The organism is Ferranicluibacter rubi, from assembly GCF_011603255.1.
Classification (GTDB): domain Bacteria; phylum Pseudomonadota; class Alphaproteobacteria; order Rhizobiales; family Rhizobiaceae; genus Ferranicluibacter; species Ferranicluibacter rubi.
The window spans coordinates 1-57,671 of the sequence record NZ_JAANCM010000013.1 but is presented as its reverse complement, the minus strand read 5'-3'; the positions used below and the strand labels follow the sequence as shown (position 1 = coordinate 57,671).

The 57,671-nt window shown below is 64.1% G+C and carries 50 protein-coding genes, 1 pseudogene and 1 riboswitch (1 of these 52 running past the window's edge); of the genes and pseudogenes, 25 read left to right on the top strand and 26 right to left on the bottom strand.

Annotated elements, in window-relative coordinates; translation table 11 throughout:
- The 8 genes from G8E10_RS21140 to G8E10_RS21105 all read left to right on the top strand — a co-directional run.
- Positions 1-1,679: the 3' portion of an ABC transporter substrate-binding protein gene (locus tag G8E10_RS21140; protein ID WP_167130578.1), read on the top strand. The gene continues 244 nt to the left of window position 1, outside the view; the window shows 1,679 of its 1,923 coding nt (coding positions 245-1,923); the start codon falls outside the window, past its left edge; its stop codon occupies positions 1,677-1,679.
- Positions 1,680-1,682: 3 nt separating this feature from the next.
- Positions 1,683-2,681, top strand: coding sequence for an ABC transporter permease (locus G8E10_RS21135; RefSeq protein WP_110728502.1), 999 nt, complete (start codon positions 1,683-1,685; stop codon positions 2,679-2,681).
- Between the two features lie 44 nt (positions 2,682-2,725).
- The gene (locus tag G8E10_RS21130) at positions 2,726-3,889 is read left to right on the top strand and encodes an ABC transporter permease (RefSeq protein WP_281517729.1); all 1,164 of its coding nucleotides are present in this window, start codon (positions 2,726-2,728) and stop codon (positions 3,887-3,889) included.
- A 45-nt stretch (positions 3,890-3,934) separates the two neighbouring features.
- Positions 3,935-5,143: a glycosyltransferase family protein gene (locus tag G8E10_RS21125; protein ID WP_110801830.1), complete on the top strand. Its 1,209-nt coding sequence runs from the start codon at positions 3,935-3,937 to the stop codon at positions 5,141-5,143.
- 6 nt (positions 5,144-5,149) lie between these two features.
- A complete protein-coding gene (locus G8E10_RS21120) occupies positions 5,150-6,394 on the top strand; it encodes a glycosyltransferase family 4 protein (RefSeq protein WP_167130576.1) in 1,245 nt (414 codons plus the stop codon).
- A complete protein-coding gene (locus G8E10_RS21115; protein ID WP_167130575.1) occupies positions 6,391-7,545 on the top strand; it encodes a glycosyltransferase family protein in 1,155 nt (384 codons plus the stop codon). The genes G8E10_RS21120 and G8E10_RS21115 overlap by 4 nt, the downstream gene beginning before the upstream one ends.
- A 148-nt stretch (positions 7,546-7,693) precedes the next feature.
- On the top strand, positions 7,694-10,477 hold the full coding sequence (locus G8E10_RS21110; protein WP_167130574.1) for an ABC transporter transmembrane domain-containing protein: 2,784 nt from the start codon (positions 7,694-7,696) through the stop codon (positions 10,475-10,477).
- A 109-nt stretch (positions 10,478-10,586) separates the two neighbouring features.
- On the top strand, positions 10,587-11,048 hold the full coding sequence (locus G8E10_RS21105; RefSeq protein WP_092935006.1) for a cyclic nucleotide-binding domain-containing protein: 462 nt from the start codon (positions 10,587-10,589) through the stop codon (positions 11,046-11,048).
- Positions 11,049-11,071: 23 nt separating this feature from the next.
- Here the strand turns inward: G8E10_RS21105 and G8E10_RS21100 are convergent, their stop codons facing one another.
- Positions 11,072-12,802 carry a metallophosphoesterase family protein gene (locus G8E10_RS21100; protein ID WP_167130573.1) on the bottom strand — a complete coding sequence of 577 codons (1,731 nt, stop codon included), beginning with the start codon at positions 12,800-12,802 and terminating at the stop codon, positions 11,072-11,074.
- Positions 12,803-13,028: 226 nt separating this feature from the next.
- Between G8E10_RS21100 and G8E10_RS21095 the strand changes: the two genes are divergently transcribed.
- Positions 13,029-13,859, top strand: a complete 831-nt coding sequence (locus tag G8E10_RS21095) for an MBL fold metallo-hydrolase (protein ID WP_167130572.1) — start codon at positions 13,029-13,031, stop codon at positions 13,857-13,859.
- 66 nt (positions 13,860-13,925) lie between these two features.
- On the opposite strand, the gene G8E10_RS21090 is transcribed toward G8E10_RS21095, so the two are convergent.
- Complete coding sequence (locus tag G8E10_RS21090) at positions 13,926-15,125, bottom strand: GGDEF domain-containing protein (protein ID WP_281517727.1); 1,200 nt, start codon at positions 15,123-15,125, stop codon at positions 13,926-13,928.
- A 125-nt stretch (positions 15,126-15,250) separates the two neighbouring features.
- On the opposite strand from G8E10_RS21090, the gene G8E10_RS21085 reads away from it, so the two are divergent.
- Positions 15,251-16,024 (top strand): OmpW/AlkL family protein, encoded by a 774-nt coding sequence (locus G8E10_RS21085; RefSeq protein ID WP_167130570.1) that lies wholly within the window; start codon positions 15,251-15,253, stop codon positions 16,022-16,024.
- On the opposite strand, the gene G8E10_RS21080 is transcribed toward G8E10_RS21085, so the two are convergent.
- Positions 16,012-16,764 carry a polysaccharide deacetylase family protein gene (locus G8E10_RS21080; RefSeq protein ID WP_167130569.1) on the bottom strand — a complete coding sequence of 251 codons (753 nt, stop codon included), beginning with the start codon at positions 16,762-16,764 and terminating at the stop codon, positions 16,012-16,014. The genes G8E10_RS21085 and G8E10_RS21080 overlap by 13 nt on opposite strands.
- Entirely contained in the window at positions 16,761-17,861 is a 1,101-nt protein-coding gene (locus G8E10_RS21075; RefSeq protein ID WP_167130568.1) for a glycosyltransferase family 4 protein, read from the bottom strand. The genes G8E10_RS21080 and G8E10_RS21075 overlap by 4 nt, the downstream gene beginning before the upstream one ends.
- A 205-nt stretch (positions 17,862-18,066) precedes the next feature.
- On the opposite strand from G8E10_RS21075, the gene G8E10_RS21070 reads away from it, so the two are divergent.
- A complete protein-coding gene (locus tag G8E10_RS21070) occupies positions 18,067-19,362 on the top strand; it encodes a PQQ-dependent sugar dehydrogenase (RefSeq protein ID WP_167130567.1) in 1,296 nt (431 codons plus the stop codon).
- A gap of 110 nt (positions 19,363-19,472) precedes the next feature.
- Positions 19,473-20,264, top strand: a complete 792-nt coding sequence (gene ku / locus G8E10_RS21065; protein WP_167130566.1) for a non-homologous end joining protein Ku — start codon at positions 19,473-19,475, stop codon at positions 20,262-20,264.
- A gap of 24 nt (positions 20,265-20,288) precedes the next feature.
- On the opposite strand, the gene ligD is transcribed toward ku (G8E10_RS21065), so the two are convergent.
- A complete protein-coding gene (gene ligD, locus G8E10_RS21060; protein ID WP_167130565.1) occupies positions 20,289-22,832 on the bottom strand; it encodes a DNA ligase D in 2,544 nt (847 codons plus the stop codon).
- 2 nt (positions 22,833-22,834) lie between these two features.
- Entirely contained in the window at positions 22,835-23,674 is an 840-nt protein-coding gene (gene ku, locus G8E10_RS21055; RefSeq protein WP_167130564.1) for a non-homologous end joining protein Ku, read from the bottom strand.
- A 160-nt stretch (positions 23,675-23,834) separates the two neighbouring features.
- On the opposite strand from ku (G8E10_RS21055), the gene G8E10_RS21050 reads away from it, so the two are divergent.
- The 6 genes from G8E10_RS21050 (at position 23,835) to G8E10_RS21025 (ending at position 29,991) form a co-directional block, all read left to right on the top strand.
- Positions 23,835-24,329, top strand: a complete 495-nt coding sequence (locus tag G8E10_RS21050) for a (2Fe-2S)-binding protein (RefSeq protein WP_281517719.1) — start codon at positions 23,835-23,837, stop codon at positions 24,327-24,329.
- A complete protein-coding gene (locus tag G8E10_RS21045; protein ID WP_167130562.1) occupies positions 24,326-25,342 on the top strand; it encodes an FAD binding domain-containing protein in 1,017 nt (338 codons plus the stop codon). The genes G8E10_RS21050 and G8E10_RS21045 overlap by 4 nt, the downstream gene beginning before the upstream one ends.
- A 9-nt stretch (positions 25,343-25,351) precedes the next feature.
- Positions 25,352-27,607 (top strand): xanthine dehydrogenase family protein molybdopterin-binding subunit, encoded by a 2,256-nt coding sequence (locus tag G8E10_RS21040; protein ID WP_167130561.1) that lies wholly within the window; start codon positions 25,352-25,354, stop codon positions 27,605-27,607.
- Positions 27,604-28,713: a catalase family protein gene (locus G8E10_RS21035; RefSeq protein WP_167130560.1), complete on the top strand. Its 1,110-nt coding sequence runs from the start codon at positions 27,604-27,606 to the stop codon at positions 28,711-28,713. Before G8E10_RS21040 ends, G8E10_RS21035 begins: the two co-directional genes overlap by 4 nt.
- A gap of 73 nt (positions 28,714-28,786) precedes the next feature.
- Entirely contained in the window at positions 28,787-29,548 is a 762-nt protein-coding gene (gene budC, locus G8E10_RS21030; RefSeq protein WP_281517718.1) for a meso-2,3-butanediol dehydrogenase, read from the top strand.
- Complete coding sequence (locus G8E10_RS21025; protein ID WP_167130558.1) at positions 29,545-29,991, top strand: PPC domain-containing DNA-binding protein; 447 nt, start codon at positions 29,545-29,547, stop codon at positions 29,989-29,991. Before budC ends, G8E10_RS21025 begins: the two co-directional genes overlap by 4 nt.
- A 69-nt stretch (positions 29,992-30,060) precedes the next feature.
- Here G8E10_RS21025 and G8E10_RS21020 read toward each other — a convergent pair whose 3' ends face one another.
- Positions 30,061-32,346: an FdhF/YdeP family oxidoreductase gene (locus tag G8E10_RS21020; protein ID WP_281517717.1), complete on the bottom strand. Its 2,286-nt coding sequence runs from the start codon at positions 32,344-32,346 to the stop codon at positions 30,061-30,063.
- Between the two features lie 241 nt (positions 32,347-32,587).
- Here G8E10_RS21020 and G8E10_RS21015 point away from each other — a divergent pair, with 241 nt between their 5' ends.
- Complete coding sequence (locus G8E10_RS21015) at positions 32,588-32,779, top strand: hypothetical protein (protein WP_110728526.1); 192 nt, start codon at positions 32,588-32,590, stop codon at positions 32,777-32,779.
- Positions 32,780-32,819: 40 nt separating this feature from the next.
- Positions 32,820-33,053 (top strand): hypothetical protein, encoded by a 234-nt coding sequence (locus G8E10_RS21010; protein WP_167130540.1) that lies wholly within the window; start codon positions 32,820-32,822, stop codon positions 33,051-33,053.
- Positions 33,054-33,115: 62 nt separating this feature from the next.
- On the opposite strand, the gene yjfF is transcribed toward G8E10_RS21010, so the two are convergent.
- The 8 genes from yjfF to tal form a co-directional block, all read right to left on the bottom strand.
- Positions 33,116-34,084: a galactofuranose ABC transporter, permease protein YjfF gene (gene yjfF / locus G8E10_RS21005; protein WP_110733686.1), complete on the bottom strand. Its 969-nt coding sequence runs from the start codon at positions 34,082-34,084 to the stop codon at positions 33,116-33,118.
- Complete coding sequence (locus tag G8E10_RS21000; protein ID WP_167130557.1) at positions 34,081-35,103, bottom strand: ABC transporter permease; 1,023 nt, start codon at positions 35,101-35,103, stop codon at positions 34,081-34,083. Before G8E10_RS21000 ends, yjfF begins: the two co-directional genes overlap by 4 nt.
- Positions 35,103-36,653, bottom strand: coding sequence for a galactofuranose ABC transporter, ATP-binding protein YtfR (gene ytfR, locus G8E10_RS20995; RefSeq protein ID WP_167130556.1), 1,551 nt, complete (start codon positions 36,651-36,653; stop codon positions 35,103-35,105). Before ytfR ends, G8E10_RS21000 begins: the two co-directional genes overlap by 1 nt.
- Positions 36,654-36,918: 265 nt before the next feature.
- A complete protein-coding gene (ytfQ, locus tag G8E10_RS20990; RefSeq protein ID WP_092935044.1) occupies positions 36,919-37,881 on the bottom strand; it encodes a galactofuranose ABC transporter, galactofuranose-binding protein YtfQ in 963 nt (320 codons plus the stop codon).
- Positions 37,882-38,074: 193 nt separating this feature from the next.
- Positions 38,075-38,788, bottom strand: coding sequence for an L-ribulose-5-phosphate 4-epimerase AraD (gene araD / locus G8E10_RS20985; RefSeq protein WP_207901520.1), 714 nt, complete (start codon positions 38,786-38,788; stop codon positions 38,075-38,077).
- Positions 38,789-38,795: 7 nt separating this feature from the next.
- Positions 38,796-40,304, bottom strand: a complete 1,509-nt coding sequence (gene araA / locus G8E10_RS20980; RefSeq protein ID WP_167130555.1) for an L-arabinose isomerase — start codon at positions 40,302-40,304, stop codon at positions 38,796-38,798.
- 51 nt (positions 40,305-40,355) lie between these two features.
- On the bottom strand, positions 40,356-42,017 hold the full coding sequence (locus G8E10_RS20975) for a ribulokinase (RefSeq protein WP_167130554.1): 1,662 nt from the start codon (positions 42,015-42,017) through the stop codon (positions 40,356-40,358).
- 415 nt (positions 42,018-42,432) lie between these two features.
- On the bottom strand, positions 42,433-43,389 hold the full coding sequence (gene tal, locus G8E10_RS20970) for a transaldolase (protein WP_167130553.1): 957 nt from the start codon (positions 43,387-43,389) through the stop codon (positions 42,433-42,435).
- 293 nt (positions 43,390-43,682) lie between these two features.
- Here tal and G8E10_RS20965 point away from each other — a divergent pair, with 293 nt between their 5' ends.
- From G8E10_RS20965 to G8E10_RS20950, 4 genes are all read left to right on the top strand, one after another.
- Positions 43,683-44,651, top strand: coding sequence for a sugar-binding transcriptional regulator (locus tag G8E10_RS20965; protein ID WP_167130552.1), 969 nt, complete (start codon positions 43,683-43,685; stop codon positions 44,649-44,651).
- Between the two features lie 80 nt (positions 44,652-44,731).
- Complete coding sequence (locus tag G8E10_RS20960) at positions 44,732-45,211, top strand: pyridoxamine 5'-phosphate oxidase family protein (protein WP_167130551.1); 480 nt, start codon at positions 44,732-44,734, stop codon at positions 45,209-45,211.
- Between the two features lie 164 nt (positions 45,212-45,375).
- On the top strand, positions 45,376-46,086 hold the full coding sequence (locus tag G8E10_RS20955; RefSeq protein WP_167130550.1) for a GntR family transcriptional regulator: 711 nt from the start codon (positions 45,376-45,378) through the stop codon (positions 46,084-46,086).
- A gap of 54 nt (positions 46,087-46,140) precedes the next feature.
- Positions 46,141-47,289 carry a M24 family metallopeptidase gene (locus tag G8E10_RS20950; RefSeq protein WP_281517716.1) on the top strand — a complete coding sequence of 383 codons (1,149 nt, stop codon included), beginning with the start codon at positions 46,141-46,143 and terminating at the stop codon, positions 47,287-47,289.
- Positions 47,290-47,332: 43 nt separating this feature from the next.
- Here the strand turns inward: G8E10_RS20950 and G8E10_RS20945 are convergent, their stop codons facing one another.
- From G8E10_RS20945 to G8E10_RS20905, 9 genes are all read right to left on the bottom strand, one after another.
- Positions 47,333-48,322 carry a TRAP transporter substrate-binding protein gene (locus tag G8E10_RS20945; RefSeq protein WP_167130549.1) on the bottom strand — a complete coding sequence of 330 codons (990 nt, stop codon included), beginning with the start codon at positions 48,320-48,322 and terminating at the stop codon, positions 47,333-47,335.
- A 14-nt stretch (positions 48,323-48,336) separates the two neighbouring features.
- Positions 48,337-50,160, bottom strand: coding sequence for a TRAP transporter large permease subunit (locus G8E10_RS20940; protein WP_343289844.1), 1,824 nt, complete (start codon positions 50,158-50,160; stop codon positions 48,337-48,339).
- A 23-nt stretch (positions 50,161-50,183) separates the two neighbouring features.
- Positions 50,184-50,984, bottom strand: coding sequence for a bifunctional hydroxymethylpyrimidine kinase/phosphomethylpyrimidine kinase (thiD, locus tag G8E10_RS20935; RefSeq protein WP_167130548.1), 801 nt, complete (start codon positions 50,982-50,984; stop codon positions 50,184-50,186).
- Entirely contained in the window at positions 50,981-51,655 is a 675-nt protein-coding gene (thiE, locus tag G8E10_RS20930) for a thiamine phosphate synthase (RefSeq protein ID WP_167130547.1), read from the bottom strand. The genes thiD and thiE overlap by 4 nt, the downstream gene beginning before the upstream one ends.
- The gene (locus G8E10_RS20925) at positions 51,633-52,376 is read right to left on the bottom strand and encodes a hydroxyethylthiazole kinase (RefSeq protein ID WP_167130546.1); all 744 of its coding nucleotides are present in this window, start codon (positions 52,374-52,376) and stop codon (positions 51,633-51,635) included. The genes thiE and G8E10_RS20925 overlap by 23 nt, the downstream gene beginning before the upstream one ends.
- The gene (locus tag G8E10_RS20920) at positions 52,373-53,317 is read right to left on the bottom strand and encodes an ABC transporter substrate-binding protein (protein ID WP_167130545.1); all 945 of its coding nucleotides are present in this window, start codon (positions 53,315-53,317) and stop codon (positions 52,373-52,375) included. The genes G8E10_RS20925 and G8E10_RS20920 overlap by 4 nt, the downstream gene beginning before the upstream one ends.
- Positions 53,314-54,111: an ABC transporter permease subunit gene (locus tag G8E10_RS20915; protein WP_167130635.1), complete on the bottom strand. Its 798-nt coding sequence runs from the start codon at positions 54,109-54,111 to the stop codon at positions 53,314-53,316. The genes G8E10_RS20920 and G8E10_RS20915 overlap by 4 nt, the downstream gene beginning before the upstream one ends.
- A 115-nt stretch (positions 54,112-54,226) precedes the next feature.
- Positions 54,227-54,330, bottom strand: a riboswitch (TPP riboswitch).
- 165 nt (positions 54,331-54,495) lie between these two features.
- On the bottom strand, positions 54,496-54,777 hold the full coding sequence (locus G8E10_RS20910) for an addiction module antidote protein (protein ID WP_167130544.1): 282 nt from the start codon (positions 54,775-54,777) through the stop codon (positions 54,496-54,498).
- Positions 54,778-54,779: 2 nt separating this feature from the next.
- Complete coding sequence (locus G8E10_RS20905) at positions 54,780-55,070, bottom strand: type II toxin-antitoxin system RelE/ParE family toxin (protein ID WP_167130543.1); 291 nt, start codon at positions 55,068-55,070, stop codon at positions 54,780-54,782.
- Positions 55,071-55,271: 201 nt separating this feature from the next.
- Between G8E10_RS20905 and G8E10_RS20900 the strand changes: the two genes are divergently transcribed.
- Entirely contained in the window at positions 55,272-56,078 is an 807-nt protein-coding gene (locus G8E10_RS20900) for an inositol monophosphatase family protein (protein WP_167130542.1), read from the top strand.
- A 6-nt stretch (positions 56,079-56,084) separates the two neighbouring features.
- On the opposite strand, the gene G8E10_RS20895 is transcribed toward G8E10_RS20900, so the two are convergent.
- Positions 56,085-57,473, bottom strand: a complete 1,389-nt coding sequence (locus G8E10_RS20895) for an amidase (protein ID WP_167130541.1) — start codon at positions 57,471-57,473, stop codon at positions 56,085-56,087.
- Between the two features lie 10 nt (positions 57,474-57,483).
- Positions 57,484-57,671, bottom strand: a pseudogene (locus G8E10_RS20890) (hypothetical protein); the annotation flags it as partial.

The window sequence follows — 57,671 nt, the reverse complement described above, 5'->3', positions numbered from 1 at the left end:
AAAAGGACATCCGCGCGATGTTCATCAACGGCTATGCCCGCTTGGTCGGCTACGACGAGAAGCTGAGTTTCCAGCCGGATATTCTGGAGGCCTGCGAGGTCGAGGGCGAGAAGGTCTTCACCTTCCGCATTCGCGAAGGCCATCGCTGGTCGGACGGAAGCCCGCTCACGTCGGAAGACTTCCGGTATACCTGGGAAGACGTGGTCCTGAACGAGGACCTGCGCAAGGGCGGCGTGCAGCAGGAGCTTCTGGCGGACGGCAAGCCGCCGCGTTTCGAGGTTCTCGACGCGCGCACCGTGCGCTACAGCTGGGATGCGCCCAACCCCGATTTCCTGCCGAACCTGGCGGCGGCACTGCCGCTGATCCTGCTGTTGCCCGCCGCCTACATGAAGCAGTTCCACAAGACTTACCAGACCGAGGAACAGCTCAAGACATTCATGAAGAAGTACCGGGTCAAGAAGTGGGTGGACCTGCACATCAAGATGTCGCGCCAGAACCGGCCCGACAATCCTGACCTGCCGACGCTCGACCCGTGGCAGAACACGACGGCCTCGCCCGCCGAACAGTTCATCTTCGACCGGAACCCCTTCTTCCACCGCGTCGACGAAAACGGGATGCAGCTTCCCTATATCGACCGCGTCGTCCTCAACGTCTCCACACCCGGCATCATCGCCGCAAAGACCGGTGGCGGCGAAGCAGACCTGCAGGCGCAGAACATCGACTTTACCGACTATGCCTTCATCAAGGATTCCGAAAAGCGGTATCCGGTGAAGGTGAAGCTGTGGAAGCGCACGCAAGGATCGCGCGTCGCGCTGCTGCCGAACCTCAATTACGGCGACCCTGTCTGGCAGGGCCTCCTGCGCGACGTCCGCGTCCGCCGCGCTCTTTCGCTCGCCATCGACCGGCGCGAGATCAACATGGTTGCCTTCTACGGCCTCGGCAAGGAAAGCGCCGATACCGTGCTGCCGGAGAGCCCACTCTACAAGCCGGAATATGCCGCCGCCTGGTCGCAGCATGACACCGAGCAGGCCAACCGCCTGCTGGACGAGGCAGGCCTGACCGGCCGCAACGAGGACGGCATGCGCCTTCTGCCGGATGGCCGTCTCGCGCAGATCGTGGTGGAAACCGCCGGCGAGAGCACGCTGGAAACCGACGTTCTCGAACTCGTGACCGATCACTGGGCGAAGATCGGCATTCCGCTCTTCATCAAGACCTCCCAGCGCGAAGTCTTCCGAAACCGCACCATGGGCGGCGAAATCATGATGTCCATGTGGCTCGGACTCCCCAACGGCGTGCCCACGGCCGACATGAGCCCGAGCCCGCTGGCCCCGAGCACCGACGACCAGCTGCAATGGCCGGTCTGGGGCATGCATTACCTGTCGCTCGGCCAGTTCGGTCACGCGCCGGAACTCCCCGAGGCCCAGAAGCTGGTGGACCTGCTGAAGGAATGGCGCCGCACGGCTGACAATGCGGGCCGCACGCGGATCTGGCACGAGATGCTGTCGATCTATACAGATCAGGTCTATTCCATCGGCATGGTCAACGCCACGCTCCAGCCGATCCTTCATACGTCGCGCATGCAGAACGTTCCGGAACACGGCCTCTACGGCTTCGATCCGACCTGCTTCTTCGGGGTCTACATGCCGGATACGTTCTGGCTCGGCGACAAGGTGAGCTGATCGATGCTGCGATACATTCTCTGGCGCGTCAGTGCCATGATCCCGACGCTCGTCATTATCTCGGCCCTCGTCTTCACCATCATCGAACTTCCTCCGGGTGATTATTTCGAGAGCTACATCTCGGAAATGCGCGCCCAGGGCGAAGGCGTCGATATGGCGGAGATCGAGGCGTTGCGGGCCGAATACGGCTTCGACCGTCCGCCGATCATGCGCTACTTCCACTGGGTCGCCGGCATGTTGCAGGGCGATTTCGGCTACTCGTTCGAATACCAGCTGCCAGTTTCCGACGTCGTCGGTGACAGGCTCTGGCTGACGGTCCTCGTCTCCTTCGTGACCATCATCTTCACCTGGCTCATCGCCTTCCCGATCGGCATCTACTCGGCCACCCACCAGTACAGCTGGGGCGATTACGGCCTGACCTTCCTCGGCCTGCTTGGCCTTGCCATTCCCAATTTCATGTTCGCGCTGATCCTGATGTATTTCGCCAACATGTGGTTCGGCACGTCCATCGGGCACCTCATGGACCAGAAATATCTGTCGCAGCCCATGAGCTGGGACAAGTTCCTGTCGATCCTCGAGCATCTCTGGATCCCCGTCATCATCATCGGCACCGCGGGCACGGCCGGCATGATCCGTCGCCTGCGCGCCAACCTTCTGGATGAACTACAGAAGCAATATGTGGTGACGGCGAAGGCGAAGGGTCTTCATCCCTTCCGGGCACTGGTGAAGTACCCACTCCGCATGGCCCTCAACTTCTTCATCGCCGACATCGGCTCGATCCTGCCGGCGATCATCTCCGGTGCCGAAATCACGGCCATCGTGCTGTCGCTGGAAACCACCGGGCCGATGCTCATCAAGGCGCTGCAGAGCCAGGACATGTATCTCGCCGGGTCCTTCCTGATGTTCCTTGCCTTCCTCACCGTCATCGGCGTGCTGGTCTCCGACATCGCGCTGGCGCTGCTCGATCCGCGCATCCGGCTCCAGGGGGGCAGCACGAAGTGACCGCAACGCATCCGCCGTCCACGACGTCCCCCACACCCGCCTGCCTGCCCGCACCCGGCCAGCCCCTGACGCACTTCGTTTCCGCAGCCCCCTTCGATCCGATGGCCGTGGAAACGATGAGCGAGGAGCAGAAACACGTCTATGAGGCGTCCCAGCTTCGATTGATGTGGTGGAAGTTCAAACGGCACCGGGTTGCCGTCCTCTCGCTGGTCTTCCTCGTTCTGCTCTATGCGATGGTCACGGTCGTCGAGTTCCTGGCGCCCTACAACCTGCATACCCGCAACGTCGATTTCATCCACGCGCCGCCGCAGCAGGTGCACCTGTTCGATGACGGCCAGTTCGTCGGCCCGTTCGTTTATGGCCGCACGATGAACCTCGACATGGACACGCTGCGCCGCGTCTATACGGAAGATCCCGAGCGAATCGAAAAGCTGCGCTTCTTCTGCAGCGGCGACGCCTATCATTTCTGGGGCCTCGTTCCCGCCTCGCTCCATCTCGTGTGTCCCGCACAGGGCGGGCAGTTCTTCATGCTCGGCAGCGATCGGCTCGGTCGCGACGTGCTGTCGCGCATTCTTTACGGCGCCCGCATCTCGCTCACCATCGGCCTGCTCGGCGTGACGATGAGCTTCATTCTCGGCATCGTCATCGGCGGCCTTGCCGGCTACAAGGGCGGCGTCTTCGACCTCATCGTCCAGCGCGTCATCGAGGTACTGCAGTCGATCCCGAGCATTCCGCTGTGGATGGCGCTTGCGGCCATCATGCCGGTGACGTGGAGCCCCCTCGTCATCTATCTCGGCATCACCGCCATTCTCGGCCTTCTCGACTGGACCGGCCTTGCCCGCGCGGTGCGCTCCAAGCTGCTGGCCTTGCGCGAGGAGGACTACGTGCTTGCGGCACAGCTGATGGGGGCAAAGACCAGCCGCATCATCGGCCGTCACCTCGTGCCCGGCTTCATGTCGCATCTGATCGCCAGCGCGACAATGTCGATCCCGGCAATGATTCTCGGCGAAACCGCCTTGAGTTTCCTCGGCCTCGGCCTCCGTCCTCCGATTACCAGCTGGGGCATTCTCCTGACGGAAGCGCGCAGCGTCAGTACCATCGCTTTTTATCCATGGTTGCTCTACCCAACCATCCCGGTCATTCTCGTCATCCTGGCCTTTAACTTTCTGGGCGATGGACTTAGAGATGCGGCTGATCCGTACAAGTGAGTTTTCCATGGTGATGAAGCCTGCCCTGTACGTGGAGCCGTGCCGATGACGCGTCGCATCGAGAATGCCCGCATCCTCATGTACAGCCACGATACGTTCGGTCTCGGCCACCTGCGACGGTGCCGGGCGATCGCGCATGCGCTCGTCGAGGACTATCGCGGCCTGCAGGTCCTGATCATCTCCGGCGCGACCATCGCCGGTGCCTATGACTACCGGGCCCGCGTCGATTTCGTGAAGATTCCGAGCGTCATCAAGCTGCGCAACGGCGAATACACCTCGATGGATCGGCATATCGATCTGAACGAGACGCTGAAGATGCGCCGGTCGATCATCCGGCACACGGCGGAGACCTTCAAGCCCGACATCTTCATCGTCGACAAGGAGCCGATGGGGCTTCGCGGCGAGGTCGAGGACACGCTGTCCTACCTCAAGCATCAGGGCACGACGCTGGTGCTCGGCCTGCGCGAGGTCATGGACGCGCCGCACCTGCTCGACGCCGAGTGGAAGCGCAACGACGTGATGCGCAAGATCGGCCAGTTCTACGATACGGTCTGGGTCTACGGCCCGCCTGATTTCTACGATCCGCTGGTCGGCCTCGACGTACCGCCGCAGGTCCGCGCCCGCATGGATTTCGTCGGTTTCCTCCAGCGCAGCGTCTCGCTCGACGTCAGCTCGGAGCACAAGCCGAAGGGCGACTATATCCTCATCACCACCGGCGGCGGCGGCGATGGCTCCGACCTCATCCACGACGTGGTGGACGCCTACCGCGCCGACCCGACATTGACGCACCCCTCCTTCGTCGTGCTCGGCCCCTACATGCCGGCAAAGCAGCGCCACAAGCTGCTGTCGAAATGCGCGCTGACCCCGCACCTGACGGTGATCGAGTTCGACAACCGTATGGAAGAGCTGATCGCCAATGCCAGCGGCGTCGTCGCCATGGGCGGCTACAACACCTATTGCGAAATCCTCTCCTTCGACAAACCGGCCCTGATCGTGCCGCGCGTCGTCCCGCGCGAGGAGCAACTGATCCGTGCCCGCCGCGCCAGCGAACTCGGGCTCGTCGATATGCTGCTGCCGCAGGAGGCTGCGGACCCCAAGCGGCTGGCTGCCGCGCTTCATGCCCTGCCGCACCGCGCGCCGCCCTCCCACCATGCCAGCAACATGCATCTCGACGGCCTGAGTAATATTTCCCGGATCGTCGGCAACATGCTAGACGGGCGCGAACGCGACCATTTGAGCGTCGTCAAGGCCTGAACCGTCATGCAAAGCCGCAAGATCGTCGTCATCCTGAAGGGTTATCCGCGCCTGTCGGAAACCTTCATCGCCCAGGAACTGCTGGGTCTGGAGCAATCGGGGCTGGAGCTGTCGCTGATTTCGATGCGCCACCCGACCGACAAGAAGCGCCATCCCGTTCACGACGAGATCCGCGCGCCGGTTCTCTACCTCCCCGAATATCTGCATCACGAGCCGCTGCGCGTGCTGCGGGGCCTGTGGGCGGCGGTCCGGCGTCCCGGTTTCCGCAAGGCCCTCTCCGCCTTCCGCCGCGACCTGGCGCGCGATGTCTCGCGCAACCGGGTCCGCCGCTTCGGCCAGGCCGCCGTCCTTGCCGCGGAATGGCCGGAGGGTGGAGACTGGCTGCACGCCCACTTCATCCACACGCCCGCATCCGTCGCCGCCTATACCAGCCTTCTGACCGGCATCCCGTGGACATGCTCGGCCCATGCCAAGGACATCTGGACCTCGCCCGACTGGGAGCTGGCCGACAAGCTCGCCACCAACCGCTGGACCGTGACCTGCACCGAAACCGGCTTCCACCACCTGCGCACGCTGGCCGCCGACAAGACGACCGTGCATCTGAGCTATCACGGCCTCGATCTGGCCCGCTTCGCACCCTTCACACAAGAGCGCCGCCCGCGCGACGGCAGCGATCCCGCCGACCCCGTCGTCATTCTCAGCGTCGGCCGCGCCGTGGAGAAGAAGGGTTACGACCTGCTCCTCAAGGCCTTAGCAAGCCTGCCTGCCGATCTCGCCTGGCGCTTCGTTCATATCGGCGGCGGCACGCTCGCCAAATCCCTGAAGGGCATGGCGACCGACCTCGGCATCGCCGACCGCATCGACTGGCTGGGTGCCATGGCACAGGAAGACGTTCTGGCGCGCTATCGGGCCTCCGACATCTTCGCACTTGCCTGCCGCATCGGCGCGGATGGCGACCGCGACGGCCTGCCGAACGTGATCGTCGAGGCCTCCAGCCAGCGCCTCGTCTGCCTCTCCACCACGATCTCCGGCGTACCGGAGCTTCTGTCCGACGGGGAAAACGGCCTGCTGGTGCCGCCCGAGGACCCCGAAGCCATCGCGAACGCCCTGGAGCGCGCCATCCGCGATCCCGATCTCCGCAAGCAGCTGGGCGACGCCGCCGAACGGCGCGTCCGCAAGAATTTCGACTACCACACCAGCATCACCCAACTTCGCAATCTCTTTGAAACCGAATGGCGGACAGCCGAATGACCGATCCGGACACGAAACGCGTTCTCTTCTACGTCCAGCACCTGCTCGGCATCGGCCACCTGACCCGCGCGAGCCGCATTGCCAACGCGCTGGCCGTGCGCGGCTTCGACGTGACGGTCGTCACCGGTGGCAAGCCCGTGTCCGGCTTCCCCGGCCCGACCGTCCGCCACATCGCGCTGCCGCCCGTCGTCTCCAGCGACGAGGGCTTTTCCGCCCTGCAGGACATGGACGGCAATCCGGTCGATGACGCCTTCCGCGACATGCGTCGCGACCGGCTGCTCGCCATCCTCCACGAGATCAAGCCGCATGCCATCCTCACCGAGGCCTTCCCGTTCGGCCGGCGTCAGATGCGCTTCGAGCTTCTACCCTTCCTCGACGCCGCCCGCGCCATGCCCGAGCCGCCGAAAATCTTCGCTTCCGTGCGCGATATCCTGCAAAAGCGCCCGAAGCCGGAGCGCGACCGCGAGACGGTGGACTATATCGAGCGCTACTTCGACCGCATCCTCATCCACGGCGACCCGACCTTCGCTCGGCTGGAGGAGACCTTTCCCCATGCCGACGAGATCGCCGACAAGGTGGTCTATACCGGCCTCGTCGCCCCGCCGCAGCCCGACGCCCCGGCAGACCGTTTCGAGGTGATCGTCTCGGCCGGCGGCGGCGCTGTGGGCCGGCACGTGCTGCACGCGGTCGTGGGCGCGACGGCCATCCTCTGGCCGGAAAAGCCCTGGGCGCTGATAACAGGCCCCAACCTCGCGCAGGCCGACCACGATGCGATCGCCGCCGGCGTCGTCGGCAATGTCGAAGTCTTCCGCTTTCGCCCAGACTTCGCGAGCCTCCTTTCGGGCGCGACCCTCTCGGTGTCGCAGGCCGGCTACAACACGGTCTGCGATATTCTGCGGGCGCGCTGCCGAGCGATCGTCGTGCCGTTCACGACAGGTGGCGAAACCGAGCAGGCGGCCCGTGCCGAACGCCTGGAGCGCCTTGGCCTCGTGACAGTGCTCAGCGATTCCGACATTTCGGCCGAGCGGGTCGCCGCGGCCATCCGCTCCGGTCTCGATGCCCCGGCCTTCCAGCAAGGCGATCTCTCGATCGACCTTGAGGGCGCCGACAGGACGGCCGATATCCTGCGCGAGATGCTGTCGGACGCGTGACGGCGAAATCGCCGTTCGCACGCTTCAGGACGATGCGTTTGCGGGTGGTTTTCCTGCCATCACTGCTATAGATTCCACCGTAACGGAGGAGACAGACGAGCACCTGGTCCGCCGCGTCGTCTCCGCTTCGTCTCGATGGCAGCCCTTCATGGATATCCGCCTTACCCGTTACATCTGGACTCACACGCGCAAGCAGCAAATGTGGATCCTTATGATCGTCGCCATCTCGATGATCCCCTACTTCCTATCGTTCGACCTGCCCAAGCAGATCGTCAACGGGCCCATACAGGGCAAAGGTTTCGAGCAGCCGGGCGCGACCGAACGGTTCTTCGACATTTCCTTCTCCCTGCCCTGGATCGGCAACGTCACACTGTTCAACGGCATCGACCTGACGCGCATGGAAACGCTCTATGCACTGAGCGTCATCTTTCTCCTCCTCGTCATCATCAACGGCCTCTTCAAGCTCTACATCAACACCTACAAGGGCCGGCTCGGCGAGCGCCTGCTGCGCCGCATCCGCTTCGAACTCATCGATCGCATCCTCCGATTCCCGCCGACCCAGTTCAAGCGCATGAAGGGGGCGGAAGTCTCCTCGATGGTGAAGGACGAGGTCGAACCGCTCGGCGGCTTCACGGGCGACGCCTTCGTCTCGCCGGCTCTGCTCGGCGGACAGGCCCTGACGGCGCTTGCCTTTATCTTCATGCAGAACATGTGGCTCGGCTTCATCGCCGCCTTCATGGTCGGCATCCAGGCGACCATCATCCCGCGCATGCGCCGCCGCCTGCTGGTGCTCGGCCGCGAGCGCCAGATCACCGCGCGCGAGCTTGCCGGCCGCGTCAGCGAGATCGTTGACGGTATCAGCACCATCCACGCCTACGACACCTCGAACTACGAGCGCGCCGACGTGGCCGCGCGGCTGGGGCGGATCTACAAGATCCGCTACGATCTCTACCAGTGGAAGTTCATGGTGAAGTTCATCAACAACTTCCTCGCGCAGCTGACGCCCTTCCTGTTCTACTGCATCGGCGGTTATCTTGCCCTGCGCGGACAGCTCGACATCGGCCAGCTCGTGGCCGTCATCAGCGCCTACAAGGATCTGCCAGGGCCCCTGAAAGAGCTGATCGACTGGGACCAGCTGCGTCAGGACGTGCAGGTGAAATATGTCCAGGTGGTCGAACAGTTCACGGTCGAGCCGCTGATCGATCCGAAGATCCAGGCCATTTCCACGGGTGCCGTCGCCGTTGGCGCCGTGGCCGCCGGTGCGGGCCTTGCCGGTGCTGCGGCAGGCGGCAGCGATGGCGGAAACGATGCGTCTGGCGCCCTTGCGGCCTCCGGCCTCACCCTTGCCGATGACAGCGGCGCCCGCCTGCTGGAGCATGTCTCGGTCGAGATCAAACCCGGAGAGAAGGTGGCCATCATCGGCGGTGCCGCGAGCGGTGGCGACGTGCTGGCCGAGGCCTTCGGCCGCCTGATCTGGCCGGAGGGCGGCAAGGTGACGCTTGGCGGCGAAGACCTGCTGCACATGCCGGAATCCGTCGTCGGTCGGGCCATCACCTATGCATCGTCCGATACCTACTTCTTCTACGGTTCGCTGCGCGACAACCTGCTCTACGGCCTGAAGCACGCGCCGCTGGCGGCCGCCACCTACGAGGGCAGCCTTGCCGCCCATCGCAAATGGGAAGTGACGGAAGCCAAGCTCGCCGGAAATCCCGACTATGACGTCAATGGCGACTGGATCGACTACACTGCCGCCGGCGCGACGCAGGCCGAGGATCTCTTCCCCTCGATCCTCGCCGTGCTCGACACGGTGCAGCTATCGAAGGACATTCTCGACCTTGCGCTGCGCACCAATATCGACCCGGCGGACCGGCCCGAATTTGCGGCCAGCATCGTGGACATGCGCCAGGCGTTGCGCGAGGAGCTGGAAGAAGCCGGACTCAACGGGCTGATCGCCTATTTCGAACCCGGCGAATACAATATGGAAGCCACCGTCGGCGAGAACCTGCTGTTCGGCACGGCGACCGCCCCGAGCGTGGCCGGCCGCGCCATCGCCAAGAACCCCTATTTCCGAAAGGTCGTCTCGGAAACCGGCATCGACCGCGTGCTCTTCGACATGGGCTACCAGATCGCCGAGAACGCGGTGGAACTCTTCGCCGACCTGCCGCCGGACCACCCCTTCTTCCAGCAGCTGACCTTCATGACGGCCGACGACATCCCGGCCTACCAGTTGCTGCTTCAGAAATATGCCGGCAAGGGGCTGGAGACCGCGACGGAGGACGATCGCTACCAGATCATCCGCCTGAGCTTCAACTATGTCGAGCCCCGCCACCGCTTCGGTCTCTTGACCGAGGAACTCATGGCGCAAATCGTCGAGGTCCGCCGTCAGTTCCACGAGAACATGCCGGAAGATCTGACCCACGACATCGAGCGCTACGATCCGGAAAAATACCTCGCCTCCGCGAGCCTTATGGACAACGTGCTCTTCGGCCGTATCAGCCATAAGCACACCGACGGCTCCAAGCGCATCCGCGCCATCGTGTCGTCGCTGCTGAATTCGCAGGGCCTGATCGAGCAGGTGCTGGATATCGGTCTCGACTTCAATCTCGGCGCCGGCGGCAAGCGCCTGACGGCTGTCCAGCGCCAGAAACTGAACCTCGCCCGCGCGATTATTCGCCGCTCGGACTACTATGTCTTCAACCGCCCGCTCCCGAGCCTCGATCACCGCTTGCAGGACGAGGTCGTCCGTGACGTGATGAAGCTGCTCACACGCAACGGCGCCAATCCGGCGGTTATCTGGGTGCTGTCGAACAACGGACTGACGAAATTGTTCGAGCGTGTGCTGGTGTTTGATCGCGGCGCGCTCGTGGAGGATGACACGCACGCCAATCTGGTAAACAATGACGGTGTCTTTAAACAGTTGGTAACCGCGTGATAAGCGCGGGAACCGGAAGACTGGCAGGCACGAAAAGACTGGCAGACACCGATGCGTCGCCCGGAAGGACACGGGCGGGCAGCGCCGAACATGGGGAGTTTACAAGCTGATGTTGCTGAAGGACGAAGTGCAAATGCTGCGGCGGGTGCCGCTCTTTTCCGGTGTGGAAGCCGGCAAGCTGAAGCTGCTGGCCTTCACCTCCGACCGCGTAAGCTACGGCATCGGCGAAACGCTCTTCCACCAGGGCGATGCCGGCGATGCGGCCTATGTCGTGCTGGACGGCAAGGCAGAGATTTTGGTCGAATCCTCGACCGGCCCGATCCGCGTGGCCGAAGTCGAGCGCAATTCGATCGTCGGTGAGATCGCCATCCTCTGCGACGTCTCGCGAACGGCAACCGTGAAGACGACGACGGCAGTCGAGGCCCTGCGCATCCGCAAGGACCACTTCATCAAGCTCCTCACGGACTTTCCCGAAATCACCATCGAGATCATGCGCGTGCTGGCCGACCGCCTGAGCCACACGACGAGCGAGCTGACGGAAGCCCGCAGCCGCGTGCGCGAACTCGAATAGCTTCGATAGCAGCGGAATAGAGCTCAGCGCGCCGTGATATCGCCGGTGCGCAGGTCGATCCGGAAATCCTTCGAGGGCAACCCACTGCGGTAGGCCTCGAAGAGCGACAGCATCGCCGCAATCCCGCTTTGCGCCGAGCCATCAGGCCAAGCCTGCGCCTGATAAAGCGCCGAGAGCTTGTCGTAGAACCGCAGCCGCGGCCGTGAGACCGAAGCCAGCCCGAAATCGCTTGCCATCCGCAGGCGATACCAGTCGCCAAGGAACGCGATGGCCGACAGTGCCTCCGGACTGCCCTCCTCCGAAGCGTTCGCCTGACCACGCGCGACCGGAAGCATGGCAGCGACATCCTCCATCGGAACCGCGGGCCGCATTGCCAGCTGAGCGAGATCGCCAAGCGTGGCAGCCCGTAGCAACGCGCCGAGCGCTGCCGGCCATTCCCGCTTCAGGTGCCGCCGCCAGGCGAGATGACCTATATGGGCCGAGAGGAAGTCGCCATAGCGGGTCGCCTCGGCCATTCCCCCGGTCTTCACGCCGGTGCGCCGCACTTCGGCGGCATAGAGCGCTCCGATCGCCCCATCCATCGACATATCTCCGAGCGACACCGTCTCGATCTCGGCCGTGCCCTCACGCAGCGTCAGGATCTTGTAAGCCGGGGGAAAGCCGACGAGCGAGGGGACGGCGACGTTCACGAAGAACCCGTCCTCGCGCCGCATCTGCGCCGTGTCGTTGACGTGAAGATGTCCGCTGAAATGGAGGGGTATCCCTGCCGCGATGAACGCCTCTCCGACCGCGCCGCCGGGAATACGGCCCGATGTTGCCGTGGGCCCGAGCAGCGCGATCTCCGCCGCCCGGGTTCCATCCAGCGGATCGAGCGCGGGATAATGGGAAAAGGCAACGAGACGCTTGCCGAGACGCGCGGCCCGCGCACCGACATCGGTCATCCAGTCGATGACATGACGCTTGTACACCATCATCGCATTCCAGCCGGCAGAGGTGCTGTCGACCCAGTCGTCCGATCCATCGATCGGCACGAACACATTCGCGTCGATCATCAGCAGCCACAGCCCCTCGACCGGCTCCACCAGATAGGAGGCCTCCATCAGCGACCGTCGCGTCGCTCCGCTCGATGAGATTGCGGTGAACATCCGCTTTTCGTTATCGCCCTGGAGACCGAAAGGCGTCTCCCAGTGAAGATAGGATGGCTGCGGGAAATAGCCGTGCTCCCCGAACGGCATCAGCCCGTCGGGATAGCCGGGGCAGAACATCCCGGGCGACACCGTCACCGCGAGATCGCGCGGGATCCCCGGCGGCAGGGTGGCGCCCGAAGTGTTCACCGGATGGCTCGTCACCACCGCACTCGATCCGTCCGCTTCCAAAAACCGCTTGGTGCGATGCCGGCCGGCATCGGCGAAGATATCGTGGTTTCCGGGCAAGGCGAAGAACGCCATGCCGTGCCGCGCATTATAGTCCTTGAGGATCACGGCAACCGCCGCCGTGGTCGCAACCTGCCCGTCATCGGTATAATCGCCCAGCAGGACAACATGCCGGATGCCGCGCGACGCGACATCGTCGAGCGCCGTGCGGAAAGCCTGCAGGCTCTCGTTGAACACCCGTGTGGACCGTGCGGCCTCCGCCAGCGGCCGAACGGACAGACCGCCCGTATGGGCCGCACCGGGAAAACCGAAGTCGGTAGCGGGATCGTGAACATGAGCGTCGGCGATCACGGCGATCGGCGGAAATTCCTTGAAAGACATGACGAAGGCAACGGTTTCGAAAGCGGGATCGGATAGCGTTTCCCTGTCTCTGACACGAGAAGCGAGAAAAAGCGAATGCCCGTCTCGCTTCATGTGGACAGTTTGGATAACATGTCAAAAATACGGCCGGACACAGAAGCCGGCGGGGTCGATCCTGACCCACGCAACAGCAGAGGGACAGTGTTGGCAAGCCACCGAAAGGGGCGGGTCGAAACTGAAGCAAAGTGTGAACGACAATCTGTTTCGCGTACGTTTCTGGGGCGTTCGGGGAAGCCTGCCGGTGGCGGGGGCCGAGTTCCAGCGCTATGGCGGCCGGACCGTGTGCATCGAGATGCAATGCGGTAGCGAACGCCTGATCTTCGATGCAGGCTCGGGCCTGATGCCGGCCGGCGTCGCGCTCAAGGCCGAAGGTGTGTCCGCGTTCAACCTGTTCTTCACGCACTGTCATTACGACCACATCATCGGCCTGCCGTTCTTCCCGCCGCTCTATGACCATTCCGCCGACGTGACGCTCTGGTCGGGGCATCTCGCCGGGCGCATGTCGACGCGCCAGATGATCGGCGAATTCATGCGGCCGCCCTGGTTTCCGGTCGAGCCCGATATCTGCCGCGCGGCGCTGGACGCGCGCGATTTCCGCTCGGGCGATCTGCTCACCCCCGTCCGCGGCGTCGAGATCCGCACCGGCAGCCTCAACCATCCCGGCGGTGCCGTCGGCTACCGCGTCGAATGGGGCGGACGCGCCTGCGCGCTCATCACCGATACGGAACATCACCCCGGAACGCTCGACCCCGCCGTGCTCGAACTGATCGAAGGCTGCGACCTCTTCATCTACGACGCCATGTATGACGACGCCGAGATGGAACGGCATGTCGGCTACGGCCACTCCTCCTGGGAACAGGGCATCCGTCTTGCGAAAGCTGCCGGCGCCAAACGCGTCGCCTTCATGCATCACGCCCCGTTCCGCACCGACGACGCGCTCGATGCCGTGGAGAAACAGGCAAAGATCCTCTTCCCCGGCGCCTTTTCTGCGTTCGACGGGCAGGTCGTCGATCTCTGATCGACCCGACACAGCGAGACCGTCGATCTCTGATCGACCGGGCAAGGCCAGAGCGTCGATCTCTGATCAGCCAGCAGCTTCTGCCACAAGATCCTGCATCGCGGTGCTGACGCAAACCCGGTTGCGCCCGGTGCGCTTGGCCTTGTAGAGCGCGGCGTCGGCGATGTGGATCGCCTGTTCCAGCAGCGGCTCCTCACCCCCGAAGGGCGCGACGCCGATGCTGGTGGTCACCGTGACCTTCGTGCCGTCGACGTCGAACGGCCGTTCCTCGATCGTCCGGCAGAGCAGCTCGGCAAGATGCGTGGCATCCTCCAGCGACGCACCGTGAAGGACGGCGACGAACTCCTCGCCACCCCAGCGGGCAAGCACATCCTGCTGGCGCTTGACGACGACGGGCAGTCGCTCGGCAAACTGTTGCAGCACGCGATCGCCATAGGCATGGCCGTAACGGTCGTTGATCGATTTGAAGTGGTCGATATCCGCGATCAGCACCGCCATCGGCCGCTGCAGCCGCTGCCCGACGCCGATAATCGCCAGCGCGCGCTCCTGCAGCCCACGGCGATTGGCAAGGCCTGTCAGCGGGTCCGTGGTCGCGGCGATCTGCATCTGGCGCTGCGCCTCCTCGAGCGTCATGGCCACCAGCCCCACATAGATGAGGACGCTGACGGTCTGGTCGATGAACACGGAGAGGTAGATGTTGCGACTGCTTGGGCCGAGGCCTTCATAACCGAAGAGATGGCCGACGATCAGCGAGAGGATCGTTCCCACGAGAGCAACGGCATAGAAGGCGAGCGACGAGCTGATCAGGATCTGGGATGGCAGGCGCTTCTGCCGGCGCCCCTTGAGGAAGCTCGAGGATGCGGTGATGAGGATGTAGACGAGCGTGCTCATGGTCAACGCCAGCACGTAACTTGGGGAAAGGCCGATGCTCGCGGCCGTCCAGTAGGTCAGCCCCGGCGCGATCCACGTCGCGACGAACTTGACGCGATCGAGCGGCAAGTCGAAGAACGACTTCGCCCCCGCCTCCACCGACACGATGCTCAGACCGACGACGAAGTAGACCAGAGCGCCTTTTTCCGCGCTGAAGTTCGGATAGCCGGCGTCCTGGTAGGTCAGCCAGATGCCAAGCGCGGAACAGAGGATGCTCAGCGTCCAGAACCGGTAAGCGTTCGTCGCACCCGGGCGAAAACTGTAGAGCAGGAAGACGAGAAGAAACCCCGCACGTGCCGTTACGCTCGAGACGAGCAGCGTCTGCACGTCTACCATAAACACCCCTTCATTTCCGGGAAAAGCCCCCAGAATCCTTCCGTCAAAACACGCGCTATCATGTATGATCGATAGAGCTTAAATAGAATAATAGATATTAGATCAATGCGTGATTTGGAACTGCAATGACGACGATGGGCAGGCTCTACGAACAGGACAACCGAGTTCTTTCACCACCATCGGGAGACGACAGACAGGTAGCATTCCACACCATCCACTTCGGGATCATTCTGTCTGGAATCATCGGCTTTCTGGCTCCGGGACAATCTGCGTCGGCTCAGGATGCCGCACTCGACACAGCCGGAAACCATGAGACGAGCGCCGCTCCCATATCCGGTCTCGGTGCCGGCGATCTTTTGATACGGGCCCGTATCTCCGGCGTGTTGCCCTACGATCTGCACTCGCGCATCGACCTGATCGGCGGCACGATCGAGGTTCCGCGCCTGGTGCTGCCGGATCTGGATGTCAGCTATTTCCTCACCGACCACATCGCCATCACGGGCCAGGCCGGCGCGCTGAAGACGCGGTTCAAGATCCGCGACAGCCTCTATGGCGATATCGACGTCGGCTCCATCTGGGCGCTGCCGCTGGCGCTATCGGCGGATTATCACCTGCTGCCGGACGCCCGCATCAACCCCTATATCGGTCTCGGCGCGGTTGCGACGTGGTACAAGGGCGCAAAGCCTGCGAGCCCCCTTGTCAAGGACTTCAGCGTGGAACGCCAGATCTCGCCGATGATCCGCGCCGGCATGGATGTGCAGATAACCGAGACATGGCTTGCCAACACCGAAATGCGGCTGGTCCTGCCACCCACGCAGGTCCTGACCAATTCCGGCGTCACGGCGCGCACGGACGTGAAAAGCCTCTCGCTCGGTTTCGGCGTCAGCTACCGTTTCTGATCGACAGCCATCTCTTCGACAAGCTCGGCAAGCCCCACCCAGCGGCAGGCAGGATGCGCGGTCGTCGCGTCGAACAGATCGCCAAGAAACGCCCACACGGCCTCATCATGAACGAGATGATGCGTGAGCAGGCCGATGCTGCCGCCGCTTTCCAGGCAGACGGTCAGCCGTGCGGCGATCTCGCGCCACAACGCGTCCCGGTCGCGGCAGCCGCGCGTGCCGTGCCAGTCCATCACGTCGACATGCGTGTTGATCATCGGCAGCACGGCGGGCTTCTCCGGCCCATAAACCGAGAAGGCCCGGAAGCCCAGGCCGGAGAGACGGGGCAGAAGGCCCGGATCGATCCGGTTCCACGGCGGCACCAGCACCGGCTGGAACCGGTCGCCATGCAGGTCTGCAAGCTTGGTAAAACCCGCCGAAAGCTCCCCGAGAACGACATCCGCAGGACGATCGGCTCCGAGTTCCCGCTTTTTGGACGTTTCCAGCGCATGATTGGCATGCCGCCAGCCGTGCACCGTCACGCTGACATGGCGCGCGCGCGTCAACCGCTCGGCAAGCGCCTCGCCCGTCGGCTCCGGTATGACGGCGAGCGTCAATGGAACATCATTAGCCTCCGTCAGCTCCAGCAGACGATCGAGGGCCGGCGTCGGCTCGATGGCGTCATCGTCGCGCAGCCAGAAGCGGGCGACACGTCCCCCCTCCTGAAAGCGATCGAGGACGGTGGTGATATCGGTGTTCATGACCGCGGCTCCCGCTTCACCTGCACATGCCGGTCGAGAATATCGCCGAGCCGGGACGCGGCGGGCGCAAGTCCACGCTCCGTCCCCGCAAACAATCGAGCCTCCGCTCCCATGGCCTGTCGTCGCGTCTCATCCTTGAGAAAGCCGGCAATGGCCTCCGCATAGGCCTCGACATCGCCCGGCGGCGTCAGCACGCCCGTGCGCCCATGCACCACCACTTCGGGAACGCCTGCAATGGCCTGCGCCACCACGGGCAGACCCGCCGCCTGTGCTTCCAGATAGGCAAGCCCGTAGGCCTCGCCGCAGCCGGGCCAGACATAAAGCGCGGAAGTCGACAACAGCGCCGCCACTTCTTGCGCACTTCGCTCTCCGCACCACACGACCCGGCCGGACCCGAGCGGCGCGAACAGGGCCTCCACCTCGGAACGCGCCTTGCCATCGCCCACGATCGACAACGTGAAGGGTAGATGCAGCAGGCGCGACAGCGCGTCAGCCAGCATCCGGTAACTGTCCATCTTATCGCCCGGACGCATCATCGCCACGGTCACGAGACGGCCGGGATGCGGCGCGGGATCGCGGGCGAGGAAAAGAGCAGGATCGATGAACGGCTGCAAGCGCTCGACGCGCGCATGCGGCGCACCGTCGAGAATGCCGACCTTGTCCCGCTCGGTCATGCAGATATTGACCGACGCCGCCGTCAGCGTTTCCAAAAGCGCCGCCTGCGCCGCCGCCCAACCATCCTTGTCGCGCCGCGCCGAATAGGAGGCCTCGACCGTGACGTAACCGATGCCGTAAGCGCGCGAGAGTGACGGCCCAAGGAGGTCCGGCGCCTTGTAATAGGGATGATAACAGAACCAGCAATCGGGCACGCCGTGCGCTTGCCAGTCCGCCGCGATGCGATCACGCTCGGCAGCGGCCACCGCCTCGAGATCGTTGATCTCCGCCGGCGTGCGCGTGAAGCTGCGCAATTCCGAGACGAGCGCGACCTGATGGCCGGCAAGCTCGAGCGCCTGCATCATCAGCCGCGACATCAGCCGGTCGCCCGAGGGTACCGGGTGACGGGGAGACTTGAGGGGAGCGTAGAATGCGATCTTCATGCGCCCTGATCTACACCATCCCCACCCCGGCCTCCAAACGCTTCTGCCCGGACATGGCTGCAAGTGTCAGACGATTGCCGGAACCTTACCGACACGGCGATAAAATAATCTTGAACGCGGCGCGATGAGCAATCCGTAACCGACGCTCTACATCGTTTCCATCGTCAATGCGTCGCCCGACGCCGTCATCAAGACAGGAACATCGATGAAAATGCGTGCTTGCCTCCTTGCCGGAACCGTCCTGACCGCACTCCTGACCGCGAGCCCCCTGATGGCCCAGTCCACGGGCGACACCTCCCCCATCGACCATGTCGAAGGCCAGCCGCCCGCAACCGGCGAGGTAAAGGCCGCCGGCAAGCCGGTCGAGACGGAAGCGGCGAACGCACCCGACCAGAGACCTGCCTTCGAGAATCAGACCCGCGCGCCGCAGCCGGACAAGATGCCGACCGTGACCCATCAGGCCGTCGCTGAAGGCCTGCCGCAGCTCTGGTCGATGGAGTTCCTGCCGGATGGCCGCATGCTGGTCGCCGCCAAGAAGGGCTCCATGCATATCGTCGGTGCGGACGGCAAGCCAAGCACGGCGCTGAAGGGCGTGCCCGCCGTGATCTCGGACGGTCAGGCCGGCCTGCTCGATATCGCGATCGCACCGGATTTCGCCACCTCCAACCGCATCTTCTTCTCCTTCTCAGAGCCGCGTGACGAAGGCAACGGCACCTCCGTCGCCTCGGCCAAACTGGTAGCGGACGATCAGGGCGGCGCGGCGCTGGAGGACGTCAACGTCGTCTTCCGCCAGATGCCCGGCTACGACAACACCAAGCACTACGGCTCCCGCCTTGTCTTCGGCAACAATGGCGAACTCTACGTAACCGTCGGCGAGCGCTCCGACCGCGAGACCCGCGTCTTCGCGCAGGACCTGAAGAGCGGCTTCGGTAAGGTCTTCCGCATCGACACCTCCGGCAAGGCCCTTGCCGACAACCCGTTTGCGGGCAAGGGGGATGCCCAGCCGGAAATCTGGAGCTACGGCCACCGCAACCTGCAATCGGCGGCACTGGATGCGAAGGGCCGGCTTTGGACCGTCGAGCACGGGCCTAAGGGCGGCGACGAGCTGAACATGCCGCAGGCTGGCCTTAACTATGGCTGGCCGGTCATTACCTATGGCATCGATTATAGCGGCTCGGCCATCGGCGACGGCATCACCGCCAAAGACGGCATGGAGCAGCCAGTCTACTACTGGGATCCGGTCATCGGCCCCTCCGGCATGGTGTTCTACAGCGGCGCCGAGTTTCCGGAATGGGACGGCGCGGCCCTCATCGGCGGCCTCGTCTCCACCGGTCTCGTCGTCCTGCACATGGATGGCGACAAGGTCAGCCACGAGGAGCGAATTCCGCTCGAAGCCCGGATCCGCGACGTAAAGATCGGCCCCGACGGCGCGATCTACGCCGTCACCGAAAACCCGAAAGAGGGAACGTCGGCGATCCTGAAGCTGGCGCGTCAGGGCTGATCGTCTGATACGGTTTCCAGTAAATCAGACCGGAAACCGTATGACACTGGCACGGCAACCTTTTCGGCGGTGGCGGGTTGATGATTCGCCACCGCTATCGAGGATAAGACATGGCCCGCAACAGTTTCTGGAAAGGCTACCTGCGGCTCTCGCTCGTCACCGCATCCGTATCGTTGACGCCCGCGACCACGGAAAGCGAGAAGGTGCGTTTCCATGTTCTCAACCGCGCCACGAAAAACCGGGTCGAAAGCCGCTACATCGACAGTGTGACGCATAAGAAGGTCGCGGACAAGGATCAGGTAAAGGGCTTCCCCAAAGGTGAGGACGATTATGTCCTGCTGGAGGACGACGAGATCGAGGGCGTCGGGCTGGAAAGCACGCGCACGATCGACATCTCCACCTTCGTGCCGCGCGATTCCATCGATTGGCTCTGGTACGACAAACCGCATTTCCTCGTGCCCGAGGACAAGGTCGGCGCCGAGGCCTTCTGCGTCATTCGCGAGGCCATGACCCGCAACAACGTCGTCGGCATCGCCCGCCTCGTCCTCTATCGCCGCGAGCGCGCCGTGCTGCTCGTGCCGAACGGCAAGGGCATCGTGCTCTGGACGCTGCATTACGGCGAAGATGTCCGCGAGGCCGTCGCCGACCTCGACATGAAGGCCAAGGGCGGCAAGGCGGAAATGGCAGCGCTCGCAAAGCTGGTCGAGAAGGACAAGGGCGCATGGAGCCCGACGCTGGTTCAGGACCCTGTCCAGAAGAAGATCAAGGCCTTCATCAAGAGCCGCCAGAAAAAGGATGGTAAGCCGGCCAAGACGTCGCGCGCACCCGTCAAGTCATCGGGCAACGTCATCAACATCATGGACGCGCTGAAGAAGAGCCTGCAACAGGAGAAGAGCGGCTAAGCCCTCCTCCCAATAGTCGATGCCTCAAGCCTTCGGCAGCACCTTGGCCGCTGCGAAGAACCCGTCCCATGGGTCCTTCTTCAACGACGTCAGCCGCGCCGGCATATTTTCCACCGTGAAATAATCGGGTCCGATCGCCTCCGACAGTTCCGACCATGCGAGCGGCGCGGAGACGGCTGCGCCCGGTCGCGCGCGCGTGGAATATGGCGCAACCGCCGTCGCCCCGCGCCCGTTGCGAAGATAGTCGATGAAGATCCGCCCGCGGCGCTTCGCCTTGGTGGCCACCGCGAGATAGCGGTCCGGATCCTTTTTCGCCGCATCCGTCGCCAGTGCCTTGGCGAAAGCCTTGACTGCCGGCCACCCTGCGGAAGGCTTCAGGGGAACGACCACATGCAGTCCTTTGCCGCCGGATGTCTTGACGAAGGCAGCAAGCCCCTTCGCCTCGATCTCTCCCTTCAGCAGAAGAGCGGCCTCGATGATCTCGGCCCAGCTCACATCCTCGCCGGGGTCGAGGTCCATGGTGATCATGTCGGGCTTTTCCCAGTTCCGCGTCGTCGTACCCCAGGGGTGGATTTCGAGTGCCGCGGACTGCACGAGTGCGATCAGCCCGTCGAAATTCGTGATGCGCAAGGACGGCTCGCCTGCCTTGTCCTTCGGATCCTGGATCTGATCGATTGCCTTGTTGATCCCGCGCCAGGCATGTTTCTGGAAGAAGCGCTGCTTGCCGTCGATGCCATCCGGGCAGCGCAACAGCGAGAGCGGCCGATCGACCACATAGGGTGCCATGAACGACCAGACCTGCGCGTAATATTCGGCAAGCCCCTGCTTCGTCACGCCCTCCTTCGGCCAGTAGACCCTGTCGGGATGCGTCAAGGTGATCGCCGCCTTGGGAAGAGCGGGCGATGTCCGGCCCTTTTCCGCGGCCGGACGTTCCTGCCGCACCTCGCTTGCCGGCTTGTCCTCCCGCAGGCCGCGGAACGACGCGTGGCGCAGGTTGCCATCGGCCGACCATGCGCGAAACTCGACCTCCGCCACCAGAGTCGGCTCCACATAATGCAGGCCGCGCCGCGCATCCGCCGTCAGCTTGTCGCGGAACGGGCTGTCCGAGCGCTCGATGGCCGACAACGCCTCGAACAGCATATCCGCCGTCGCATGGCTGAACCCGGTGCCGACACGCCCGACATGGCGCAGCGCACCTTCCTCGTAGACCCCGAGCGCCAGCGCGCCGATCGCATGATCCGAGGTGGAAGACGGCGCATAGCCGCCGATCACGAACTCCTGCCGCTCGGAGCACTTCGATTTGACCCAGCTACCCTTGCGGCCCGAGACATAGAGGCCGGAACGCTCTTTGGACACCACGCCTTCCAGACTCAACCGGCAGGCATGCGTCAGCACGAGATCGCCATTGTCCTCGAAATGCTCGCTGAAGCGGACGATGGGGCTGTCGGCGAGGATGAGCTTCTGCAACAGGTTTTTGCGGTCGATCAGCGTTGCTTTGGTCAGGTCATGACCGTCGAGATGCAGGATGTCGAAAGCGTAATAGATGAACCGGTCGCTGCGCCCGAGGCTCAGATCCTCCTGTAGGGCGGAGAAATCGGACGCGCCATTGTCCTTATGAACTACGATTTCGCCATCGATCAGCGCCGTCTCCACCGGTAGGCCCGTAAAGGCGGCGGCGACCTGATCGCCGAACCGCTCCGTCCAGTCGAGCCCGCTGCGGGTGAGCAGCCGGACATTGCCCATCTCGATACGCGCCTGCAGGCGATAGCCGTCGAACTTGATCTCGTGCACCCACCGGTCGCCTGAAGGCGCCTTCGGCTTCAGCGTCGCCAGCGCCGGCTCCACGAAATCCGGAAGAACAGCCTTCCTCGCGCCCTTCGGCCAGGCATGCGCCTGTCCCTCGGCAGCTGTCGTTACCTTGGCGGGCTTGCCCCGTTTTGTGTTGCTTGCCTTCGACGTGCTCTTCGAGTTCCAGGTATCGCCGGGATTCTTGGCGACGTCTTTCAGGTCGCGTCCAGACTTCACCGATTCCGGTAGCTCCTTGAGAATGTCGAAGCTGTCGTCCCGCGCCGCCTCATCGTCGCCCTTGATCAGCAGCCAGTTCTCGCGCGTCTCGCCCGGCTTGCCATGCATGCGCACCAGATGCCAGCGCCCCTGGAGCTTCTCACCGTCCAGGGTGAATTCCAGATGCCCCTTGGCGTAGGCCTTGGCGAGATCGCCGATCGGCGTCCATGTGCCGCGGTCCCAGACGATGACAGTACCGCCGCCATATTGCCCCTTGGGGATCACGCCCTCGAAATCGCCATAGGACAGCGGATGGTCCTCGACATGGACCGCCAGCCGCTTGTCCTCGGGGTTGAGGCTTGGCCCCTTGGTCACGGCCCAGCTTTTCAGCACACCATCCATTTCGAGCCGGAAATCATAATGCAATCGTGTGGCGTCATGCTTCTGGATGACGAAGCTCGCGCTATCAGTGGCGGCCTTCCGCTTTGCAGCTTTGGCAGCCTCGCCTTTCGGCTCCGGCGTCGCATCGAAGCGTCGCTTGGCATTGTAGGTGTCCAGACTCATCGTCAGCTCGCCTTCTTCTGCCGCGAACCCGCAGCCTTGGCCTTACCGGTCGATTTGGTCTTGGAACCCGTACCGCCCAAACTCTGCCGGAGCGCCTCCTTAAGATCGACGACATTGTCGTGCTTCGGCGGCGCCTTCTTCTCGATGGTCCGCCCCTCGATCTTCGCCTTCATCAGTTCGGCCAGTGCATCATTATAGCGGTCGGTGTAACTCTCCGGTTCGAAGGTGCCGGATTTCGTGCCTATGATATGCCCGGCCAGCTCCAGCATTTCCTCGTCGAATTCGATCTCCGGGACGGACTTGAAAGCCGTCTTGGCCGAGCGGACCTCGTAGTCGAAGTTGAGCGTCGTCGCGATCAGCGTGTCGTCCTGCGGGCGGATCAAGACGGTGCGGTTGCGCCGAAAGAGGATGGCCTCCGCGATCGCCGCAACATTTTCATCCCGCATGGTGCGCGCCAGCAGTGCCAGCGTTTCCGCGTCGTGATCCTCGACAGGCACCAGATGGTAGGGCTTGTCGAAATAGAGCGTATCGACCGCATCGAGAGCGATGAAGCGTGTCACCTTCAGCACCTTGTCGCTGTCGGGCATCAATGCCGCCAGTTCGTCGCCTTCGATCGCGATATAGTCGCCATTGTCGAGGGGATAACCCTTGATCTGGTCGTCTCGCTCCACCGGCTTGCCGGTTTCGCTGTCCACGAACTGCCGCTCGACCCGGTGGCCGGTCTTGCGGTTGATGATGTTGAACGAGATTTTTTCAGACGAGGAAATGGCGGTGTAGAGCCCAACCGCGCAGGTGAGATCCCGCAATTTCAACTGGCCTTTCCAGCTCGCTCGTCGTGCCATCCGCTGCGTCCTCGCTACTCTTCTGATTACCGTGTGCGAACCAAACGGAATGACCGGGCAGAGGTTCCGGTCGGAACATTCCGACCCGCATACAGTTGTGATCCATCTCCAAATTTAGGGCGAGAAAGGGTTTGCTATGCTTCACGCCGATGCCGAACGAATGGCCATTCCGATCGTGATCACGCTGAACGGGAGGCAGGAGCGGCTGAACGTTGCCCCCTGGGTCACGCTTCTCGACCTGCTGCGGGGCCCAATGGAACTGCCTGGCACCAAGAAAGGCTGCGACCACGGCCAGTGTGGCGCCTGCACCGTCCTCATCGACGGACAGCGGGTCAATTCCTGCCTGAAACTCGCCGTCACGCTCGACGGTGCCGAAATCACTACGATCGAAGGTCTTGGGCAGCCCGGCAATCTTCACGCGCTCCAGCAGGCCTTCGTCGATCACGATGCCTACCAGTGCGGCTACTGCACGCCCGGACAGATCTGTTCCGCCGCCGGCCTTATGAACGAAGGCCATGCGCACTCCCGCGAAGAAATCCGTGAACTGATGAGCGGCAACCTCTGTCGATGCGGGGCCTACACCAACATCGCGGATGCGATCGAACAGGTGATGGGCCAGCGGTCCGGCAAGAGCTACAAGGAGGCTGCGGAATGAAACAGTTCTCCTACATTCGCGCCGAAGATGTTGCCGGCGCCGTGGCGGCGTTATCGGCAGATCCGCAGGCTCGGCTTCTTGCCGGCGGCACAAATCTCGTGGACCTTATGAAGTACGACGTCATGAGCCCAGCCACCGTCATCGACATCAACCGCCTGCCGTTGAAGGACATCGAAACGCTTGAAGACGGTTCGTTGAGAATCGGCGCGCTGGTGAGCAATGCGGCGCTCGCCTATGATCCAACCGTCATCGATCGCTTTCCGCTGCTCGCCAGCGCACTTTTGGCAGGCGCCTCCCCGCAGTTGCGCAACGCCGCGACCACGGGCGGAAACCTGCTCCAGCGCACCCGCTGCTACTACTTTTACGACCCGTCGAGCCCGTGCAACAAGCGCGAGCCAGGTTCCGGCTGCGGCGCGATCGGCGGCGTGAACCGCATCCATGCGATCCTCGGCACAAGCGCCTCCTGTATCGCCACGCACCCGTCCGACATGTGCGTCGCTCTCGCCGCGCTCGATGCCGTGGTCGAGGTGGAGGGCCCCGATGGCCGGCGCGATATTCCCTTCCTCGACTTCCACCGCCTTCCCGGCGACGAGCCGCAATATGACAACACGCTGGCGCCGGACGAAATGGTCGTCGCCATCCGCTTGCATCCGGATCACTTCGCCGCGAACCACAGCTATCTGAAGATCCGCGACCGCCTGTCCTACGCCTTCGCTCTCGTCTCGGTCGCAGCCGCGATCGACATGAAGGACGGCGCGATCGTCGATATCCGTGTGGCGCTCGGCGGCGTCGCGCACAAGCCGTGGCGTAATCCGCTCGCGGAGGCCGAATGCGCCGGCAAGCCTGCCGACGAGGCCACGTTCCGCCAGTTGGCGCAGCGGCTTCTTGCCGGCGCCCAGGGACAAGGCGGCAATGATTTCAAGATCCCGATGGCCGAGCGGACGATCATCCGCGCCCTGACGCAGGCCGCCAGCGGCACGCCGCAGGTGCAGTCCGAAAAAGCCATTCGCTAGGAGAATTCCATGTTCAACCCCTCCAAAATCGTAGGGCTCCCGGTCTCCCGGATCGATGGCCCGCTAAAGGTCTCCGGCACCGCGCCTTACGCGGCCGAGCATTACGAGCCCGGCATGCTGCATGGCGCTATCGTCCTGTCCGCCATCGCCACCGGCAAGATCCGCAACATCGACACGTCGAAGGCCGAGGCCGTCCCCGGCGTTGTCAAGATCTACACGCATGAGAACCGCCCAAGTGCGGCCTGGTGGGACAGCAAGTGGCAGGACAGCGTGGCCCCGCCCGGCAGCCCGTTCCGCCCGCTCGAAAAGCCTCACATCCAGTTCGATGGACAGCCGGTGACGCTCGTCATCGCGGAAACCTACGAGGCCGCACGCGATGCGGCGTCGCTCGTGACGGTGGAATACAAGGCGGAGACGCCGGAGACGAACCTGCACACCGTCTACCCGAACGCCTACGAGCCGAAGAAGAAGCGTTCCGGCATCCAGCCGCCGCCGAAGCCGCGCGGCGAACCGGAAGAGGCTTTCGCGGGTGCTGCCTACAGGATCTCCGCGGAATACGTGATGGAGGGTGAGCACCATAATCCGATGGAGCTGTTTGCTACCACGGTGCTCTGGGAGAGCGACCAGCAGCTGACCGTGCACGACAAGACGCAAGGGTCGCAGGCCTCGCGCGACTATATCTGCAACATTTTCGGGCTCGATCCGGACGATGTCGTCGTCAAGAACGCTTATGTCGGCGGCGCTTTCGGACAAGGCCTGCGTCCCAAGCACCAGCTGTTTCTCGCCGTCATGGCGAGCCTCGACCTGAAGCGCTCGGTGAAGGTGGAAATGTCGCGTCAGGAAATGTTCGCCCTGACATGGCGGCCTTCCTCCCTGCAGACGGTGTCGCTCGCAGCCGACGCGGACGGCATGCTGCAATCGGTCATGCACCACGCCGTGCAGGCAACGTCGCGCTACGAGGATTATCAGGAGGTCGTCGTCAACTGGTCGGGCCTCGCCTACAAGTGCGACAATGCCAAGCTGACCTACGAACTCGCTCAGGTCGATATGTCCACGCCCGGCGACATGCGCGCACCGGGGGCGGCCACCGGCGTTCTCGCGCTCGAATCCGCCATGGACGAGCTTGCTACCGAAATCGGCATGGATCCGCTGGACCTGCGGGTGAAGAACTTCATCCACTTCGACCAGAACGGCGACAAACAGCTGACCTCCAAGGCGCTGCACGCCTGCTACCGCGAAGGCGCTGAAGCCTTCGGCTGGAGCGAGCGGTCCGCGGCGCCCCGCTCTATGCGCGACGGGCACGATCTCGTCGGCTGGGGCATGGCCACCGGCTTCTGGGAGGCCGGCATGGCGCCGGCCGAAGCGAAGGTCCGCTACGCGATCGACGGCAAGGTCACCGTGTCTGCCGCCGCAACCGACATCGGTACCGGCACCTACACGATCCTCGCCCAGCTCGGTGCCGAGGCCTTTGACGTGCCGATCGAGGCCGTCCATGTCGCGATCGCCGACTCGACGCTTCCGACCACGGGTGTGGAAGGCGGATCCTGGACTGCGGCCTCCACCGGTTCCGCCGTGCAGATCGCCGCGGAAGCGGTGAAGGCGACGCTGCTCGACATGGCGCAGGACATGGAGAACTCGCCGCTTGGAAAAGCAAAGCCCGAGGAGGTCGTGATCCGCGACGGCCGGCTGGTGCTGGACGTCAACAGCCAGGTGGGTATCGCTTTGTCGGATATCCTCGCCTCCAAGCAGCTATCCTCCGTCGAGGAGCCGGGCAAGGCCGGGCCGGACATGCTGCAGATGCGAAAGTTCGTCAGCTACACCCACTCCGCCGTGTTCGTGGAGGTCAAGATCGACGAGCAGCTGGGCGTCATCAGGGTAACCCGCGTCGTCAGCGCCATCGGCGCCGGCCGCATCCTCAACCCCAAGACGGCCCGCAGCCAGATCCTGGGTGGCATCGTCATGGGCATCGGCATGGCGCTGCACGAGGAAAGCATGATCGACCACCGCACCGGCCGGATCATGAACCACAATCTCGCCGAATATCACGTGCCGGCGCACGCCGACATTTCCGATCTGGAGGTCATTTTCGTCGATGAGCATGACGACAAGGCAAGCCCGATCGGCGTGAAAGGCCTCGGCGAGATCGGCATCGTTGGCGTTGCCGCAGCCGTTGCCAACGCGATCTACCACGCGACCGGCACGCGCTTCCGCCATTTCCCCATCACCATCGACAAGATTCTTGAAAGCCAGTTGAAGCACGCATGACCCAGCTCCCCACGAAACTTGAACGCTACCGCCCCGATGTCGAAACCATCGAAAAGGACGAGCCGGAGACGTCCCGGGCGCTGGCCGAAACCCTGCTCTCCATCGCCCACACCACTTGGCGCAATGGCGGCCATGCCGTGCGCAGCGTGCATGCGAAGAGCCACGGCTTGCTCGATGGCGAGCTGGACATTCTGCCCGATCTGCCGGAGCCTCTCGCGCAAGGCATCTTCGCCAAGCCCGGCCGGCACAAGGCGGTCATCCGCCTGTCCACCTCGCCGGGCGATATCCTCCATGACAGCGTATCGACCCCGCGCGGCTTCTCGCTGAAGATCCTCGATGTCGAAGGCGAGCGCCTGCCCGGCGGGCTGGAAGGTTCGACCAGCCAGGATTTCCTGATGGTCAATGGCAAGCTGTTCAACTCCCCGAGCGCCAAGGCCTTCCTGACGAACCTCAAAGGCTTGGCGCTAACGACCGACCGCATGGAGCGAACCAAGGAGGTGGCATCGAAGGTCTTCCGCGTCGTGGAAAGTGCGCTGGAGAAATTCGGCGCCGAAAGTGCTACGCTGAAGAGCCTCGGCGGCCATCCCGAGACCCATATTCTCGGCGAAAGCTTCTTTACGCAGCTGCCGCACCGCTATGGCGACTACATCGCCAAATTTACACTGGTGCCGGTGACCGAGAACCTGAAAGCTCTGAAGGACCAGCCGATCGACGCCGATAAGGACGAGAACGCGCTGAGAAACGCCGTCCGGAGCTTTTTCGGCGGCGAGACCGCGACATGGGAACTTCGGGTGCAGCTCTGCACGGATCTGGAAGCCATGCCGGTCGAGGACGCCTCCGCGCTGTGGGATGAAGACCAAAGCCCGTTCATTCCCGTGGCACGGCTGACTGTGAAGCCGCAGGATGCCTGGACGGAGGAGAAGCAGAAGCGCATCGATGACGGCCTGTCCTTCCGCCCCTGGAACGGCATTGTTGAGCACCAGCCGCTTGGCTCCATCATGCGCATGCGCCGTCAGGCCTACGACTCATCGGCGGCCTTCCGCTCGGAACGCAATCCCGTGCCCGTAAGTGAGCCCGGTGCCCGCTGTCCCGTCGCTGCCGGGTAAGGCGGCGGCGGCGACAAAATACGTGCCGCAGCGTCTCGGCGCTGCGGCAGAGACTGACATGAAGGAAGATTGCATGAATCGCTTCGAAGACAAGGTCGTCATCGTCACCGGTGCGGCCTCCGGCATTGGCGCGGCCACCGCCCGTCGCTTCTCCGATGAAGGCGCTCGCGTCGTCATGGTAGACAAGGATGGGGAGACGCTGACAACCACCGCACAGGCCTTCCCGAAAGATCGTACGCTGGTGCAGGTGGCCGACGTCTCCCAATCCACCTCCGTGGATGCGCTGGTGGAAACCGCCGTTCATCGCTTCGGACAGATCGACGTGCTCGTCAACAATGCGGGAACGGCAGAAAGCGGCAAGCCGGAAGAAATCACCGACGACGCCTGGCGCAAGGTCATGGCAACGGATGCGGACGGCGTCTTCTACGGCTGCCGCGCCGCAATCCCGCATCTCGAAAAGACCGGCGGCTCTATCATCAACACGGCCTCCGTCTCCGGCATGGGCGGCGACTGGGGCATGAGCCCCTACAATGCCGCCAAGGGCGCCGTCGTCAACTTCACCCGCGCGCTCGCCATGGACCTCGGCAAGCGCGGCATTCGCGTCAACGCGGTCTGCCCGAGCCTCACCCGCACCGGCATGACCGAGGACATGATGGACGACGAGCCGCTGCTTGAGACCTTCTACGAGCGCATCCCTCTTGGCCGCGTCTGCGAGCCGGAAGAGGTCGCCGCCGTCATTGCCTTCCTCGCCAGCCCCGATGCCAGCTTCATCACCGGCGCCAATATCGCCGTCGATGGCGGCCTCTCCGCCTCCAACGGGCAGCCGCTGCAATGAAGAGCCGCGAGATCTCCAGCGGCACAACAGATCGCATGTTCGTGCTGATCCTCGAAAAAGAAGAGGAAGCCTTCGCCGCCATCACGCAGTTCGCTGCCGAGAACGCCATCAGCGGCGCGTCGATCACCGCGATTGGCGCGTTCTCTGAGGCCACCATCGCCTGGTTCGACATGGCGGAGAAATCCTACGTGAACACAGACGTCGCGGAGCAGAGCGAGGTTCTGAGCCTCCTCGGCGACGTGGCGGAGGACGATGACGGCAAGCCGAGCCTGCATCTCCACGCGGTCCTAGGCCTCAGGGACTGCACCACGCGTGGCGGACATTTCGTGTCGGGTATCGTCAATCCGACGCTCGAAGTCATCCTGACGGAAACACCCGCCGTCCTACGCCGGCGCAAACAGCCGGGCATGGGTTTCGCCCTGATTGATCCCAACGCGGCCTGATCAAAGATACGTCGAAATGCGAAAGCCCGCCTACCGTCCCCTCCGGCAAGCGGGCTTTTTGTCTTTAAGCTATCGCACGATCCGCACCGGAACCGATTTCGCCGCGGGCACTTTGCTCCGCTCGGCATGCTGCCAGAGCGGAATCAGCACGTTGCATTCGGGATAATAGGCGCCACAGCACCCGTCCGGAATGTCGTAGGGCACGATCTGCAGCCCGTCGATGCGGCGCGCCACACCGTCGTTGGCAACGGTTTCGAGCGCGATCGTCTCGCCTGCCCGCGCGCCGATCCGCGCCATCTCTTTTTTGTTTAGGAACAACACCATGCGCGTACCATCTACCCCGCGAAAACGGTCGTCATAGCCATAGACCGTCGTGTTGAACTGATCGTTCGAGCGCAGCGTCATCAGCCGCAACACATCGGGACCGTCCCCGGCAAAACTTGCCGATAGGGATTTCGGCAGCTTGAACTCGGCCTTGCCGCTCTCCGTCTTCCAGATCAAATCGCGCACCGGCAGCGGCTTTTCCATGCCGCCGGGCGTGTGCATCCGCTTGTTGAAATCCTTGAAGAGGTCGGGATAGGTGGCCTCGATCGCGTCGCGCACCGTGGCATAGTCGTCCACCCACCGGTCCCAGGGAACACGCAGGTTCGGCGCCAGCGACGCCTTTGCCAGCTCGGCGACAATGCGGATTTCCGACTGCAGCGTATCGGCGGCTGGCGCGTGAAAACCCTTCGATCCGTGGAAGCAGGACGTGCTGTCCTCCATCGTCACGGTCTGCGGCCCGCTCGCCTGTTGATCGATCTCGGTGCGTCCGAGGCACGGCAAGAGATAGGCGACACGACCGTTGAACAGGTGGCCCCGGTTGAGCTTGGTCGCGATCTGCACCGTCAGCCGCATACGCGGCCACGCCTCTTCCATCAGTCCCTGTTCCGGCACGGCCCGCAGGAAATTGCCGCCGAGGCCTATGAAGGCATCCACCGTTCCCTCGATGATGCCCTTGCAGGCATCCACGGTTGCAAGCCCTTCTTCGCGCGGCGGCTCGAAGCCGTAGAGTTCCGCAAGCTTGTCCAATGGCACCAGCTCGGGCTTTTCCGAAATCCCGACGGTGCGCTGGCCCTGCACGTTGGAATGGCCGCGCACGGGACAGATACCGGCACCCGGCCGGCCGAAATTGCCGCGCAGCAGCAGCAGGTTGACGAGCACCTGAACCGTCTGAACCCCGAGCTTGTGCTGGGTCAGACCCATGCCGTAGATGCCCATAACGCTCTTCGCGGTCATATAGACGCCGGCGGCTTCCGTGATTGCGCTGCGGCTGAGACCCGATTCCCGCTCCAGCGCCAGCCAGTCCTGCGCCCTGACATAGGCGATGAACTCTTCGGCGCCCGTGGTGTGCTGGGCGAGGAATTCCCGGTCGAGCACGCCCTTGCCGCCGCGCTGCAGGTCGGCATCGTCGGCCTCCAGCAGCGCCTTTGCCATGCCGACGATGACGGCGATGTCGCCGCCGGCCTTGACCTGATGATACTGGCAGGAGATCTGGGTCGCATTTTGCGTCAGCATCTGCACCGGGTCCTGCGGATTGACGAACCGCTCGAGCCCCCGCTCCTTCAGCGGGTTAAACGTCACGATCCGCGCGCCGCGCTGCACGGCCTCCTGCAACTGGTGCAGCATGCGCGGGCTGTTCGATCCCGGGTTCTGCCCGAAGAAGAACATCGCATCCGCCGCCTCGAAATCATCCAGCCGCACGGTACCGACAGGCTGCCCGATGCTTTCCAGCAGCCCGACGGAGGTCGACTCGTGGCACATGTTGGAACTGTCCGGCAGGTTGTTGTTGCCGTAGAGCCGGGCCAGCAGCGCATACATATAGGACGTTTCGAGCGAGGCGCGGCCGGATGCGTAGAACACGGTGCGCTTCGGATCCTCCGCCTGGATCGCCTTCATCTCGGCGCCAATTGCCGCATAGGCCTCTTCCCAGGTGGTCTCGACATAGCGGTCGGTCGCAGCTTCGTAGCGCATCGGGTGCGTGAGCCGGCCAGTGGATTCGAGCTTGAAGTCGTCCCAGCCCTTCATTTCGGTCAGGGTATGCCGCGCAAACAACGCGGGCGTTGCGCGGTCGGCCGTCAGCTCCCAGAAGGTCGCCTTGGCGCCGTTCTCGCAGAACTCGGCCGGATGGGGCTTGGCGGGCTTGGCCCAAGCGCAGCTGACACAGGCAAACCCGTCCGGCTTGTTGATCTTGGCAAGACCCGGCAGGATAGAGATCGGCCGCTTGCTCTGTCGCGCCTGGCGCATCAGCGACTTGACCGACCCCCATCCGCCGGCAGGCGCTGTGTAGGTCGTGATCTTGGGCACGTTGGACATATCGGAAGCTCCAGAGGCGGGAAGAACAGCAACGGCCTAAAGCGATGCCAGTTCCGCAACGCCATCAACTTCCCGTGCGGGCAACGTCCCAGGCGGGACCGGGCAGTGCAGCCTCAACAGGAACCTATCCCGCAGCCGGCGGTTCTCTTGTCAGAGCCGGCCCATCGAGAGCCGACGCACCGGGAAGCCATCCGTCGGGACGGCGGCACTTGCCGATGCAGGAAAAGCAAAAGGAACCGCCATGCAGCCCATCAAGGAACCACGGGAAAAAGACGATTATGCCGATCGGACGCTCGACTGCCGCGAGGCGATCGGAGCGAAGGTACAGCAGGTGACGGAAGCCGCCATGCATGCCGGCTGGACCCGCGAGGAGATCAAGGCGGCTTTCATCGAGATCGCCGATCACTGGAAGACCACGGACCATATCGTCTGACAGACGTTCGACACCGGATAAACGCGGAGAGGAAACCATCATGGCCGAGTATCAGAAACCCGCAGCCGAAACCGATGCCAAGGGCGCATTCACGCGTCCGACGATCGGCCGCGACAACAACGGCGTCACGAGCGCAAAGCCCACCGTGATCACCGGCTCCGAGGACAGCACCGTCAACAGCGGTCCGGGCGGGAGCAAGCGCGAGGGCAAGGACTTTGACCTGAACTACGAGGAGCGCGACGCCAGCGCCGGCGACCCCGGCAAGGCATCCTGAGGCCCCTTAGAGCGCAAAGCAAAGCGGCCCCGTCCAGTGTGAACTGACGGGGCCGTTTCGTATCAGGCCAGCGCGCGGTTGTTGCGCGATAGGTACAAAATGCCCTTCTGCAGCAGGATGAAGGCGAAGAGGAGGAAGCCGATGAGGATCTTCGTCCACCAGCTGGAGAGCGATCCGTCGAATGTGATATAGGTCTGAATGAGCCCCTGGATGAGAATGCCGATCAGCGTTCCCGCCACGAAGCCCGACCCACCGGACAGAAGCGTTCCCCCGATGACCACAGCCGCAATCGCATCCAGCTCGACGCCGACAGTCGCCAACGAATAGCCGGCCGAGGTGTAGAGCGAGAACACGATGCCCGAGAGGCCGGCGAGCAGGCCCGAGAGCGCATAGATCATGATCGTCGTCAGGCCCGTGGGAACCCCCATCAGCCGCGCCGTCTGCGCGCCGCCGCCGAGCGCATAGACATTCGTGCCGAAGCGGGTGCGGTGGGCAATGAGAATGCCGAGCGCGAAGACCAGCAGCATGACGCCACCGATCAGCGTCAACCGCCCGCCGCCCGGAAGCTTGAGGTAGAAGCTCTTCATCGTCGCATAGAACGGATGGCGGATCGGGATGCTGTCGATGGATAGCACGAAGGCCATGCCGCGAGCGAGGAACATGCCGGCGAGCGTCACGATGAAGGCGGGCATCTCCAGATGATGGATGATAGCGCCCATCAGCGCGCCGAAGCTGGTGGTGATGATCAGCACCAGCACGAAGGCGGCCAGCGGATGGATCGAGGTGTTCTCCATCATCACCGCAAGGAAGACGCCGGTAAAGGCGATAACGGAGCCGATCGAGAGATCGATACCGCCCGAGAGGATGACGAAGGTCATGCCGACCGCCGCGATGCCGAGGAAGGCATTGTCCGTTAGCAGATTGCCGATGACGCGCGTCGACAGGATGTTGGGGTACTGGAAGGCGCAGAGCGCATAGGACAGAACGAAGATAAGGATCGTCGCCGCCAGCGGAAGATGTTTGGCTTTCATTTCGCTTTGCTCTCCGCAGGCTTGGTGGCGGCATTCGATCGGGAGAAGAAGGCAAGCGTGCCTTGCAGCTTGGGCGATTGCAGCACCAGAATGAAGACGATGATCGCCGCCTTGATGATCAGGTTGAACTCGGGCGGGAAGCCCGACAGGAGAATGCCGGTATTGATCGACTGGATGATCATGGCGCCGAGCAGCGAGGCCGCGATCGAGAACCGGCCGCCGAGCAGCGACGTGCCGCCGATAACGACCGCCAGGATCGCGTCGAGTTCGAGCCAGAGCCCGGCATTGTTGGCATCGGCACCGCGAATATCGGCGGCCGCGATGATACCGGCAACGGAGGCGCAGAGGCCGGAGAGGACATAGGCCGCAATCAGCAGCACAGGGGTCGAGACACCCGCAAGCGTGCTCGCCCGGCGGTTGACCCCGACGGCTTCGATCAGCATGCCGAGCGCGGTGCGCCGCACCAGCAGCGCGACGAGAATGCCGGCCGTGATCCAGATGACGATCGGCATGGGCAGGCCGAACAGAGAGCCACTACCGATGAAGATCAGGCCTTCGTCGTTGAAGGTCAGGATGGCGCCGTTGGTTACCATCTGCGCGATGCCGCGCCCGGCCACCATCAGCACCAGCGTGGCGATGATCGGCTGGATATCGAGAATGGCGACGAGGATGCCGTTCCACAAGCCGCAGAGAACGCCGACGCCGACCGTGAGCAGCAGCGTCGCTGGCAGCGAGTAGCCGGAGGTGATCGCGGATGCCGCGACGGCCCCGCAGATCGCCATGACGGCACCGACGGAAAGGTCGATACCCTTGGTGGCGATGACCACGGTCATGCCGATCGCCAGAAGCGCGACCGGCGCGCCGCGATTGAGAATGTCGATCAGCGAGCCGTAGAGCCGACCGTTCTGGATCTGGAGATTGAAGAAGCCGGGAAAAGCGATCGATACCAGGCCGAGGATGATAGCGAGCGCGATGAACTGCGGCAGGAGCCGCCTGCCGTAGAGGCCGAGCATGGACATTACGCGATCTCCCCGGCGGTGGCCGATAGCTCGGCCGGCGTCTTCGCCGGCCCGGCAATCGTATTGACGATGCTGTCCGTGGTGATTTCGGCGCCCGTCAGTTCGGCCACGTGCTGGTGGTCGCGCAGCACGATCACGCGGTGGCTGTAGACCACCAGTTCCTCGATTTCGGACGAGATCACGATGAGCGACATGCCTTTCTCGCAGAGCGTTTCGATGAGCCGGATGATTTCGGCATGGGCACCGACATCGATGCCACGCGTCGGCTCATCAAGAATGAGGAATTCGGGGTTGGTTGCGAGCCAGCGGGCAAGGATCGCCTTCTGCTGGTTGCCGCCCGAAAGAAGCCGGATCGGCTTTTCCGCGTCGGTCGTGCGTATGTCGAGCGCCTTGATGTACTCGGCGGCCAGTCGATCCTGTTCGGCACGCGCGATCGGTCGCGCCCAGCCACGCCGGGCCTGAAGGGCCAGCGCGATATTCTCGCGCACCGAGAGGTCGCCGATGATCCCATCCGTCTTGCGGTCCTCGGGGCAGAAGCCGAACTTCTGGCGGATGGCGGCACGCGGCGACGACAGATCCGCCACCTTGCCGTCGATCGTCGCGGTGCCGCTGTCGGCACGTCGGGCGCCGAACATGACCTCGGCCGTTTCGGTGCGGCCGGAACCGAGCAGCCCGGCAATGCCGATGACCTCGCCCGCCTTGACGTCGAGATTGAACGGATTGATGCGGCCCTTGCGGCCGAAATCGCGGAACTGGAAGCGCACGGAGCCATCGGCGACCTTTGCGGCGCCTGCCTCGTCATGCACTTCCGCCGCAAGCTCGCGTCCCAGCATCATCGCGATCAGCTCGCGCCGCTCGAGGCTCGCCGTGTCGCGCGTGCCGACCAGCTGGCCGTTGCGCAGGATGGTGACGCGATCGGTGATCTCGTAGACCTGCTCGAGGAAGTGGGTGATGAAGATGATGCCGAGCCCCCTCGCCTTCAGCCGCCGCACGACGCGAAACAGCATGGCGACTTCATGGGCATCGAGGCTGGCGGTGGGTTCGTCGAGGATCAGCACCTTGCCCGACACATCGACGGCGCGGGCAATGGCGATCACCTGCTGGATGGCGACGGAAAAACTGTCGAGACCGGCGGTCACATCGATGTCGAGCTCGTATTCGGCAAGCAGCGCCCGGGCCTTGCGGTTGACCGCGCCCGTGTCGATCAGGCCGAACCGGCGCGGCTGGCGCCCGAGGAAGAGATTTTCGGCAACGCTCAGATTGGGCAGGAGGTTGACCTCCTGATAAACCGTGCCGATGCCCAGACGCTGCGCGTCCAGCGTGTCGCGCGGGTCGATTTCGGTGCCATCGAGCAGGATCGTGCCGCCGTCGCGGTGATAGGCACCCGTCAGGCACTTCACCAGCGTGGACTTGCCCGCGCCGTTTTCGCCGAGAAGCGCATGCACCTCGCCGCGCCGGAGCGAGAAATCGACCTGGCTGAGCGCCTTGGCACCCGGAAATACCTTGTCGATGCGGTTGGCGGATAGAACGGTATCCCGATCTGCCTGCATGATCCCTCCCGGAGCACCCGCCGGCGGTCATGCGCCCGGATCGCTCCAATGCTGTCAGTGGATGCTGTGTCGCCCGGTTGGGCCCGCCCCCTCCGGCATACGGAGTCGGAAAGGCGGGATATACGGGGCGACGGCGGCCGGGAGCGCTGGAACGAAGCGCGTCATTGCCGACCGGCAGAAATGAACCGGCGGAGGCCTCCGCTCCCGCCGGTTGCATGCTGGAAACCCTTCGCCCGGATCTATGAATCCGGGCTTGGGAGATGTCTTAGTAGCCGAGGCCCTTCTTGGCTTCGTACACCTTCTGCGGCTCGTCGGCCTGGGTGTAGAGCTTGGATTCCGTCTGGATCCACTTCGGCGGCTCCTTGCCGTCCTTCTTGAAGGCGGCGAGAGCGTCGAAGGCGGGGCCGGCCATGTTCGGGGTCAGTTCGACCGTCGCATTGGCTTCACCGGCTGCCATCGCCTGGAAGATATCCGGCACGGCGTCGATGGAGACGACGAGAATGTCGGTGCCCGGCTTCAGGCCGGCTTCCTTGATGGCCTGGATCGCACCGACGGCCATGTCATCATTGTGGGCGTAGAGGGCGCAGATGTTCTTGCCACCGTTCTCGGCCTTCAGGAAACTTTCCATGACTTCCTTGCCCTTGGTGCGGGTGAAGTCACCGGTCTGCGAGCGGACGATCTTGAGATTGTCGTGGCCCTTCAGCGCTTCTTCGAAGCCCTTCTTGCGGTCGATGGCGGGCGAGGAGCCGGTCGTGCCCTGAAGCTCGACGACGTTGCACGGCTTGCCAGCGGTCGTATCGACCAACCACTTGCCGGCGACATTGCCTTCATGCACGAGGTCCGATGTGACGGCCGTCATGTAGAGGCTCTTGTCGGCATCGACGGTACGGTCGAGCAGGATGACCGGAATTTCGGCATCCTTGGCTTCGCCGAGCACTTCGTCCCAACCTGTCGCGACGACGGGCGCGACGAAGATCGCATCGACGCCCTGCGCGATGAACGAACGCAGCGCCTTGATCTGGTTTTCCTGCTTCTGCTGGGCATCGGCGAATTTCAGGTCGATGCCGCGCTTTTCGGCTTCCTGCTTCGTCACCGTGGTTTCTGCCGCGCGCCAGCCGGACTCCGAGCCGATCTGCGAAAAGCCGACCGTCATGTCGGCAGCGGATACGCTCGAGAAAACGCAGCCAGCGAGAACCGTTGCACAGCTAAGTGCCTTAACAAACTTCATGATTTCCTCCCAAAAATCGCTCCTCAGCGATGGCCGTATATAGTCATACAATATGACTTTAGTAAAGGGAATGCGTGCGCCAAAATGCAACCATTCGACATTTTTCACGCACGTTTTTACGCGCCATTCGACCTCCACCGGCGCATGCAAAAACACCCGCGTTGTGAGACGCGGGTGTTATGGTTTCAGGCACTTAGGACTTGGTTTTGGTGTCGCTCTGGCCGTAATAGGCGCCAGGCCCATGCTTACGCTTGAAGTGCTTGGCGAGCAGTTCCGGCTCGATCTGCGGCAGCTTCGGCGCGAGTTGCAGCGACATCATCGCCATATGCGCGATGCACTCGACGGCGACGGCGACTTCCACCGCCTTCGCCACCGTCTTGCCCCAGGTGAACGGGGCGTGGCGGTTGACGAGGACGCCTGGAAAATCGAGCGGATCGACATTGCCGAGACGCTCGACGATGACGTTGCCGGTCTCCCACTCGTAAGCCGTGCCGATTTCCTCGGCCGTCATCTTGCGGGTCACGGGGATTTCGCCGTTGAAATAGTCGGCATGCGTCGTCCCGAAAATCGGGATCGGCATGCCGGCCTGGGCAAAGGCCGTCGCGTGCGAGGAGTGCGTGTGCACGACGCCGCCGATCTCCTCGAAGGCCATCAGCAGACGACGATGCGTCGGCGTGTCGGACGACGGGTTGAGTGTTCCCTCCACCCGCTTGCCGTCGAAATCGACGATGACCATGTCCTCGACCGTCATCGCGGTATAGTCCACGCCGCTCGGCTTGATCGCGAAGACGCCGCGGGCGCGATCGACTGCGCTCGCATTGCCGAAGGTCAGGTTGATCAGGCCGTGGCGCGGCAGCGAGACATTGGCCTCGTAGGCTTCGCGCTTCAGTTCCGTATAGATCGACATGACGCCCTCAGCCCCGGATGCCGCGGGCGAAGTGGTAATACACCTCGTTGTTGCGAAGGTCCTGCTTGAAGGCGGGCAGCGTCGTGTCGTCGTTGATGAGGGCAAGCTCGATGCCGGCGATGGTGGCGAAGTCTTCCAGCATCTCGGTGGTCACGTCGTAGCTGTAGACCGTGTGGTGCGCGCCGCCGGCGAGAATCCAGGAGGTGCAGGCGGTCTTGAAGTCCGGCTTGCATTCCCAGACGGCGCGGGCGACCGGCAGCTTCGGCAGATCGGGATGCTCGACGGACGTGACTTCGTTGACGAGCAGGCGGAAGCGGTTGCCGAGATCGATCAGCGACGCATTCAGCGCCGGGCCCTTGACGGCGTCGAACACGAGGCGGACCGGATCGTCCTTGCCGCCGATGCCGAGCGCGTGGATCTCGACCGACGGCGTGCCGCTGGCGATCGTCGGGCAGATTTCCAGCATGTGCGAGCCGAGCACCTGCTCGGAGCCGGGCGCCATATGGTAGGTGTAGTCTTCCATGAAGGAGGTCGCGCCGGTCAGGCCTTCGCCCATCACCTTCAGCGCGCGCAGCAGAGCCGACGTCTTCCAGTCGCCTTCGCCGGCAAAGCCGTAGCCATCGGCCATCAGGCGCTGAGGCGCCATGCCGGGCAGCTGGGTCAGGCCGTGCAGGTCTTCGAAGGTGGTGGTGAAGCCCTTGAAGCCGCCTTCTTCGAGGAAGGCGCGGATGCCGAGTTCCTGGCGGGCGTTGTAAAGCAGCGATTCATGACTGGCGCCGCCTTCGGCAAGCTCTGGCACGACATTGTAGAGCTTGACGTATTCGGCGGCGAGCGCCTTCACGTCTTCGTCGCTGACGGCGTTCATGCGGGCAGCGAGATCGCCGATGCCGTAGGTGTTGACCGAGAAGCCGAAGGCCATTTCGGCCGAGACCTTGTCGCCGTCTGTGACGGAAACGAAGCGCATGTTGTCGCCGAAACGGCAGAAGCGCGCACCCTGCCAGTCATGCCAGGCGCGAACGGCACGGATCCAGGCGTCGATGCGCTGATGGACTTCCGGGTCCGTCCAGTGACCGACGACGACCTTGCGGCCGAGGCGCAGGCGGGTGTGCAGGAAGCCAGCTTCGCGGTCGCCATGTGCCGACTGGTTGAGGTTCATGTAGTCCATGTCGATCGTCGCCCAGGGCAGTTCGCGATCGTACTGGGTGTGCAGGTGCAGGAACGGCTTGTTCAGCTGCGCGAGGCCGCGGATCCACATTTTGGCGGGCGAGAAGGTGTGCATCCAAAGGATGAGGCCGGCGCATTCCGCATCGGCATTGGCCTCGATGCAGAGATCGGCGGCCTGTTCCGGCGTCGTCACGATCGGGCGGCAGACGATTTCCAGCGGGAAATTGCCGGTGGCGTCGAGCGCCTTGGCGATTTCCTCGGCATGCGCCGTGACCTGCTGCAGCGCTTCCGGGCCATAGAGATGCTGCGATCCGCAGACGAACCAGATTTTAGCGGGCTTCAAACCAAACATCGTATCAGTCCTTGTTGTCTATCCTGTCGCACCTTTGAGGGTGCGGAATTGTCAGCTGTTGGCGGCGTACTTGATGTCGATCAGGCTCTTCATCAGGCCGGAGAGATCCGCCTGCTTGTTGAGACCGCCGAAGCTGTCATGCAGATCGCGGTAGAGCCTGTAGAGGTCGTCGTAGACGGCCTGGTTTTCGGCGATCGGCGTGTAACGCTCGTCGCGCAGCGAGGTCATGGCCGACTGTGCGGCCTCGAAATCGGTGTGCGCGCCAGCCAGAACCGATGCGGCAATGGCGCCGCCGAGCGCGCAGGTCTGGCTGGAGCCGGCGACCAGCATGGTGCAGCCGGTGACGTCGGCATAGATCTGCATCAGCATCGGGTTCTTCTCGGCAATGCCGCCCGTGCAGACGACGCGGTCGACCGCGACGCCGTATTCCCGGATGCGTTCGATGATGGCACGCGCGCCGAAGGCCGTTGCCTCGACCAGGGCGCGATAGATCTCGGCGCGGGTCGTGTAGAGCGTCTGCCCGAGGATCAGGCCCGACAGGCGCTGATCGACGAGGATCGTGCGGTTGCCATTGTTCCAGTCGAGCGCCAGCAGGCCGGTCTGGCCGGGCTTCAGCTGCTCGGCTTCCGCCGTCAATTCGCCATGCAGCGCGCCGGAGCCGCCGCAGACGCCCTCGACCCACCACTTGAAGATATCGCCCACGGCCGACTGTCCGGCCTCGACGCCGAAGAAGCCAGGCAGGATCGAGCCTTCCACGATGCCGCAGATGCCGGGGATGTCGCCCGGCTGCGTCTTCACCGGCACGACGGCGCAGTCGCAGGTGGACGTGCCGATGACCTTGACCAGCGTGCCCTCCTCGACACCGCAGCCGATGGCACCGTAATGGACGTCGAACGCGCCGACGGCGATGGGGATGCCCGCGGGAAGACCCAGCTTCTCGGCCCACTCCGTGGACAGCGCACCAGCCGGCGTCGCGGCATCATAGGCGTTGTCGTAGAGACGGTCGCGCAGTTCGGCAATCTCAGGATCGAGCATCGCCAGGAATTCCTTGTCCGGCAGCCCGTTCCACGCCTTGTTGTAGAGCGCCTTGTGACCGGCCGCGCAGACGCCGCGCACGATGTCGCTGGGGTTCTTGACGCCGGAGAGGACAGAGGGAACCCAATCGGCCAGCTCGACCCAGGAATGCGCCGCTGCGAACACGTCGGGGGCGACCGTCAGGCAGCGCCAGATCTTCGACCACCACCATTCCGACGAATAGGTCGAGCCGACCATGGCGATGTATTGCGGGCGATGCTCACCGGCAAGCTCGGTGATGCGGGCCGCCTCCCGCCAGCTCGTATGGTCCTTCCATAGCCAGCACTGGGCGTTCGGATTGGACTGGAATTCCGGCAGCATGCCGAGCGCCTGGTTCGTCGCATCCACCGGAAGCGGGCTCGACCCCGTGCTGTCCACGCCGATGCCGGCAACCTTGGAGACCTCGAAATCCGGCTGGGCGACGGCCTGTTTCAGGGCGCGCGCGACGCTTTCCTGCAGGCCGTAGAGATAATCGGCCGGGCTCTGGCGGGCGACATTGTGGTCGCGGGGATCGAGCAGCACGCCCTGCGTCCCGCTCGGATAATCCACGACGCCCGTGCCGTATTCCTTGCCATCGGACGCGCGCACGATGAGGGCGCGAACCGAGTTGGTGCCGTAGTCGATACCGAGAGTGAACATGAAAGCTCCAGAAAAATGCGAATGTCAGCCTGCCAAGATGTCACGGACTGCTGCGACCGCAACGCGTCCTGCCGACACGCGCTGGGATCGCAGCAGAGACGTCAGGTGCGATCCCCGATCCGAACCTCGGGATCGACAACGCCCATCGTGCATGACAATCCCAGCGACCTTGAAGCCGCCGATCCCGCATGCACCCATATCCTGATTCCCCTCCCGAAGAATGCCGTTCCGCGAACGGCGCGGACAGAAAAATCATATTGTAATACTTTTGTAAACAGGGAACGTTCGCTTTTCCGCATGGACATGATGTGGCCTGCGGGAGCCCGTGCAAATTGGCACAAGAGCATGACAGCGAGAAGGCCGATGCATCGAAATGCACCGGCCTCCTTCAACGTCCATCAGCGTTACCGCCTGCTCAGACAGCCAGACGCTTGGAAACCTGGTCGCGAAGCGCCTGCAGGTCCTTGGCGAAGGCGCGGATGCCTTCCGAGAGCTTTTCGGTCGCCATCGCATCCTCGTTCAGCATCCAGCGGAACGTCTTTTCGTCCATGTGGATCTTGTCCACCGGCGTAATGTTTTCCGGCGAAAGCTTGCGCTCCAGCTTGCCCTCATCCTTGGACAGCTCTTCAAGCAGCGCCGGGTTGATCGTCAGGCGGTCGCAGCCGGCAAGGGCTTCGATCTCGCCGATATTGCGGAACGAGGCGCCCATGACGACGGTCTTGATGTCGTTGGCCTTGTAGTAGTTGTAGATCTCACGAACGGAGACGACGCCCGGATCGGTTTCGGACGTGTACTTTTCGCCCGTGGACTTGACGTACCAGTCGAGGATACGGCCGACGAAGGGCGAGATGAGGAAGGCCTTCGCGTCGGCGCAGGCGACCGCCTGGGCCATGCTGAAGAGCAGGGTCAGGTTGCAGTCGATGCCTTCCTTCTGCAGCACTTCCGCAGCGCGGATGCCTTCCCAGGTGGAGGCGAGCTTGATCAGGATGCGGTCGCGTTCGATGCCGCGCTCCTTGTAGGCGGCGATGATGGCGCGGCCCTTGGCGATCGAGCCTTCGGTGTCGAAGGACAGGTCGGCATCGACTTCGGTCGAGACACGGCCGGGAACGAGCTTGGAAAGCTCGGCGCCAACGGACACGGCCAGACGGTCGGCAACGGCGCTCACCAGCGCATCGCCCGAGGTCGACTGGCTCTTCGCCCAGGTCACGGCTTCCGCATTGATCTCGTCGAACAGCGGCGTTCCCAGTGCCTTCAGCACGATGGTCGGGTTGGTCGTGCAATCCACCGGCTTGAGGCGGGCAACGGCCTCGATATCACCCGTGTCGGCCACGACGGTCGTGATGCCGCGTAATTGTTCCAGCTTGGACATCATCTTCGCCTTTCGTCATCTTTTTGTCAGGAGGGTCGGCAGGCGGCCTCTGCGGCGCGTCGTTGCTGCCCTCGATAGGACCTCCGCCGCGGCGCGACGGATCGTGAGACCGAACGGGAATACGAGCTTCGGGTTCCGCTTCCGGCACGTCTGGATATGAGTAGCTTGATGACTTTTGTCAAATCGTTTATTCAAAAGTTGTGCCACCACCCTCGGATTTCGGGGCTATCAAACGGATCGTGACGACACGTGAGACCGCTGACGCGGCAAACCGCTGACGCGGAGGGATCGAAGCCTTGGCCAGACTGGACCGCACCAACCCCAACATCCTGCTCGACACGCGCTCGCTGCGCCTGCGGGCCGCCTGGCTCTATTACAACAGGGGCCTGACGCAGAAGGACATCGCCGAAAACCTCGGCATCAGCCGCGCGACCGTCATCCGCATGCTGGACGAGGCGGTAAAGCGCGCCGAAGTGCAGATCTGGATCAACGAGACGCCGGAGGACTGCACCGGCCTCGCACTGCGTCTGGAGGAAAAGCTGGGGCTGGACGAGGCGATCGTCGTGCCGGGCGAAGGCGATGTGGATGAAACGGCCCGCGATGTCGGAGCGGCGCTCGGCACCTTCCTGTCGGAGGTGATCCGCGACGGCAATGTCGTCGGCGTCGGCTGGGGGCGCACGCTCAGCGCCTCGCTCCAGACCTTCCGTCCGCCGCGCATGGAAAAGGCCAAGATCGTCTCGCTGCTGGGCGGGCTGGTGGAGACCTCGACGCTCAATCCGGTCGATTATTCCTGGCGGCTGGCGAGCGCGCTCGGTGCGGATTGCATGCTGATGCTGGCGCCGCTGATCGTGGATTCGGAGGAGACCAAAGCGCGCCTGATCGAGCGCTGCGGACTGGACCGGCTGTTCGCCACCGCCGAAATGCTCGACATCGCCGTCGTCAGCTGCGGCGACTTCAGCGCGAATGGCTCCTCGCTCTCCCCGGGCTTCCTGCTGCCGGAGGACCTGAAGGCGCTGCTCGCCGCCGGAACGGTCTGCGACACGCTCTGTCATTTCCTCGATGCGGCGGGAAACAGCGTCGATCATCCGCTGAACCGGCGCGTCATGTCCGTCGGCCTCTCGGCCGTCGCCAAGGCCCGCCACGTCGTCATCGCGTCGGGCGGTCGAAAGCGCGTCGCGGCCATCCGCGCCACCATGGCCCGCACCGGCTGTCACACGCTGATCACCGATGAAGCCGCGGCCCGGGGTTTGCTGGAACTGGTCTGATACCGCAGACCGCCACCCGTCAGGGAACAGAAAGCCGGTCTCCGCTGTTCTTCTCGCGAAACGAACGCAAGGAGACACACATGGCGCATACCGATGACACGACGAAGGTCTGGGACCTGATCGACAAGATCGGCTTCTGCATGCTGGCGACCGAAACCGGCAATGACATCCGCGCCCGGCCGATGGCGGCCTATGTGGAGCGTATGGAAAATTCCGTCTACTTCCTGACGGATGCCGACAGCCACAAGGACGACGAGGTCGAAGCCCACCCCAACGTCTGCCTCGCCTTCGCCGACACCAAGGGCCAGAAATACGTCTCGCTGTCCGGCACCGCCACCGTCGAGAACGACCGCGAAAAGATCAAGGAACTCTGGGGCACCCCGGCCAAGGCCTGGTGGGACAGCCCGGATGATCCGAAGATCCGCATCCTGCGCGTCACCCCGTCCTTCGCCGAATACTGGGATAGCCCGGGCACCGTCATCAGCTACATCAAGATGGCCGCAGCCGCCGTCTCGAACACCAAGCCCGACATGGGCGAAAACGCCAAGGTCAATCTCTGATCGGTTCCCCGTAACCGCTCAATCACCAACGGCGCGGCACACCTGCCGCGCCGTTTTTCGTTGTGCCAAACGCGCCCATTATGTCGACATCCTGTATTACCCCGTGGTAGAACCGGCGCAGGCCTTGGTGATGCAGGGCGCATCGGAACGCCAAAAGGGGTCTCATGACGGAAGCGATCTCCCCGGAAACGGTTCGCGCCCGCGGCTCGGGAACGCAGAGCGTCTATGCCGCCTTGCGTGCCGAAATCCTCTCCATGGCGCTGTCGCCCGGCAGCCCGCTCGATGAGGTCCGGCTGTCCGAACGCTTCGGCATGTCCCGAACGCCGATCCGCGAAGCGCTGCTGCGCCTGTCCGCCGACGGTCTTGTGACGACGCTACCGAACCGCAACACCATCGTCGCCACCATCGATTTCGCCGAGCTTCCCACCTATTTCGACGCGCTCACTCTCATGTACCGCGTAACCACCCGCGCCGCCGCCTCGCGACGCGACGCCGTGCAGATGGCAGAGATCCGCCGGCATCAGCGGGCCTTTGCCGAGGCGGTCGAAGCCCATGATGCCTATGGCATGATCGAAGCGAACCGCGAATTCCATGTCGCCATCGCCGTGCTCGGCGGCAATCCCTATTACGTCACCTTCTTCAGCCGCCTGCTGGACGAGGGACGGCGCATCCTGCGGCTCTATTACTCGACCTTTGACGACCGTCTTCCCCGGCAATATGTCGATGAGCACGAGGCATTCATCGTCGCGATCGAAGCGGGCGACGTGGAAGAGTGCGACCGGCTCGCCATCGCTCACGCAGCCCAGATCGTGCGGCAGATCCAGGAATACGTCGCCCGCGACATGAGCAAGGCGACCGCCATCCAGAACCTCTGAGCGGCCTGGCAACGCTGGCCCCGCATCTCACCGCACCCTACAGACAGAAAGCATATGATGCCCCACACCGATCTCGGCCTTCCCGCGTTCATTTCCGATGCCGAGCGGCGGGAGCGCCTCGACAAACTGCGTGCAAGCCTCGACGCCCAGGGCCTTGCCGGTCTCCTGCTCGGTTCTTCGAAGAGCCTGCAATATTTCACCGGCCTTCACTGGCATGCGAGCGAGCGGCTGCTCGGCGCCTTGGTCACCCCGACCGCGCTGCACTACATCGTCCCCGGCTTCGAGCAGAGCCGGGTCGAGACGCTGCCGCATCTGTCGGGCGAGATCGCCGTCTGGCAGGAGGAGGAGAGCCCCGCCGACCTCGTCCGCCGCATCATCGGTGCGGACGGCACGCTCGCGCTCGACGATGCCCTGCCTCTCGCCATCTATCATCCGCTGGCGACAGCCTTCGGGTCGGAGCGCCTCGTGGATGGCGGCCCCGTCATTCGCGACATCAGGATCGTCAAGTCCGCGGCCGAAATCGCCATCATCCAGCATGCGATGAACATCACGCTGGAGGTACACAAGCGTGCGCATGCGCAGATGGCGCCGGGCGTGCGGGCGTCAGACATCGTGCGCTTCATCGACCGCGAGCATCGCACTCTGGCCGGCTCCGGCTCCACTTTCTGCATCGTCTCCTTCGGCACGGCCACTTCCCTGCCCCACGGCGCGGATGGCGATCAGGTGCTTTCGGAAGGCGATGCGATCCTCGTGGACACCGGCACGCGGATCGACGGCTACCACTCGGACCTCACCCGCACCTATATGCTGGGCGAAGCGACGCCGGAATTCGCCCGGGCTTGGGCAATCGAGCGGGAGGCGCAGCAGGCGGTGTTCGATGCCGCGCACATCGGCGCGCCCTGCCACAGCCTCGACGATGCCGCCCGCGCGGTGCTCATGCGCCACGGCCTCGGCCCCGACTACACGCTGCCTGGCCTGCCCCACCGCGCCGGCCACGGCCTCGGGCTCGAAATCCACGAGCATCCCTATATCGTACGCGGCAACACCTTGGCCCTCAGCGCCGGCATGGTGTTCTCCAACGAGCCGATGGTCGTGTTCCCCGACCGCTTCGGCATTCGCCTCGAGGACCACATCTACATGACCGAAACGGGCCCGAAATGGTTCACCGAGCCGGCCCCTGGCCCCACGCAACCCGTCGCATAATGTATCCGGTGGGGGCGAAGCACTCGCTTCGCCCCCACCGGCTTTAGATCGTCTCCACCGCATCGATACGCGCCTGCCCGCCGACGACAGGCGCGAACGCCTCCCAGACGCCGCGCGCGCTCTGCCGCCATTCTGCGATATCCGGCACATCCAACACCTGCCCGCCGTGGGACAGCGCCGTTGCGACGCTCTTTTCCTCGTCGGCGACGATCAGCGCATTGAACGCGGCCGCACCCTCTTTCGAGGCATCCGACAGCACCTGCTGCTCCTCGGGTGAGAGCCCGTTCCAGAAGCTGCCGGCGAAATAGACGACGCCGGAGGCCCGGATATGGCCGGTCAGCATCATCACCGGCACGACCTCATAGAGCTTGAAGCCGGCATAGGCGGACTTCGTCAGGTCCATCGCATCGGCAACGCCGGTCGATAGAGCATTGTAGGTTTCGGTGATGGGAATGCCGACCGGCACCGCGCCGAAGCCGGACCAGAGCTTGATGTGCAGCGGGCTCTGGATCACCCGGATCTTCCGCCCGGCCATCTCCTGCGGACGCAGGATCGGCTCCTTGGCCAGAAGATGCCGTGCGCCGTAATCGATAAAGCCGGTGGCGACGAAGTTCTGAGACTTGAGCTTGGCCTGGAGGTCGGCCCCGATCTCGCCGTTCACGACGCGCGCCACATGCGCGGCATCGCGATAGAGAAACGGCAGGTCGAGGATCTGCAGCTCCGGCACCCAGCCGGACAGCGAGGAGACCGTGGACAGGCTCGCCTGCACGGCTCCGAGCCGGCTCGCCTCGGCCACCTCCTTTTCCCCGCCCAAGGCGCCATTGGCGACGATGTTGAACCGGAAGCGGCCGGGCATGCGGCTTTCCACCCGCTCGGCGATATGCCGCCAGATCTTCGTTTCCGGCTTGTCCTCGCCGAGCAGCGAGGCGACCGTGATGCTCGTGGTTTTTGCGAGCGCAGGGCGGATGAGCGCCGGGGCGAACAGGCCGGCGGCCAAGGTTGACGTGAGGAAGGTACGGCGGGTGGTGGACATGGGCGTTGATATCCTCAGGGACGGAAGACGAGCGCGAGCGCGGACAGGATGAAAAGCGAGACGAGAAGCGCGGTGAGATAGGGAAGCACGGCCCGGAACAGAGCGGATGCCGGCACGCCGGTGACGCCGGAGACGACATAGACGAGCAGGCCGAGCGGCGGCGTCAGCCCGTGGATCATCAAGTTGACCACGAGGATCACCCCGAAATGTACGGGATCGATGCCCGCGGCAACGGCCGCCGGTAGCAGCACCGGCCCGATCAGGAGGATCGCTGCGCCGATATCGAGGATCAGCCCTAGCGCCAGCAGGACGAGGTTGGAGAGCAGAAGCACCGCAAGCGCGCTGCCCCCGAGCAGCGTCACCACGGACTGCATCACCCCCGCAATATCATCGACCGCGAGTAGAAAAGCGAAGGGCGCGGCCGTGCCGATGAGGAGCCCGATGGCGGACGCTTCCACCGCGGCCTGTCGGAAAACGCTGGCGATGCTGGCGACACCGCGCCGAGCGAGACATGCAAGAATGAGCGTATAGGCCGCCGCCAGCGCTGCCGCCTCCGTCGTCGTGACGATGCCGATGCGGATGCCGAAGACGACGATGAGCCCGAGCCCAAAGGCGGGCAAGGCCGACAGCGCCGCACGCATCTGGACGCCGCGACCGACGCGCGGCATGCGCCCGTGATCACCGTCCGTGAGCGCAATCGCCACAGCAAGGCACAACGCCATCAGCCCGCCGGCAAAAAAGCCGCCGGTCAGCAGCGCGCCGATCGACAGGTTGGTCGCGGCAGCGAGAAGCAGGAAGGCGATGGAGGGTGGAATGACATTGTCGAGCACGGAGGTCGCCGCGACGATGGCGCCGGCCTGCGCCGGTGGATAGCCATGGCGCACCAGTTCCGGCTGGAACGTCGCCGCGCCGAAGGCCGCGTTCGCGACCGAAGAGCCTGAAGCGCCTGAAAACAACACGCCGGTGAGAAGCACCGTCTGCGCAAGACCGGCACGGCGGTGCCCGACGAGGCTTGCCGCGAACCGCACCAGCCGGTCGGCAGCCCCCGACGCCGTCAGGAGCGCCCCGGTGAGCAGGAAGAACGGCACCGCGAGCAGCAGGAACTTGGACAGGCCGGCAACGGTCGTGGACAGGATCGCCGGCTCCGGCAGGCTGCTGCCGAAGGCGATCGCCACCGCTGCCGCCGCCAGGAACGCATGCGCCAGCGGCGCCGACAACAGAAGCCCGAGCCCGGCGACGAGCGCCAGCCAGACGCTCGGCGGCCAGGACGTCTCGATGACAACATGGCCCGCGAGAAGATGCGCCGCCGCGCCCAGCAATGGTCCCGCGACTGCCCGCAACATGTCCCGCTCGGCAATGCGGGTGAGAACCAGCATCACGAGCAGGGCCGCACCGCCAAGCATGGGCAAGCCGAAGCGCAAGGCTTCCGGCACGCCCAGCGTCGGCGACGTGCCCCCAACCATCTCCATGACAGCCCCGCCGCCGAAGACGAGCACGAGGCCGGCGAGCACAGAGACCGCATCCGCCCCGATACCGGCAAGCCGCTGCGGCAAAAGCGGCAGCCGCGACACCAGAATATCGAGCCGCATGGCCAGCGGCCCGTTCAGCGCCAGCGGCGCACCAAGCGCGATAAGGGCGATATGCAGCCAGATCCCCAGATCCTCCGCGCCCATCAGTCCGGTTCCGAACCCATAACGCAGCACGACACCGGCCAGCACCACCACGAGCATGATCGCGAGAACGAGGCCGGCCAAGGTCCCGAGAACACGGTCGAGCACGCGCAGGATAGCACCAGCGATGCGCGCCGGCACACCGAGGTGGCGGACGCCGGTCCCGATATCCCCCTGGCCCGGCGCGGCCGTCACGCCGTCCACCACCTGTAGAAATGGTGCACGGGCCCCCGCCCCTTGCCGATCGCAACACCACGCCCCGCTTCCAGCGCCTGATGGAGATAGGTCTTCGACAGGCTGACGGCCTCGACCAGCGCGTAGCCGCGCGCGAGATGGGCGGTGATGGCGGCAGCGAGCGTGCAGCCCGTGCCGTGGTCGTTGCGCGTGGCGATGCGCGGTGCGGCGAAGGCCCGCACGCTCTCGCCATCGAACAGCAGGTCGATGCTCTCGGGCCCGTCACCATGCCCGCCTTTGATGAGCACGGTCGCCGCCCCGGCCTTCAGAATGGCCTCCGCCTGCTTGGTCACGGCGGCGCGGTCATGCGCGATCGGCAGTCCCGTCAGGAGGGATGCCTCCGGCAGGTTCGGCGTCACGATCGCGGCCCGCGGCACCAGCACGGTCCGGAGCGCATCGATCGCCTCTTCCCGCAGCAGCCGGTCGCCCGATGTCGCGACCATGACAGGGTCGAGGACGACGGGCCCCGCAAAACCCACCAGGCCGGCCGCGATAGTCTCGATGGTCTCGACCCGCGATACCATGCCGATCTTCAGCGCCCGGACATCCATGTCGGAAAACACCGCCGCCATCTGCGCGGCGATCAGGCCGCACGAGATATCCTCGACCGCCGTCACGCCCGTCGTATTCTGCGCCGTCACGGCGGTGATGACGCTCGTGGCGAAGGTTTCGAGCGCGGAAAAGGTCTTGATGTCGGCCTGGATGCCGGCACCGCCGCCGCTGTCGGAGCCGGCAATGGTGAGCGCAATCGCCGTCATGCTTTGCTCTCCAGCGCGGCATCCACCGCCGTGCGGAACGCGCCTGTCGCCCCGGCGATATCGCTCGCCCGGAAGATCGCCGAGATCACCGCCACGCCGTCGGCACCGGCCGCGATCACCTCCGGCACACGCGACAGGTCGATGCCGGCGATGGCGCTCACGGGCAGATCCGGCCGAAGGGCGCGGATCGTCTCGCGCAGCGCGCGCAACCCGTCAAGCCCGACTGGGGCATCCGGATTGACCTTGGAGAGCGTCTCGAACACGCCGCCGATGCAGGCATAGTCCACCGGCGCACGACCCGCACGCTCCGCATCTTCAGCCGTTTTCACCGTAAGGCCAATAATCGCGGCGTCGCCCAGCAACCGCCGCGCCGTCTCCGCATCTATGTCGTCGGCCCCGAGATGCACGCCGGCAGCGCCGGCTGCCAGCGCCACGTCCACCCGATCGTTGACGACGAAGGCAACGCCGGTGCCGGCAAGGGCCTCGCGGATGGCGATGGCGCGTTCGACCATGACGCGCGTGGAGGCCGTTTTGTCGCGGTACTGGATCAGCGTCGCGCCATTGCGGGCGGCAAGCAGCGCCAGCTCCGGCAGCGGTGCGATGTCCGCCAGCGATGCATCGACGATCGCGTTCAGGCGGTCATCGACCTTATTCGTGTTCGGGTTGGTCATGTCGGATCCTTGCGTGATGAAGAATGTCGGTGTCGCCGACCGTTGCCAGCGCATCGAGAAAGGCCGCAGCGAAGGTGCCGGGCCCGCGCGCATGGGGCGCCGCCCGTTCCGCCGCGACCCCGGTCACCGTCAGCGCCGCCGCAGCGGCCGCAAGCGCATCCGGCTCGACGGCCATAAACGCGGCGATGACGCCGCCCGAAAGGCAACCGGTGCCCGTCACCTGCGCCATGAAGGGATGCCCGTTGCCGATCTCGACGGAGGCCTCTCCGAGCTGCAGCAGATCGACAGGGCCGGTGACGATCCGCAAGATTCCGGGCGTCTCACCGATCAGCGCCATCTCGGCACGATTGCCGCGCACGACGGTCGGCTGCAGCGCGATCAGTTCCCGCGCAAAGGCGAGCCGTGACGGCGAATAATCGCAATGGACGGGATCGACGATCCACGGCCTGCCCTGTCCCCGCGCGACCGCGACGCCAAGCCGGATCGCCTCGCGGCGCTCCGCATCCAGCGTGCCGAGATTGACGGTCAGCGCATCCGCGCGGCCGACGAAGCTCTCGACTTCCTCCAGCGAGCCGGTCATCGAGGGAATGCCGCCGATGACCGTGATGCCGTCGGCGGTGAACTTCTGCACCACGCTGTTCATGAGGCAATGCACACGCGGCCGCGCCTGCCGTACCCGCGCCAGCATGCCTGCCACGGCCTGTGGCGTGATCTCGCTCATTTCAGCTCCACCGCGATATCGGTAACGTCGGGCGCCTTCGCGATCAGCCCCTCCTCCTGCATGAAGGCGCCGAACCGCGCGTAGCGGCCGGTATCGAGCGCGAAGGGACGCTTGGCGAAGCGCGGCAGCGTGTCGAAGAAGGCGGTGCGGTTCAGTTCGTCGTCGAGGTTCGGATAGGCCTTGGTAAACAGCGCCCAGGCCTCCTGAGGGTGATTGGTGAGGAAGATCGACGCCTCCTCGACGGCCGACAGGAAGCGCGGCAGACGGGCGTCGTTCACGAGGTCGCGATGGGTGACGAAGACCAGCTCGTCATAGACCGGGATACCATGCTCTTCCAGAAAGAAGGCGCGGCCGGGATGTCCCTCGAGCTTCATCTGCGTCAGTTCGAAATTGCGATAGCCGCCGATCGTTGCATCCACCGCACCCGAAATCAGCGACGGCGACAGCGAAAAGTTGACGTTGATGAGCTCGACATCGCCTTTCGAAAGGCCTTCGGACGCCAGCATCCGCTGCAGCAGCACATCCTCGAAACCGGAAACGGAATAACCGACCTTCCGGCCCTTCAAATCCTTCAGGCTCTTGATCGGCCCATCGGCCAGCACCGTCACCGTGTTCAGCGGCGTTTCCACCAGCGTGCCGAAGCGCACGAGCGGCAGCCCGGCTTCATGATCGCGGTAAAGATTGGGCTGGTAGTGGATGCCGATATCCGCCTGCTTGGCGGCCACGAGCCGCGGTACGACGGAAGGATCGGCCGGCGGCATGAGTGTGACATCGAGCCCTGCTTTGGCAAAGAGGCCCTTTTCCTGGGCGATCACCATGGGTGCATGGTCGGGGTTGACGAACCATTCGAGCAGCACGGTCAGCTTGTCGGCGGCCTGCGCGGAGGTGGAGGCGAAAAGGCTGGACAGGCCAAGCATCGTCGCGATGAAAAGACGGATCATGAAGATCTCCAGGATGAGACGGTTTGAGTGGTTCGACGTTCGGGATGAAGGCGCACGCCGTCCCGCGCCCAGGGCGCGAGGCGGGCGGTGAGGAGATCGACCAGCAGGCGCAGGAGCAACGTCATGACGGCGAGCACGACCATGGCGGCAAAGACGGTCGCGGTCTGCATGCGGGCATTGGCCTGCACCATGACGAAGCCGAGGCCGGCCGATGCGCCGACCCACTCGCCGACCACGGCCCCCAGCGGCGCCAGAGGGGCGGCAACGCGCAGACCGGAGACGAGGCTCGGAAGTGCCAATGGCGCACGCACCGACACCAGCGCCTGCCAGTGCGAGGCCTGCGTCAAGGACACCGCATCCACGATGTCCCGCTCCGTCCGGTTCAGCCCGTCGGCAAAGGCGGAGGCGACGGGAAAAAAGATGATCAGCACGGTCATGGCAACCTTCGACGCCATGCCGAATCCGAGCCAGACGACGAGGATCGGCGCCAGCACGAAGACCGGCAGCGCCTGCAGGATGAGAATCGTCGGCCACACGAACGGCCCGATGCGCGGGCTCGCCGCCAGCACGAATGCCGTTCCCGCACCGAGCACCGCGCCGGCCACGAGCCCGATCAGGATTTCCGAAAGCGTGACGAGGCTTTGCGCCAGCAGGAAATCCCACTGGTCCCGGAACACCTTGGCGACCGCCAGCGGCGACGGCAGCAGATAGGCCGGCGGCGAAAACCCGGCTGTTCCGGCCTGCCACAGCAGAACCAGCACACAGAGCCCGAGCGCCGCGTGAAAGGCGCGCACGGCTAGACGCAGCGAACGCGCGGCGGGAATAGTGGACGGACGAGGAACGGCATGAGCGATCTCCAACATTGACGACGGAGATCCAGGCGAGCGGAGAAGAGAGAAAGGGCCGTGGGCGGACACCTGTTTCCGTTCCTACGCCGGTATGACCCGGATCAGGTTCATAACGGTTCGGCTCTCGCCATCTCAGCCCTCAAAAGGACACCCGTCGGAATGCCGTCTACCTATGAAAACAAAACGGTTTTTGTCAACACCCTTCCGCACACTGCCTTCGCACCACCGCTCATGCGTCTGAAAGAGCTCATTTCAGCACCGCAAGCTTTGGCCGCTCGAGCCCGTCTCCACGTCGCGAACACGTTCGAACAACAGAGCGATCACCGTCGTCTACGCGGTAATGGAAACCTTCAGACCAAGAGCCTTCACGACACTGAAGAGGGTCGAAAGCTTGGGGTCGCCCTTTTCACTCAGCGCCTTGTACAGCGCTTCACGGGTAAGACCGCTATCTCTGGCGACCGCTGACATACCCTTCGCACGGGCGATGTCGCCAAGCGCCACCGCCACGAACTTCGCATCACCGTCTTCAAGGGCTGCTTCAAGATAAGCAAGCCGCTGTTCATCGCTCTTCAGGTGGTCCTGAATATCGAATTTCGTCGTTTCGGTGGACATGTTCAAATCTCCTTTGCCAGTCTCCTGGCTTCAACGACGTCCCGGGCCTGGCTCGATTTATTGCCACCACACAGGAGGATAACGACCTGACGGCCTTGCTGTACGAAATAGACGCGATATCCGGGACCGTAGGGAATCCGCAATTCGCTGATACCCTCGCCGACTGGCTTCACATCACCGAAATTGCCGGTTTCCATCCGGCGAATGCGCATGACGATTCGTGCCACGGCGTTTTGATCGCGAAGGTCGCCGACCCATTTGGCAAAGACAGAGGTTTGGCGGACTTCGATCATCTGTTAACTGTAGTTAACAGTCTTGATGCTGTCAATCACGGCGGCATCGCATGCGTTTGGAAGGTCGTTCGACGCATCGCGCAACGGGATGGCACGGAGCGAAACAGAGGTTCGCGAAGCTCTTGCGCAGTGCACAAAACCCGCGATAGAGACGACGGAAGGCGACAGGGTGCATCGTCCGAAACATCAGAGGATACCGACATGACGACGACGCAGACCCGTCTGGAGAAGGCCGTTGCTGTGATCGAGGAGGCGATGGAGATGGCGCTCGGCTTCTTCGAGGCCCGCGCCACCATCGCCACGGGAAGCAAAGGCTTTCAGGATTTCGTGACCGAGGCCGATACGAGTGTCGAGCGACTGGTGCGCGCGCGTCTGGCGGAAGCCTTTCCGGGCGAGCCGGTGGTCGGCGAGGAGATGGGCGGCACGGGCGGCGATGCCTACTGGATCATCGATCCGATCGACGGGACTGCCAACTTCCTGCGCGGCTCGCCGCTCTGGGGCATCTCGCTCGGCCATGTTACCCATGGCCGGCCCGATCTCGGCGTCGTCGCCATGCCGGTGTTCCGCGAGATCTATGCCGCGGCCGACGGCACCGGCCTGATGTGCAACGGCAAGCCCTTCACCCGCACCGTGCCGTTCGAGGATGTCAGGGTCATGTCGCTGGGCGATGCCTCGCCGAACGAGGCCGAGGAGGTTGCCGCCCTCACGGTCGGCCTGCGCCATGCCGGCTGGGTCGTGCAGTCGATCCGCTCCACCTCGATCGGCCTGCTCTTTGCCGCACGCGGCACCTATGATGGCCATCTGCAGATGTACACGACCATGTGGGACATCGCCGGCGGCGCCGTCATTGCCCGTGAGGCCGGGCTGGAGGTGCGTATCGGCACGCGGCCCGGCACCGACATTCCCTGGATCGCGGCCGGCACGACGGCGCTGATCGCCGACACCGAACCGCTCTGGCCGCACATCGCCGTCAATCTCGAACGCCCGGATATCGTGGCCGCCGAGTAAAGCCGCTCAGCTTGGGCGCGGCCAGCTGGGGATCCCGCCCGTCAGGGTCTCGAACAGCTTCGAGAGTTTTAGCACCGTGAGATCCGCAAAGCGCGGACCGACGATCTGCAGGCCGATCGGCATGCCGGAGGTGGAAAAGCCGGCATTGATCGAGGCTGCCGGCTGCTCCGACATGTTCCACGGCACGGTGAAGGCGATGTGCTCGAACGGCCGTTCCGGATCGTTGGTGGGCGAAGCCCAATCGGCCGGGTAGGACACGACCGGATTGGTGGGCGAGAGGACGACATCCACGGTCGAAAACAGCTGTGCCGCCGCCTTGCGCATCTCCATCGTCTGTCCGAAGCCCGCGACCGCCTCTACCCCGGTAACGTCGGCGCCCTTTTCCGCCCAGGCATGGATATAGGGCAGGATCATCGCCCGGCGCTCGGCGGGAAGGCCCCGGATATCGCCCCAGAACTTCGCCCGCCAGAAATGGTCGAGCCCATCCAGCATCCCCCGCGTCATCACCGGCCCGACCTCGACGATCTCGGCCCCCGCCGCCTCGAACTGCCGGGCGCCGGCGGTCACGGCCGCCTTCACCTCCGGCTCGGCTTCCAGCCCGCAGCCGGCATCGAGCATCAGGCCGATGCGCATGCCCTTGACGTCTATGTCGAGATCCATCCAGTCGATCGCGTTCGGTGGCAGGCTCGTGGCATCCCGCTCGTCCGGCCGCGACAGCGTGGCCATGGCGAAGGCCGCATCCTCGACCGTCCGCGTCATCGGCCCGGCGCATCGGCCGACGTAGTAGGGATCGATCGGGATGCGGCCATTGCTCGGCTTGAAGCCGAACAGCCCCGTCCAGCCGGCCGGCAGGCGAACAGAGCCGCCGATATCCGTGCCGATATGCAGCGGCCCATAGCCGGCGGCACCGGCTGCGGCGGCTCCGGCGCTCGATCCGCCGGGATTCATGGCCGTATTCCACGGGTTGCGGCTCAAGGGGTGAAAGCTCGACAGACCGGAGGAGAGCATGCCGTAGTCGGGACAGGTGGTCTTGGCGAAGATGACCGCACCGTCCTCTCGCATCCGGGCGGCGACGGGAGAATCCGCCTCCGCCGGCGTCAAGACCGTCGCGGCCGTGCCGAGCGGCACCGGCGTGCCCTTCGTCGCGATCAATTCCTTCAGCGTCACGGGGATGCCGTCGAGAGGCCCGAGCGGCTCGGCCCTCAGCCAGCGCGCGGTGGAGGCCGCCGCCTGCACGCGCGCGTCGTCCGGATCATAGGCATAAAGCGCCGCCACGGACGGCTCGAAGGCCGCGATGCGCGCCTCGACCGCCAGCCAATACTCGGAAGGCGACAAAGAGCGATCCGCGAAACGGGCGCGCAGCTGCGGGATGGTGGTGTCGAGAAGGTCGGTCATATCGTCTCCATCATCCCGGGGTGTTCGTTTCCAGCAGCACTTCGGCGCGGTGGCAGGCGGTCTGCCGTTCGCGCATCTCCGGCCCGCCCTCAAGCTCACGCAGTTCCGGCCGCTCGACCGTACACCGCGCCACGGCCAGCGGACAGCGGTTGCGGAAGCTGCAGCCGACCCCGAAATCGATCGGCTCCGCCACACGGG

Bases quoted from the DNA above. Each gene is read 5' to 3' on its own strand.
- G8E10_RS21135 (WP_110728502.1), top strand. From the start codon at position 1,683: ATGCTGCGATACATTCTCTGGCGCGTCAGTGCCATGATCCCGACGCTC.
- G8E10_RS21125 (WP_110801830.1), top strand. From the start codon at position 3,935: ATGACGCGTCGCATCGAGAATGCCCGCATCCTCATGTACAGCCACGAT.
- G8E10_RS21120 (WP_167130576.1), top strand. From the start codon at position 5,150: ATGCAAAGCCGCAAGATCGTCGTCATCCTGAAGGGTTATCCGCGCCTG.
- G8E10_RS21115 (WP_167130575.1), top strand. From the start codon at position 6,391: ATGACCGATCCGGACACGAAACGCGTTCTCTTCTACGTCCAGCACCTG.
- G8E10_RS21110 (WP_167130574.1), top strand. From the start codon at position 7,694: ATGGATATCCGCCTTACCCGTTACATCTGGACTCACACGCGCAAGCAG.
- G8E10_RS21105 (WP_092935006.1), top strand. From the start codon at position 10,587: ATGTTGCTGAAGGACGAAGTGCAAATGCTGCGGCGGGTGCCGCTCTTT.
- G8E10_RS21100 (WP_167130573.1), bottom strand. From the start codon at position 12,802: ATGTCTTTCAAGGAATTTCCGCCGATCGCCGTGATCGCCGACGCTCAT.
- G8E10_RS21090 (WP_281517727.1), bottom strand. From the start codon at position 15,125: ATGGTAGACGTGCAGACGCTGCTCGTCTCGAGCGTAACGGCACGTGCG.
- G8E10_RS21085 (WP_167130570.1), top strand. From the start codon at position 15,251: ATGACGACGATGGGCAGGCTCTACGAACAGGACAACCGAGTTCTTTCA.
- G8E10_RS21080 (WP_167130569.1), bottom strand. From the start codon at position 16,764: ATGAACACCGATATCACCACCGTCCTCGATCGCTTTCAGGAGGGGGGA.
- G8E10_RS21075 (WP_167130568.1), bottom strand. From the start codon at position 17,861: ATGAAGATCGCATTCTACGCTCCCCTCAAGTCTCCCCGTCACCCGGTA.
- G8E10_RS21070 (WP_167130567.1), top strand. From the start codon at position 18,067: ATGAAAATGCGTGCTTGCCTCCTTGCCGGAACCGTCCTGACCGCACTC.
- ku (WP_167130566.1), top strand. From the start codon at position 19,473: ATGGCCCGCAACAGTTTCTGGAAAGGCTACCTGCGGCTCTCGCTCGTC.
- ligD (WP_167130565.1), bottom strand. From the start codon at position 22,832: ATGAGTCTGGACACCTACAATGCCAAGCGACGCTTCGATGCGACGCCG.
- ku (WP_167130564.1), bottom strand. From the start codon at position 23,674: ATGGCACGACGAGCGAGCTGGAAAGGCCAGTTGAAATTGCGGGATCTC.
- G8E10_RS21050 (WP_281517719.1), top strand. From the start codon at position 23,835: ATGGCCATTCCGATCGTGATCACGCTGAACGGGAGGCAGGAGCGGCTG.
- G8E10_RS21045 (WP_167130562.1), top strand. From the start codon at position 24,326: ATGAAACAGTTCTCCTACATTCGCGCCGAAGATGTTGCCGGCGCCGTG.
- G8E10_RS21040 (WP_167130561.1), top strand. From the start codon at position 25,352: ATGTTCAACCCCTCCAAAATCGTAGGGCTCCCGGTCTCCCGGATCGAT.
- G8E10_RS21035 (WP_167130560.1), top strand. From the start codon at position 27,604: ATGACCCAGCTCCCCACGAAACTTGAACGCTACCGCCCCGATGTCGAA.
- budC (WP_281517718.1), top strand. From the start codon at position 28,787: ATGAATCGCTTCGAAGACAAGGTCGTCATCGTCACCGGTGCGGCCTCC.
- G8E10_RS21025 (WP_167130558.1), top strand. From the start codon at position 29,545: ATGAAGAGCCGCGAGATCTCCAGCGGCACAACAGATCGCATGTTCGTG.
- G8E10_RS21020 (WP_281517717.1), bottom strand. From the start codon at position 32,346: ATGTCCAACGTGCCCAAGATCACGACCTACACAGCGCCTGCCGGCGGA.
- G8E10_RS21015 (WP_110728526.1), top strand. From the start codon at position 32,588: ATGCAGCCCATCAAGGAACCACGGGAAAAAGACGATTATGCCGATCGG.
- G8E10_RS21010 (WP_167130540.1), top strand. From the start codon at position 32,820: ATGGCCGAGTATCAGAAACCCGCAGCCGAAACCGATGCCAAGGGCGCA.
- yjfF (WP_110733686.1), bottom strand. From the start codon at position 34,084: ATGAAAGCCAAACATCTTCCGCTGGCGGCGACGATCCTTATCTTCGTT.
- G8E10_RS21000 (WP_167130557.1), bottom strand. From the start codon at position 35,103: ATGTCCATGCTCGGCCTCTACGGCAGGCGGCTCCTGCCGCAGTTCATC.
- ytfR (WP_167130556.1), bottom strand. From the start codon at position 36,653: ATGCAGGCAGATCGGGATACCGTTCTATCCGCCAACCGCATCGACAAG.
- ytfQ (WP_092935044.1), bottom strand. From the start codon at position 37,881: ATGAAGTTTGTTAAGGCACTTAGCTGTGCAACGGTTCTCGCTGGCTGC.
- araD (WP_207901520.1), bottom strand. From the start codon at position 38,788: ATGTCGATCTATACGGAACTGAAGCGCGAAGCCTACGAGGCCAATGTC.
- araA (WP_167130555.1), bottom strand. From the start codon at position 40,304: ATGTTTGGTTTGAAGCCCGCTAAAATCTGGTTCGTCTGCGGATCGCAG.
- G8E10_RS20975 (WP_167130554.1), bottom strand. From the start codon at position 42,017: ATGTTCACTCTCGGTATCGACTACGGCACCAACTCGGTTCGCGCCCTC.
- tal (WP_167130553.1), bottom strand. From the start codon at position 43,389: ATGATGTCCAAGCTGGAACAATTACGCGGCATCACGACCGTCGTGGCC.
- G8E10_RS20960 (WP_167130551.1), top strand. From the start codon at position 44,732: ATGGCGCATACCGATGACACGACGAAGGTCTGGGACCTGATCGACAAG.
- G8E10_RS20955 (WP_167130550.1), top strand. From the start codon at position 45,376: ATGACGGAAGCGATCTCCCCGGAAACGGTTCGCGCCCGCGGCTCGGGA.
- G8E10_RS20950 (WP_281517716.1), top strand. From the start codon at position 46,141: ATGATGCCCCACACCGATCTCGGCCTTCCCGCGTTCATTTCCGATGCC.
- G8E10_RS20945 (WP_167130549.1), bottom strand. From the start codon at position 48,322: ATGTCCACCACCCGCCGTACCTTCCTCACGTCAACCTTGGCCGCCGGC.
- thiD (WP_167130548.1), bottom strand. From the start codon at position 50,984: ATGACGGCGATTGCGCTCACCATTGCCGGCTCCGACAGCGGCGGCGGT.
- thiE (WP_167130547.1), bottom strand. From the start codon at position 51,655: ATGACCAACCCGAACACGAATAAGGTCGATGACCGCCTGAACGCGATC.
- G8E10_RS20925 (WP_167130546.1), bottom strand. From the start codon at position 52,376: ATGAGCGAGATCACGCCACAGGCCGTGGCAGGCATGCTGGCGCGGGTA.
- G8E10_RS20920 (WP_167130545.1), bottom strand. From the start codon at position 53,317: ATGATCCGTCTTTTCATCGCGACGATGCTTGGCCTGTCCAGCCTTTTC.
- G8E10_RS20910 (WP_167130544.1), bottom strand. From the start codon at position 54,777: ATGTCCACCGAAACGACGAAATTCGATATTCAGGACCACCTGAAGAGC.
- G8E10_RS20905 (WP_167130543.1), bottom strand. From the start codon at position 55,070: ATGATCGAAGTCCGCCAAACCTCTGTCTTTGCCAAATGGGTCGGCGAC.
- G8E10_RS20900 (WP_167130542.1), top strand. From the start codon at position 55,272: ATGACGACGACGCAGACCCGTCTGGAGAAGGCCGTTGCTGTGATCGAG.
- G8E10_RS20895 (WP_167130541.1), bottom strand. From the start codon at position 57,473: ATGACCGACCTTCTCGACACCACCATCCCGCAGCTGCGCGCCCGTTTC.